At 42.3% G+C, this 57,671-nt stretch carries 46 protein-coding genes and 1 pseudogene (1 of these 47 running past the window's edge); 24 read left to right on the top strand and 23 right to left on the bottom strand.

Translation table 11 applies throughout. The features are described from left to right. Together AC13CC_RS10560 and AC13CC_RS10555 are read right to left on the bottom strand one after the other, a co-directional pair. Nucleotides 1-47, bottom strand: the 5' end (the start) of a protein-coding gene (locus tag AC13CC_RS10560; protein ID WP_482876743.1) for a GYDIA family GHMP kinase. It extends 862 nt beyond the left edge of the window; 47 of the gene's 909 nt are visible here — the first part of the coding sequence; it begins with the start codon at nt 45-47; its stop codon lies off the left edge, out of view. Further along, nucleotides 44-1,363 (bottom strand): hydroxymethylglutaryl-CoA reductase, degradative, encoded by a 1,320-nt coding sequence (locus AC13CC_RS10555; protein ID WP_482876742.1) that lies wholly within the window; start codon nt 1,361-1,363, stop codon nt 44-46. Before AC13CC_RS10555 ends, AC13CC_RS10560 begins: the two co-directional genes overlap by 4 nt. A gap of 351 nt (nt 1,364-1,714) precedes the next feature. Between AC13CC_RS10555 and AC13CC_RS10550 the strand changes: the two genes are divergently transcribed. Together AC13CC_RS10550 and AC13CC_RS10545 are read left to right on the top strand one after the other, a co-directional pair. Then, complete coding sequence (locus tag AC13CC_RS10550; RefSeq protein WP_482876741.1) at nt 1,715-3,874, top strand: S9 family peptidase; 2,160 nt, start codon at nt 1,715-1,717, stop codon at nt 3,872-3,874. A 24-nt stretch (nt 3,875-3,898) separates the two neighbouring features. Beyond that, nucleotides 3,899-5,434, top strand: a complete 1,536-nt coding sequence (locus AC13CC_RS10545; protein WP_326277619.1) for a peptide MFS transporter — start codon at nt 3,899-3,901, stop codon at nt 5,432-5,434. Nucleotides 5,435-5,449: 15 nt separating this feature from the next. Here AC13CC_RS10545 and AC13CC_RS10540 read toward each other — a convergent pair whose 3' ends face one another. Beyond that, the gene (locus tag AC13CC_RS10540) at nt 5,450-5,875 is read right to left on the bottom strand and encodes a hypothetical protein (RefSeq protein WP_482876740.1); all 426 of its coding nucleotides are present in this window, start codon (nt 5,873-5,875) and stop codon (nt 5,450-5,452) included. Between the two features lie 50 nt (nt 5,876-5,925). Between AC13CC_RS10540 and AC13CC_RS10535 the strand changes: the two genes are divergently transcribed. Then, nucleotides 5,926-6,201 carry a transposase gene (locus AC13CC_RS10535; protein WP_482876739.1) on the top strand — a complete coding sequence of 92 codons (276 nt, stop codon included), beginning with the start codon at nt 5,926-5,928 and terminating at the stop codon, nt 6,199-6,201. Between the two features lie 55 nt (nt 6,202-6,256). On the opposite strand, the gene AC13CC_RS10530 is transcribed toward AC13CC_RS10535, so the two are convergent. The 4 genes from AC13CC_RS10530 to surE form a co-directional block, all read right to left on the bottom strand. Further along, complete coding sequence (locus tag AC13CC_RS10530; RefSeq protein ID WP_482876738.1) at nt 6,257-6,814, bottom strand: C40 family peptidase; 558 nt, start codon at nt 6,812-6,814, stop codon at nt 6,257-6,259. Nucleotides 6,815-6,847: 33 nt separating this feature from the next. After that, nucleotides 6,848-7,960, bottom strand: a complete 1,113-nt coding sequence (gene lpxB / locus AC13CC_RS10525) for a lipid-A-disaccharide synthase (RefSeq protein WP_482876737.1) — start codon at nt 7,958-7,960, stop codon at nt 6,848-6,850. Nucleotides 7,961-8,058: 98 nt separating this feature from the next. Beyond that, on the bottom strand, nt 8,059-8,346 hold the full coding sequence (locus AC13CC_RS10520; protein ID WP_482876736.1) for a hypothetical protein: 288 nt from the start codon (nt 8,344-8,346) through the stop codon (nt 8,059-8,061). After that, nucleotides 8,336-9,115: a 5'/3'-nucleotidase SurE gene (gene surE / locus AC13CC_RS10515; RefSeq protein ID WP_482876735.1), complete on the bottom strand. Its 780-nt coding sequence runs from the start codon at nt 9,113-9,115 to the stop codon at nt 8,336-8,338. Before surE ends, AC13CC_RS10520 begins: the two co-directional genes overlap by 11 nt. Nucleotides 9,116-9,316: 201 nt before the next feature. Here surE and AC13CC_RS10510 point away from each other — a divergent pair, with 201 nt between their 5' ends. Both AC13CC_RS10510 and AC13CC_RS10505 read left to right on the top strand, forming a co-directional pair. Beyond that, nucleotides 9,317-11,488: a carboxy terminal-processing peptidase gene (locus AC13CC_RS10510; protein WP_482876734.1), complete on the top strand. Its 2,172-nt coding sequence runs from the start codon at nt 9,317-9,319 to the stop codon at nt 11,486-11,488. A gap of 244 nt (nt 11,489-11,732) precedes the next feature. Then, entirely contained in the window at nt 11,733-12,530 is a 798-nt protein-coding gene (locus AC13CC_RS10505; RefSeq protein WP_326277634.1) for a DNA/RNA non-specific endonuclease, read from the top strand. On the opposite strand, the gene rodA is transcribed toward AC13CC_RS10505, so the two are convergent. From rodA to AC13CC_RS10470, 7 genes are all read right to left on the bottom strand, one after another. Beyond that, nucleotides 12,527-13,810 carry a rod shape-determining protein RodA gene (gene rodA / locus AC13CC_RS10500; protein ID WP_326277635.1) on the bottom strand — a complete coding sequence of 428 codons (1,284 nt, stop codon included), beginning with the start codon at nt 13,808-13,810 and terminating at the stop codon, nt 12,527-12,529. The genes AC13CC_RS10505 and rodA overlap by 4 nt on opposite strands. Then, nucleotides 13,800-15,668, bottom strand: coding sequence for a peptidoglycan D,D-transpeptidase FtsI family protein (locus tag AC13CC_RS10495; protein ID WP_326277637.1), 1,869 nt, complete (start codon nt 15,666-15,668; stop codon nt 13,800-13,802). The genes rodA and AC13CC_RS10495 overlap by 11 nt, the downstream gene beginning before the upstream one ends. Nucleotides 15,669-15,723: 55 nt before the next feature. Continuing rightward, nucleotides 15,724-16,230: a rod shape-determining protein MreD gene (locus AC13CC_RS10490; protein ID WP_326277638.1), complete on the bottom strand. Its 507-nt coding sequence runs from the start codon at nt 16,228-16,230 to the stop codon at nt 15,724-15,726. Next, on the bottom strand, nt 16,227-17,039 hold the full coding sequence (gene mreC / locus AC13CC_RS10485) for a rod shape-determining protein MreC (RefSeq protein WP_326277640.1): 813 nt from the start codon (nt 17,037-17,039) through the stop codon (nt 16,227-16,229). Before mreC ends, AC13CC_RS10490 begins: the two co-directional genes overlap by 4 nt. Nucleotides 17,040-17,104: 65 nt before the next feature. Continuing rightward, nucleotides 17,105-18,133, bottom strand: a complete 1,029-nt coding sequence (locus AC13CC_RS10480; protein ID WP_293165385.1) for a rod shape-determining protein — start codon at nt 18,131-18,133, stop codon at nt 17,105-17,107. A 55-nt stretch (nt 18,134-18,188) separates the two neighbouring features. Further along, on the bottom strand, nt 18,189-19,718 hold the full coding sequence (gene purH / locus AC13CC_RS10475; RefSeq protein ID WP_482876733.1) for a bifunctional phosphoribosylaminoimidazolecarboxamide formyltransferase/IMP cyclohydrolase: 1,530 nt from the start codon (nt 19,716-19,718) through the stop codon (nt 18,189-18,191). 93 nt (nt 19,719-19,811) lie between these two features. Beyond that, nucleotides 19,812-20,264, bottom strand: a complete 453-nt coding sequence (locus AC13CC_RS10470; RefSeq protein ID WP_482876731.1) for a GAF domain-containing protein — start codon at nt 20,262-20,264, stop codon at nt 19,812-19,814. 132 nt (nt 20,265-20,396) lie between these two features. Between AC13CC_RS10470 and AC13CC_RS10465 the strand changes: the two genes are divergently transcribed. The 8 genes and pseudogenes from AC13CC_RS10465 to AC13CC_RS10430 all read left to right on the top strand — a co-directional run bounded on the left by AC13CC_RS10465 (nt 20,397) and on the right by AC13CC_RS10430 (nt 31,782). Beyond that, nucleotides 20,397-20,681, top strand: coding sequence for an HYC_CC_PP family protein (locus AC13CC_RS10465; RefSeq protein ID WP_482876730.1), 285 nt, complete (start codon nt 20,397-20,399; stop codon nt 20,679-20,681). Between the two features lie 194 nt (nt 20,682-20,875). Next, a pseudogene (locus AC13CC_RS10460) lies at nt 20,876-24,618 on the top strand (efflux RND transporter permease subunit). Then, complete coding sequence (locus tag AC13CC_RS10455) at nt 24,615-25,835, top strand: TolC family protein (RefSeq protein WP_482876729.1); 1,221 nt, start codon at nt 24,615-24,617, stop codon at nt 25,833-25,835. Before AC13CC_RS10460 ends, AC13CC_RS10455 begins: the two are co-directional and overlap by 4 nt. Nucleotides 25,836-25,852: 17 nt before the next feature. Next, entirely contained in the window at nt 25,853-26,188 is a 336-nt protein-coding gene (locus AC13CC_RS10450) for a heavy metal-binding domain-containing protein (protein ID WP_067035618.1), read from the top strand. Between the two features lie 23 nt (nt 26,189-26,211). Then, nucleotides 26,212-26,763, top strand: a complete 552-nt coding sequence (locus tag AC13CC_RS10445; protein ID WP_482876728.1) for a helix-turn-helix domain-containing protein — start codon at nt 26,212-26,214, stop codon at nt 26,761-26,763. Nucleotides 26,764-26,830: 67 nt separating this feature from the next. Further along, complete coding sequence (locus AC13CC_RS10440) at nt 26,831-29,329, top strand: heavy metal translocating P-type ATPase (RefSeq protein WP_482876727.1); 2,499 nt, start codon at nt 26,831-26,833, stop codon at nt 29,327-29,329. A 7-nt stretch (nt 29,330-29,336) separates the two neighbouring features. Continuing rightward, complete coding sequence (locus AC13CC_RS10435) at nt 29,337-30,044, top strand: hypothetical protein (RefSeq protein ID WP_482876726.1); 708 nt, start codon at nt 29,337-29,339, stop codon at nt 30,042-30,044. A 4-nt stretch (nt 30,045-30,048) separates the two neighbouring features. Then, complete coding sequence (locus AC13CC_RS10430) at nt 30,049-31,782, top strand: efflux RND transporter periplasmic adaptor subunit (protein ID WP_482876725.1); 1,734 nt, start codon at nt 30,049-30,051, stop codon at nt 31,780-31,782. Between the two features lie 283 nt (nt 31,783-32,065). Here the strand turns inward: AC13CC_RS10430 and groL are convergent, their stop codons facing one another. The 7 genes from groL to miaB form a co-directional block, all read right to left on the bottom strand. Next, the gene (groL, locus tag AC13CC_RS10425) at nt 32,066-33,700 is read right to left on the bottom strand and encodes a chaperonin GroEL (protein WP_482876724.1); all 1,635 of its coding nucleotides are present in this window, start codon (nt 33,698-33,700) and stop codon (nt 32,066-32,068) included. Nucleotides 33,701-33,799: 99 nt separating this feature from the next. Further along, nucleotides 33,800-34,078: a co-chaperone GroES gene (locus AC13CC_RS10420; protein WP_014032184.1), complete on the bottom strand. Its 279-nt coding sequence runs from the start codon at nt 34,076-34,078 to the stop codon at nt 33,800-33,802. A 146-nt stretch (nt 34,079-34,224) separates the two neighbouring features. After that, nucleotides 34,225-34,587 carry a preprotein translocase subunit SecG gene (gene secG, locus AC13CC_RS10415; RefSeq protein ID WP_014032183.1) on the bottom strand — a complete coding sequence of 121 codons (363 nt, stop codon included), beginning with the start codon at nt 34,585-34,587 and terminating at the stop codon, nt 34,225-34,227. Beyond that, complete coding sequence (locus AC13CC_RS10410) at nt 34,584-35,501, bottom strand: hypothetical protein (protein WP_482876722.1); 918 nt, start codon at nt 35,499-35,501, stop codon at nt 34,584-34,586. Before AC13CC_RS10410 ends, secG begins: the two co-directional genes overlap by 4 nt. Nucleotides 35,502-35,507: 6 nt before the next feature. After that, a complete protein-coding gene (locus AC13CC_RS10405) occupies nt 35,508-36,035 on the bottom strand; it encodes an LptE family protein (protein WP_326277665.1) in 528 nt (175 codons plus the stop codon). Between the two features lie 19 nt (nt 36,036-36,054). Further along, nucleotides 36,055-37,335 (bottom strand): sigma-54 interaction domain-containing protein, encoded by a 1,281-nt coding sequence (locus AC13CC_RS10400; RefSeq protein WP_482876721.1) that lies wholly within the window; start codon nt 37,333-37,335, stop codon nt 36,055-36,057. A 97-nt stretch (nt 37,336-37,432) separates the two neighbouring features. Continuing rightward, entirely contained in the window at nt 37,433-38,878 is a 1,446-nt protein-coding gene (gene miaB / locus AC13CC_RS10395; RefSeq protein WP_326277724.1) for a tRNA (N6-isopentenyl adenosine(37)-C2)-methylthiotransferase MiaB, read from the bottom strand. A 152-nt stretch (nt 38,879-39,030) separates the two neighbouring features. Between miaB and AC13CC_RS10390 the strand changes: the two genes are divergently transcribed. Continuing rightward, nucleotides 39,031-39,759: a hypothetical protein gene (locus tag AC13CC_RS10390; protein WP_482876720.1), complete on the top strand. Its 729-nt coding sequence runs from the start codon at nt 39,031-39,033 to the stop codon at nt 39,757-39,759. Between the two features lie 66 nt (nt 39,760-39,825). Here AC13CC_RS10390 and AC13CC_RS10385 read toward each other — a convergent pair whose 3' ends face one another. Continuing rightward, nucleotides 39,826-42,963, bottom strand: a complete 3,138-nt coding sequence (locus tag AC13CC_RS10385; RefSeq protein ID WP_482876719.1) for a VPS10 domain-containing protein — start codon at nt 42,961-42,963, stop codon at nt 39,826-39,828. A 189-nt stretch (nt 42,964-43,152) separates the two neighbouring features. Here AC13CC_RS10385 and topA point away from each other — a divergent pair, with 189 nt between their 5' ends. The 7 genes from topA to AC13CC_RS10350 all read left to right on the top strand — a co-directional run bounded on the left by topA (nt 43,153) and on the right by AC13CC_RS10350 (nt 52,869). Continuing rightward, nucleotides 43,153-45,645, top strand: a complete 2,493-nt coding sequence (topA, locus tag AC13CC_RS10380; RefSeq protein ID WP_482876718.1) for a type I DNA topoisomerase — start codon at nt 43,153-43,155, stop codon at nt 45,643-45,645. Nucleotide 45,646: 1 nt separating this feature from the next. After that, nucleotides 45,647-46,804 carry a formimidoylglutamase gene (locus AC13CC_RS10375; RefSeq protein WP_293165346.1) on the top strand — a complete coding sequence of 386 codons (1,158 nt, stop codon included), beginning with the start codon at nt 45,647-45,649 and terminating at the stop codon, nt 46,802-46,804. 123 nt (nt 46,805-46,927) lie between these two features. Then, nucleotides 46,928-48,307 (top strand): T9SS ring complex lipoprotein PorK/GldK, encoded by a 1,380-nt coding sequence (porK, locus tag AC13CC_RS10370; RefSeq protein WP_326277675.1) that lies wholly within the window; start codon nt 46,928-46,930, stop codon nt 48,305-48,307. Nucleotides 48,308-48,397: 90 nt separating this feature from the next. Next, nucleotides 48,398-49,054 carry a type IX secretion system motor protein PorL/GldL gene (gene porL / locus AC13CC_RS10365; RefSeq protein ID WP_326277677.1) on the top strand — a complete coding sequence of 219 codons (657 nt, stop codon included), beginning with the start codon at nt 48,398-48,400 and terminating at the stop codon, nt 49,052-49,054. Between the two features lie 69 nt (nt 49,055-49,123). Next, a complete protein-coding gene (gene porM / locus AC13CC_RS10360) occupies nt 49,124-50,692 on the top strand; it encodes a type IX secretion system motor protein PorM/GldM (RefSeq protein WP_482876716.1) in 1,569 nt (522 codons plus the stop codon). 26 nt (nt 50,693-50,718) lie between these two features. After that, nucleotides 50,719-51,621, top strand: coding sequence for a type IX secretion system ring subunit PorN/GldN (gene porN / locus AC13CC_RS10355; protein WP_482876714.1), 903 nt, complete (start codon nt 50,719-50,721; stop codon nt 51,619-51,621). 192 nt (nt 51,622-51,813) lie between these two features. Then, nucleotides 51,814-52,869, top strand: a complete 1,056-nt coding sequence (locus AC13CC_RS10350; protein WP_482876713.1) for an NAD(P)/FAD-dependent oxidoreductase — start codon at nt 51,814-51,816, stop codon at nt 52,867-52,869. Here the strand turns inward: AC13CC_RS10350 and AC13CC_RS10345 are convergent. After that, the gene (locus AC13CC_RS10345) at nt 52,866-53,267 is read right to left on the bottom strand and encodes a DUF983 domain-containing protein (RefSeq protein WP_326277684.1); all 402 of its coding nucleotides are present in this window, start codon (nt 53,265-53,267) and stop codon (nt 52,866-52,868) included. The two genes, AC13CC_RS10350 and AC13CC_RS10345, sit on opposite strands and share 4 nt — an antisense overlap. Before the next feature lie 66 nt (nt 53,268-53,333). Here AC13CC_RS10345 and AC13CC_RS10340 point away from each other — a divergent pair, with 66 nt between their 5' ends. The 3 genes from AC13CC_RS10340 (at nt 53,334) to AC13CC_RS10330 (ending at nt 57,552) form a co-directional block, all read left to right on the top strand. Next, the gene (locus AC13CC_RS10340; RefSeq protein ID WP_326277685.1) at nt 53,334-55,247 is read left to right on the top strand and encodes an ABC-F family ATP-binding cassette domain-containing protein; all 1,914 of its coding nucleotides are present in this window, start codon (nt 53,334-53,336) and stop codon (nt 55,245-55,247) included. 135 nt (nt 55,248-55,382) lie between these two features. Next, complete coding sequence (locus tag AC13CC_RS10335) at nt 55,383-56,270, top strand: leucine-rich repeat domain-containing protein (protein ID WP_326277687.1); 888 nt, start codon at nt 55,383-55,385, stop codon at nt 56,268-56,270. Nucleotides 56,271-56,418: 148 nt separating this feature from the next. Continuing rightward, a complete protein-coding gene (locus AC13CC_RS10330) occupies nt 56,419-57,552 on the top strand; it encodes an efflux RND transporter periplasmic adaptor subunit (RefSeq protein WP_482876712.1) in 1,134 nt (377 codons plus the stop codon). Nucleotides 57,553-57,671: the final 119 nt, after the last annotated feature.

Here is a 57,671-nt window from a genome sequence, read left to right as displayed (position 1 = left end):
TCTCCGGAGAGCAGTAATTTACCGTTGCTGTAAAATGATTTTTTCATGGTTGTTTTTTAATCTTTTCCAAGGCTTCCTTTACCGAGGCATTCGTCACCGTACGACTTTTGAAATATTTCACAAGTTGGTTTTTTTCATTTTCGGTGGCCCCCATTTGGTTGAGTATGTTGAGCAAATGCATTTTCATGTGCCCTTTTTGGATACCCGTAGTAACCAAACTACGGACGGCGGCAAAATTTTGGGCCAATCCGGCTACAGCCACGATCTGCATCAATTCTTTTGCTGTAGGATTTTGAAGAATTTCCAATGCAAGCTTCACCAAAGGATGCAAAGTAGTCAGACCACCCACTGTCCCGAGAGCCAAAGGAACCTCGAGCCAAAACTTGAAAATACCATCTTCAATTTTGGCATGTGTTAAGCTTGAATATTGCCCATCCTTTGCGGCGTAAGCATGCACGCCTGCCTCTACTGCCCTAAAATCGTTCCCGGTGGCCAAGACCACGGCATCAATTCCGTTCATAATGCCTTTATTGTGTGTTACGGCCCTGTACGGCTCAGCTTTGGCAATGTTAACCGCACGTACAAATTTTTCAGCAAACTGCTCAGCGGACATATCGCTATTGCCCAAATCTGAAATAGGGCAACTTACTTCTGCCTTCACCAGACAATGGGGCACGTAGTTGGATAAAATACTCATCACCACCTCAATGTTTTTTTCTTCCTCCGTAAAAGCTTGAAAAGAAATGGCTTGTTCCTTTAAGGTTTTGGCAAATTGCTCCAAACACGAATTGATGAAGTTGGCACCCATGGCATCCAAAGTCTCAAACGTGCAATGGAGCTGATGGTACCCTTCTATTTTATTGCTCAAATCCCTTAACTCAATATTGTTGATGCCTCCCCCGCGTTTTTCCATACTTTGGGTGATGGAGGAAACACTTTTAAGAAGCTCGGGCTTTACCCAATCGAAAAATTTGGATAGTTTTTTGGTGTCACCTTTATATATAAAGTGTACTTGCCCCACTTTTTCCGTTCCAAGGATTTTCGTTTTAAAACCTCCGCGTTCCAACCAAAACTTGGCGGCTTTACTGGCTGCGGCAACTACAGAGCTTTCCTCAATGGTCATGGGAATGGCCAAATAATCTCCATTGATCAAAAAATTGGGAGCAATGGCAAAAGGCAGATAGTAATTGGAAATTGTGTTTTCTATAAATTCATCGTGCAATTTCTGCACTTTCGGGTCACTGTTCCAATATTGTTCCAACAATTGTCGCGTATTTTCTGGGTCTTTGGTACAATTGTGGGCAATCCAATCAATCTTTTCGGCTTTGGATAGTTTGGAAAATCCTTCAACGGGCGTGTTCATAAAGCTGGCTTAAAGCTTTCAAATATACGGATATTGACCTTTTGGACGTGCCTTGTATCTATTTTGAAACCGAAGCGGTGTTCCAAAGGTTAAAATTTGTTGCAAACGCAACATCAAAATTTATTTTTCCGATAAATATTAGTAAACTTGGGGGTTTTTAATCAAAATGTGCCGATTGGAAAAAGCATTTCTAGCGGTACATTTTGAATAAATAATGTCATGTCGAGCGTAGTGGAGGCATTTTTATTTGACCTTTCGACCAAAGCTTGTCTTGAGCAAAGATGAAAGGCTCATGATGACAAAAACGCTTTTTTGACATTTAAGAGAATATTTAATCAATTTTTTCACTTCATGAACAAACAGTCTTTTCTATTCCTATTACTTCTGGGAGTTTTGACTTTTACCACGGCACAAAAGAAAAAGATAACCCTTGAAGAGATTTGGGGAGGGGAATTCAGGACGGAACACATGGACGTTCTTCGGTCCATGGACAATGGAACACAGTACACCATTTTAAACACCGAACGATCACCGCGTTCCAGTAGTTTGGACAAATATGATTACGAAACTTTGCAAAAGGTGGAGACCATTGTGGCTTCTTCCGATGCCATTCCTTATTTTTCATCCTACACCTTTAGCGATGATGAATCCAAAGTGCTCTTGGCCACAGAAGTGGAACCTATTTTTAGGCGCTCCCGTTTAGGCATCTATTACGTATATGATATTGCATCAAAAGAATTGGCAAAAATCTCCGAGACCAAAATACAAGAACCCACACTTTCTCCTGATGGCAGCAAAGTGGCTTATGTGCTGGATAACAACATTTATGTTTTGGATTTGAAGTCCGGAACCATCAAACAAGTTACCACTGATGGCAGCAAGGGTACCATTATTAACGGAGTGACGGATTGGGTGTACGAAGAGGAATTCGCCTTTGTTCGCGCCTTTGAATGGAACAGCAACGGAACCAAAATCGCATTTCTTAGATTTGATGAAACAGAAGTGCCACATTTTTCGATGGATGTATATGGAAAAGACCTATATCCCTATCAACATGAATTTAAATACCCCAAAGCAGGGGAGAAGAACTCCATAGTTACTTTGCATATGTACGATGTGGCTTCAGGCAATATTTCGGATGTTGATTTGAATGATCCATACTACATTCCAAGAATCAAATGGATGCACCATCCAAATCATTTGAGTGTTCAGACCTTGAATAGGCACCAGAACGATTTGAAACTCTATGCTGTAAATGCAGAAGATAATTCAGTATCCATTTTATTGAAAGAAACGGACGATGCCTACGTGGATATTGATGATGACCTTACCTTTTTGGATGATGATAGTTTTATTTGGACAAGCGAGGCGGATGGTTTCAATCACCTTTATCTATACGGAAGGGATGGCAAGTTGAAAAATCAAATAACAGAAGGCCCTTGGGAAGTGACCCGTTACTATGGCTATGATGAAAAGCATGACCGTATTTTTTATCAGTCCGTAGAAAACGGTTCTATCAACAGGGGAGTGTATAGCATTTCCGCCAAAGGGAAACGTAAAAAGGCACTTTCCACAGAAGAGGGGACAAACTCAGCGGCTTTCAGCAGTGACTTTACCTACTACATCAACACCTATTCCAGTGCGACCACACCATACAGATTTACCTTGCATAAAGCATCCGATGGTAAACTGCTTAAGGAAATCAAGGACAATTCAGCTTTGCTGAACAAATTGGAAGGGTACGAGATTGCCCCCAAAGAGTTTTCCACTATACACATAAACGGGTTCGACCTCAATATGTACATGATCAAACCAACGGATTTTGACCCTAACAAAAAATATCCGTTGTTCATGTTCCAATATAGTGGTCCGGGGTCACAGCAAGTTTCCAATTCTTGGATGGGAAGCAACGATTACTGGCACCAACTTTTAGCATCCCATGGCTATATCGTGGCCTGTGTAGATGGCAGGGGAACCGGGCTAAAAGGCCGCGACTTTAAAAAAGTGACCCAAAAAGAGTTGGGTAAATATGAGGTGGAGGACCAGATTGCCGCAGCCCAAAAATTGAGCGAACGCTCTTATATTGATGAAACCAGAACAGGAATATGGGGATGGAGCTACGGTGGTTTTATGTCCACCAATTGTTTGCTAAAAGGTAACGATACTTTTGAAATGGCCATTGCTGTGGCACCCGTAACCTCATGGCGTTTTTATGACACCATTTACACCGAGCGTTATATGCAAACACCACAAGAAAACCCAACGGGGTATGATGATAACTCACCGTTCAATTATCCAGAATTGTTGAAAGGCAACTATTTATTGGTGCATGGCTCGGGAGACGACAATGTGCACGTGCAGAACACCATGCGGATGATCGAGGCATTGGTACAGGCCAACAAGCAGTTCGATTGGGCCATTTACCCTGATAAAAACCACGGTATTTATGGTGGCAATACCCGATTGCACCTGTATACCAAAATGACCAACTTCGTTAAGGAAAATCTATAGAATTTTAACCAACACAGACCTGTTATGACAGAAGTATCCAAACCAGAAAGCGAAAAACAAATATTTGGGCATCCAAGAGGTTTGTTCTACCTCTTTTTTGCAGAGTTATGGGAGCGTTTCAGTTTTTATGGAATGCGAGCTTTGCTCACCCTTTACATGGTAGATGTGATTTTCGCAGCTTTAATGGAAAGGGATTACGCCACAGCCGCAGTGTATTCATCATACGGTTCTTTGGTTTACGCTTCAACAGTAATCGGGGGTCGTATTTCCGATAGCATTCTAGGGATGCGAAAATCTATTTTTTTGGGAGGTATCTTAATGTCCTTGGGACATTTTGTGCTGGCCATCGAAAACAACATCACTTTTTTTCTGGCACTTTCGCTAATTATAGCCGGTAACGGATTCTTCAAACCAAACATATCAACATTTGTAGGTTCGCTGTATAAAGATGGAGACCCCAAAAAGGATTCTGGGTTTACCATTTTTTATATGGGAATCAATATTGGGGGCTGGGTAGCACCATTACTTTGCGGTTTCTTGGCTGCAAAATATGGATGGCACTACGGTTTTGGACTTGCAGGAATTGGGATGCTTACTGGTCTGATTGTTTTTTGGAGTGGAATCAAAAAAGGGGTTTTTGGAGATAAAGGACTTCCACCAGCAAATGGAAACATTGAAAAAAAGATTTTCGGTCTAAAACAAGGGGTATTGGTGCCGGTTTTGGCTTTCGCTTCGGTTCCAGTGATAGCCTATTTATTGTCGGCTTACAAAGCATTGGGTGCAGAAGGAACTTTTTTTGATGACCAGAACATAGTCAATGTAATTTTTAAATTGATAGGATTATCCATATTGGTCTATTTGGGTTACATTATGTACAAAGCCACTGTTGATGAACGTAAAAAATTATTTGTCGCCGTACTGATTACCTTTTTTATGACCATCTTTTGGGGCTTTCATGAGCTTTCGGGCAGTGTAATTACACTCTTTGCCGCCCGAAATGTGGATTTGGAGGGAATCATGTCCGCTTCCCAGACCAATTCATTGAACTCCATGTGGATCATTATTCTGGCCATTCCAATTTCTTTAATGTGGCAATGGCTCTCCAAAAAGAAACTCAACCCAAGAACGCCTTACAAGTTTGGAATGGGGCTTTTATTTGCGGGAATCAGTTTTTATGCCTTGGCCATAAGTGGGGCAAGTGCCAACGAAAACGGTTTTGTTCCCTTCACGTACCTGTTGTTGATGTACTTCTTGTTATCCGTTGGGGAATTGTTCATGTCTCCGGTTGGACTTTCAAAAATCACAGACCTATCTCCTAAACGCATCGTAGCATTTATGATGGGAGTGTGGTTTCTATCATCTGCATTTGCATTTCAGGTAGTTGGCTTTATCGGTAAACAATTGGCCATAGAAAGTACAGATGCCGATATAAGCGGCTTTGAAACCCTTAATGTATACACAGATGGTTTTATGCTCATAGCCCAATACGCTTTGGGAGCTGGTGTTTTAGTGATTTTAGCTTCGCCATTGATCAAAAGGTTGATGGGCAAAGTACATTAAAAACAGATTTAAAACTTAAAAACATAAAATCCCTTTTCGCCAGTATAGTGGAAAGGGATTTTTTTGTGCACAGCTTAGTTTCCATTTATTGATCAAGCTCGGGAAATTACTCCCGTCCGTAAATATAGTTTTGGGTCGGATGGAATCCAGAAACCGGTCTAGATTGATTTTCGGGGATTGGGTGAGCAGCACATAATTCGGATTCCCTTCCAAAGGAAGAATACCTAAACTTTCCACAACTAATAAATTTTTATCACCAAGGCGATAGCCGTTTTTTAATTTTGATGTATCTATTTTTTGAATACCTTCCGCAACGGAATAATTGTTTGCTATGCTTCCAATGTTGGAGCTGTCAGATGTAATGATGGAACGGGAGTCCCCCAATTGATGCAACAAAACCGTATTCCGAGACCGATGCGCCAATAGTATAATTCCCCCCAAAATTAGGACAGTAAGTTAAGTTAGATTTTTAACCTTAAATTCACTGTCAGATGAGCAGAAGAAAACACACATCGAAGTTCAAGTTCAAAGTGGTCCTGGAGGCCCTTTCGGAGCGTTCCACGATCCAGGAACTGGGGAGGAAGTACGATATCCACCCCACACAGATCACCAACTGGAAGTCACAGTTTTTGAACAATGGGGAGGAGGTCTTCTCCAAGAAGGCGAAGGACGCCAAGACCGAGGCCGAGGAAAAGGAGGAGCGGCTGTTGAAAACGATAGGGCAGCTCAAGGTCGAGAACGATTTTTTAAAGAAGGCCTCGTCATGAGTAAGTCCATACACACAACGTGAGTTTTATGGACACAAAATTAAGTTGGCGCACTTTACAGGATACGCATGGCCTTTACAAAAGCGCTGTTCCAGTACCCCTCCCGTAACGAGGATACCAGCACGCCCCGTGAGGTTGTGGCATGTATAAATTTAATGTCGTTACCATCCACATCCACTACCAAGCCAACATGATTGATGCGCCTTCCGGTTTTGCTGGTCTTAAAAAAGAGCAAATCCCCTTTTTCTACGTGGTTCACCTTTATTTTTTGTCCTTCCATGGCCATTTGATAGGAAGTTCGTGGAAACATAATGTCATTTTCCCGTAAGGACACATAGACCAATCCAGAGCAATCCATGCCCCTTTTGGTGGTGCCCCCGTATTTGTAACGGGTTCCGGAAAAAGTCAATGCGGTGGAGATTATTTCATTGGCCTTAGCATTTTTACGCCCCTCCTTTTTGCGTTCCTTTTCAGGTTCTTTAACAGGGGAAGTGTCTTCATTGGACCCCTCTACCGTAACGGTTCGGGTCGCACTGTAGGTGCGTCGTTTTTTACCGGGACCACAAGCGGAAATGGCAAAAAGCAACAGTAAGATTATTGTTTTTCGAAACATCCAAGAATAGATTTACATTCTTGGAAGATAAAACTACGCATTTTTCACAATTAATTTGGCGGCCAATTCACTGGCACCTTTCCCGCCCAATTTCTCTTTTAACAATGTGTAGTCGGACAACATACGCTCCCGCTCGGCCCCACCTACTATTTTGGAAAGTTCTCTTTTCAAGTTTTTTGTTGATAAATCATTTTGTATCAATTCTTTAACAACCTCTCTTTTCATAATCAGGTTTACCAAGGAAATATAATCCAACGTGATTATTCGTTTGGCAATTTGATAGGAAATCCAATTTCCTTTGTAGCACACCACTTGAGGGATGCCAAAAAGAGCGGTTTCCAAAGTCGCGGTTCCGCTTGTGACCATCGCAGCATGGGAATGTTTTAAAAGCGTATAAGTTTTGTTGGAAACGTATTCCACTTTATCGCCTTTAAGAAATGGCGTGTAAAAATCATCGGGCAGACTGGGAGCACCTGCGATTACAAATTGATACGATGGAAAATCCTTTTTTACGGAAAGCATTACCTCCAACATTTTTTGTACTTCTTGCTTTCTGCTCCCGGGAAGCAATGCTATTAAGGGTTTTTTGGGGTCCAGTCCGTTTTCTTTTCTAAAGGTTTCATTATCCTGTAGCGGTGTATTTTCTATGGCGTCAATAAGGGGGTGCCCCACAAAGTGTACTGGATAACCGTGTTTTTTCTCGTAAAAGTCCTTTTCAAAAGGAAGGATTACGAACATATTGTCAATGTCACGTTTTATTTTTTTAATTCTACTTTCTCTTGATGCCCAAATTTGAGGTGAAATGTAATAATTAGTCTTAAAGCCATGTTCTTTGGCCCATTTGGCAATCCTTAGGTTAAAACCGGAGAAATCAATAAAAATAACCACATCTGGATTAAATTCTTGGATGTCCTCCTTGCAATAGGCAATATTTTTGAAGATGGTGGGGATGTTCATAAGCACCTCCAAAAACCCCATAAAGGCCATATCCTTGTAATGTTTTGCCAATTCTCCGCCAGCTTGTTGCATCAAATCACCGCCCCAACAACGAATCGTCGCCGAGGTATCCTCTTTTTTAAGGGCCTTGATCAAATTGGAACCGTGCAGGTCCCCCGATGCTTCACCAGCTATGATGTAATATTTCATTGACAAGTATCAAGTTCAAGTGTCAAGTTCAAGTATCAAGTCCAAAAGTTTTCAGTGAAACCGTTTAATCTTGAACTAGCTCATGTGTTTTCCGTTTTTTACAACATCACTTTGTACAACAATATAACCAAAGCCGTTACCAAAGTGGCCAACATAACCCCCTTGGCCCGTTGATCTCTTTTGATTCGTAAAAATCCAAAAAACGCCACTAAGTTCAAGATGGCGCCCAATGCCAATAAGCTGCCAATATGGCCTTGCTCTATAGCGGCATTAAAGGTTTCAACCATGTCCAAATCGGAAAACATGAGAATGTAGAGCAAAGTGCCAAAGGTATTTGCAATGATCCCTACGATAAATCCTATGATGATTTCTTTCTTATTGTTCATTTAAGTTCCAGTTGTTTATTTGTGGTATGGCGTGGTGTGCCGTGAGGTCGAACTGGGTGGGCACTATCGAAATGTAGCCCTGTGCCAAAGCCCATTCGTCGGTGTCCTCGCCTTTGTCCAAAAGTTCAAATTCTCCCGTTAACCAATAATAATCCTTTCCAGAAGGACTAGTTCTTTTGTCAAATTCCTCTTTCCAATTACCACGTGCCTGCCTGCATATCCTTATTCCTTTGGGTACTGTTTCCGTTTTCGGGATGTTTACATTCAACACAGTTCCCTTTGGGATTCCGTTGGTCAACGCTTCGGAAACAATTTTTTTGATGGAACCCGACGCAGGCTCAAAATTGGCATCCCAAGAATAGTCGCACAACGAAAATCCAATAGCAGGGATACCTTCGATACCTGCCTCAATGGCTGCGCTCATGGTTCCTGAGTAAATCACATTGATAGACGAATTGGACCCGTGGTTGATGCCGCTTACACAAATGTCGGGTTTTCTGTCCAAAATTACCCGAAGTGCCAATTTTACACAATCGGCAGGGGTTCCACTGCAACTGTACTCGCTCGGCGCACCTTCTTTATGGTCAACGACCACCTTTTTGGAAAACAGGGTGCTGTCAACGGTAATGGCGTGCCCCATGCCACTTTGCGGGCTGTCGGGAGCCACTACCACAACATCTCCAAGTTCTTTCATGGAGCGGATTAACGCTCTAAGGCCTGGAGCTGTGATTCCATCATCGTTGGTAACCAGAATAAGCGGTTTTTCCATGTTGGATAATTTAAGCCATAAAAATACGTTTTTCATAAGGATATGAAGCCTTGGGCGTTTAACAAAAAATTAAATGCCATGGAAATGACTGGCACGGTTTTTTCTGTATCTTAGAGAATTCATACAAGTAGAAACGATGGGTGATGTAATGAAGATTTGACAGTATGATGTCAGATTATTTCGCTCTAGAAAAATCACATTATGAAAAAGAACTTTATTTTGGCACTTTTGGTTATTCTTGTTGCAGTTGCCTCCTGCAGTTTTACCAATAAGTCTTTTGATAACGACGACAAGGATAAATTTTTATTGGAACTGATTTCCTACGTTTTGGAAAAAGGGCATTATGAGCCCAAAGAAGTCAACGATAGCTTCAGCTCCAATGTTTTTGATGATTTTATAGACATCATCGACCCTACCAAAAGATACTTTCTAAAAAGTGACATCAGGGAATTTGAAAAATACAGGTTTATGATCGATGATGAGATCAGAAATACCGATATTGAATTTTTCAATACCGTATACCAGCGTTTAATGGTACGAATGGATGAAGCCAAGGGTATTTATAAAGAAGTACTAGCTACGCCTTTTGACTATACGCTTGATGAATCCATTGAAATCGATTATGACGAACAAGATTTTGCGGCCAACAAAAAAGAACTTAAGGAACGTTGGAGAAAACAGCTAAAGTACAATACCCTAAACGTTTTTGACAATAAGATAGACAATATTATCTCCGATGCAAATCAGGAAGCAGCTTCGAATTCCGATGGGATATTGGCTTTTAATGATATTCCTAGCACTGTTGATAAGGTAACTACAGAGGAAGAGGCAAGAGAAGTAACCAAAAACACCTTGGACGAATTTTTCGATTTTGTGGGTGATTTGGAACGAAAAGATTGGTTTGTACAATACTTGAACACCATTGTAGAGGAGTTTGACCCCCACACTTTTTACTTTGCTCCTGAAGAAAAGGAAAAATTTGACATTGGTATGTCCGGTAAGTTTGAAGGTATCGGAGCCCGATTGCAGAAAAAGCCTGAAGGAGCCAAAATCGTGGAAATTATTTCCGGTGGCCCCGTTTGGAGAGATCAGTCGCTTGAAGTTGGAGATCAAATACTCAAAGTGGGGCAAGAGGGTGAGGAGCCTATCAATATTGTGGGCATGCGATTGGAAGATGCCATTAAATTGATCAAGGGCCCAGAGGGAACCGTGGTTGATTTGACAGTAAGAAAAGTAGACGGAACCATTGAAACGGTTTCGATAACCAGAGATGTTGTGGAATTGGAGGAATCCTACGCTAAATCAGCAACTATTGATGCTGGTGAACAAAAGTATGGATTGATCAATCTTCCAAAATTCTATGTGGATTTTGAAGATTACTCCGAAAGAAACGCAGCAACCGATGTGGCCAAGGAATTGGAACGTTTAAAAGAAGCAGGCGCAGAAGGAATTATTTTGGATTTGCGCGACAACGGTGGAGGATCTTTAAAAACGGTTGTCGAAATGGCAGGATTGTTCATTAAGGATGGACCTATCGTTCAGGTTCGTTCCTCTGGCCAACGCAAAGAAGTTCACGAGGACAAGGATGAGCGTATCCAGTGGGATGGACCATTGGTTATCTTGGTGAACGAACTATCCGCCTCCGCCTCGGAAATATTGGCCGCTGCCATGCAAGATTACAAAAGAGCGGTAATCATTGGAAGCAAACAAACTTTCGGAAAGGGAACCGTTCAAAATGTAATTCCTTTGGACAATATTGTAAGGGGCAACGAACACGGAGATTTGGGAGCCATTAAATTGACAACCCAAAAATTCTACCGAATCAACGGTGGGTCTACCCAGTTGGAAGGTGTAAAGAGCGATATCGTGGTTCCGGACCGGTACAGTTATATAGATCTTGGGGAACGTGACCAGCAAAACCCACTTGGATGGGATAAAATTACCCCTGCGGATTACGAAGTTTGGGATGGCTATATTGATTTTGATGAAGCCGTAAAAAACAGTAAAGAACGTATGGCGAAAAATGAGCAGATCAAGCTTATTGAGGAAAATGCCAAATGGTTGAAAGAGCAGCAAGATGAAAACACCATTTCCCTTAAATACGATGCTTATGTAAGCAAAGAACAAGAAGCCAAAAAGCGTTCAGAAAAGTTCAAGAGCCTGAGGGATTACGATTCCAAACTGTCTTTTAGCTCCTTGCAATACGAGAAGGAGCTATTTACCCAAGATTCTGTTCTCAGGGAAAAAAGAGATAGATGGCATAAAGACCTAGCACGAGACATTTATGTTGAAGAAGCTGTGAACGTGCTAAAAGATCTTCACAAGAACAATATCAAGAGAGAAGAAAATAAATTGGCTAGCGTAAAAGGATAGTCGTTTATAAAAAATAGTATTAAAAGCCAACTCTTATGGGTTGGCTTTTTTTATGCAACTTTACGAACTCGTCTTGAGTTGTCATATTCAGGCGAAAATTAAAGATTTTGTGCCAGGAAGAAGGCTTTTTTGAACCAGATAGCGGCTACGGGGCGAGAAAAAGACAAAATGCGGGTGCAAAAGATAAATTTGCAGCAAATATCGGGAACTCCAGGCGAGTTCTATCAGTACAATAGTTGACTAAATGAAGAACAGAACAATTTATGCCCTGCTCATAACACTATGTGTTATTGGCTTCTGGTTGTTTGAAAATTTCTACACCCCGGCAACCTATTCCAATCCAAATGGAGCAAAGGGAGACTTGGTCCATACCGATTTTTTACCCTATTCCACAACAGGCGAAGTAGTGCAACATGCCTACTATACACTTTCTTATAGTGAACCCCACGAACAGGCAGAGTGGGTGGCATACACCCTTAAAAGGGAACATCTTACCTATGAGGATAGGGAACGCCCCTATTTTATTGAAGATCCAAAGGTGAAAACAAAATCGGCAGATTGGTGGAATTACAGAGGTTCTGGGTACGATAGGGGGCATTTGCTTCCTGCTGGTGACCGACGGTTTTCTGAACAGGCCTATAACGAGACTTTTTATACAAGCAACATAAGTCCGCAGAACAAATACTTTAATGCTGGGATTTGGAACCGATTGGAACAAAAAGTACGTTATTGGTGCAAAAAATATGGCGATTTAATTGTCGTCACCGGAGGTGTATTGGAAAATGGTTTAGAAGAGATTGGGAGCGAGGATATAGATGTGCCGAACTCTTTTTACAAGATTGTGTTGAAAGGTAATGGTGGAGGAGCGCAAGTACTGGCATTTTTGATTCCAGCAGAAGAAAGTCAAGAACCACTTCAAAACTTTGTAGTGCCCGTTGATGAAATCGAGGAGAAAACAGGCATTGATTTTTTTCAAAACCAACCTGAAAACTGGCAATCAGCAATGGAAGCTCGGGTTGATACCCAAGATTGGAAATTTTAAATACCGTCCTTCAAGCGGTTGGAATCCAGTTTTAGAAAGATGAACAATAGCATCGTAAAAAAGATCAATCCAGAACCTCCATAACTAAAAAAGGGCAGTGGAACCCCAATGGTAGGTAACAGTCCGATCACCATTCCAATATTGATGAAATAGTGGAACACCAAAATCGAAATCACCCCATAACCATACATTCGACTAAAGTCGCTTTTTTGTCGTTCTGCGATATAAATCAACCGCAAAAAAAATAAGGAAAACAATAGAATTACGGCAGAAGTGCCTAAAAACCCCCATTCTTCGCCCACCGAGCTAAATATATAATCCGTATGCTGCTCGGGCACAAAATCCCCTTTGGTCCGTGTACCCTCCATAAATCCTTTTCCGGTAAAACCGCCCGATTCGATGGCTTTTTCGGATTGATAGGTGTTGTAGCCAATGGTCTGTCGGATTTCATCAAGCTTTTCTTCGTCCTTTTCCAAACTCAACCATAAAGAAAAACGATCTCTGTGACGTTGTTCAAATACATTTTCAAACACAAAATTTACAGATAGGGAAAAGAGTATCGAAACAACAATCACCCCAACAACGGGGAGTATTGGAATTTTTACGGATGCCTTTTTGAATGTGTAGATCAATAGGGTTAAAATGATCAATCCTATGGTGACCCAAACAGTTCCGAACATTAAAGTTGTAGCAAATAAAACGACCGAAAAAATGAGGATGCCCAAGTAATAGATGGGAAAACCTTCTCTAAATAGCACAAAAAAGAGAGAAAAGTAAATAAGTGAGCTTCCTGGATCGGGCTGTGGCAATATCAATAACGCGGGCAATAAGATAATGATCAAGGCATAAATTTGATGCTTTCTTGTCCGAATATCCGTTTGGATGTCGCTTAAAAACTTGGCTAGTGCCAAGGAGGTTGCCACTTTCGCCAACTCCGAAGGTTGAAGGTTAAAAAAACCAAGGTCGTACCAAGAAGTTGCCCCAGCTATGGTTCTTCCGAAAACAAACAAGCCCAAAAGCAAAACAATCGAAACAATATAGAAGATTGAGGCAAAGCGCTCAAAAAATTGGGATTCCACAAAGAGCACGAAGATGATACCCAAAGCGGCAAGGCCTATAAAAAAAAGCTGTTTGCCGTATAAAGTGGAAAAATCAAAAATGGAAGTACTGGCTTCGCCCACCGATGTGGAGTAAATATTGATCCAACCAATAAAAACCAAAATTGCGTAGAGGATTACGGTAATCCAATCCAATCTGCCAAAAGGCCCCCTACCACTCATATTCGTTTATTTCAAAAGGTTCGCCACTATATGGTTTGGCATACTCGTGTTCCAATGTTTTTTCCAGCATGCGCTTTTCTAAATCTTTTCGGGTAATCTCCCCTTTAATGTATTTTTCTATCAAAAGTGAGGCAATGTGACCCGCATAGCGTGATCCGTAATACCCATTTTCAATATAGACCGCTAGGGCAATTTGAGGATTTTCTATAGGTGCAAAGGCCACAAAAACCGAATGATCCGTAAGTTGCATGCGTTCACCATTGACCCGGATATAATTTTCCACAGTACCTGTTTTTCCAGCTATCTCAATACCTGGAATTTGGACCCACCTTGCTGTTCCATAATTATACACATTGGCCATGCCCTCAATTACAGGTTCAAAATGTTTTCTGTCTATGGTGGTGTATCGGGGCTCGGTGTATTTAGGGTCTATTTTTCCATTGTTGCCAACACTTTTAATAATGTGAGGGGTATAAAAATAGCCTCGGTTAGCAATGGCAGCTGTCATGTTGGCCAATTGTAAGGGTGTGGCAGCAATTTCCCCTTGCCCTATGGAATTGGATATAATGGTGGATGCTGCCCATCTGCCATCTCCGTACCATTTATCATAATAAGCCACATCTGGAATCCTTCCAGGGGCGCCTGTGGGAAGGTCAGTGCCTAAAAAATCGCCCAGGCCAAAACTTTTCATGTGCTTTTCCCACATATCCATGCCTTTGTCGGTAGTCTCGTATTTGTCAAAAATCTTTCGGAACACACCGGCAAAATAAGCATTGCACGATTGGTAAATACCTGAATTTAAATCTCGAATTCCACCACCACAATGACATCCCCTGAGCGTATTGCCTACATAGAACCCGTGATAGCACCTAAACTTGGTTTGGGTATCTATTACCCCTTCTTGCAGGCCCACCAAGGCATTAAGTGTTTTAAAAGGTGATCCAGGGGAAGGCTGTGCTAAAATAGAACGGTCCCATGTAGGTTTGGATATGGTATCATAATGTAGTTTGCTATAATTTTCGGAACGTTCCCTGCCTACCAAAAGGGCGGGGTCGTAGGTCGGGCCCGAAATCATGGCCAATATTTCTCCTGATTTGGGTTCAATGGCCACAATGCCCCCACGTTTGCCGTGCATCAATTTTTCCCCATACTCCTGCAGAGTCTTGTCCAAGGTAATGTGAATCTCTTTGCCCTGTTTGGGAAGGGTGTCCAATTTTCCGTCTTTGTAAGGCCCAATATCCCTGTTAAAACGGTCTTTCTGAATATGCTTGACACCTTTTTGGCCTCTCAATATTTCTTCATATTGCTTTTCAATACCTGTACGTCCTTTTAATTCTCCGGCAACATAATACGGATTGTTTTTGAGGTCCCATTCGTTTACCTCACTAATGTAGCCCAGTACATTGGCCGCACTTTTGGTGTTGTAATAGCGCAACGACCTCTTTTGGATATAAAAGCCGGTAAAGTGCCGCATTTTTTCCTGAAGCTTGGCATAATCCTCTTTGGAGAGCTGGGGTACCAAAACAGAGGGCAGCCGAGGAGAATAAATTCTCGCTTTTTCCATTTTGGAAAGGAATTCAAGTTTATCAATACCCAAAAGACTGCAAAATTCCAGAGTGTCCAAAGGTTTTACTTCCCTTGGTATGACCATAACGTCGTATGCAGGTTGATTGCCTACCAATAGTTTGCCGTCCCTGTCGTAAATATAGCCTCTTTCAGGATAGTCGTAGACTTTTTTTATGGCGGGATCATCCAATATTTGATCGGGCGAAAACCGAAACAATTGAAGATAGGATAACCTGCCAATAAATGTGAATCCTATAAGTACAACAATGGATGACAGCAATAATTTCTTCATGACCAACCTAAATTCTAGGGCTTCTTAATATACACCAACGATAAAAACTACGTTTTTATTCGCTTTTTGGACTAAAAAGTGAACTGAATAATACACAAAGTATTAAAGTTACAATACCTGTGGCGAAAACTTTCTTCAAAATTAATAGGATATGGGCGATACTTAAAATTTCAAACGAAAAGAATATTAGATGATGGATAAAAACGAGCAAAGCCATAAAGGTGATACGCTGTACCTTGGTGGTGTTCTTAAAGCTGAAACTTTGAAAATCGTAGTTTACGCCAAAACAAAACCGCATAATGGCGGGTCGCGCATAGGCAATGGTAACCGACGCCAATGCATTCAAGGCAAGGGTGTCAGAAAAAATATCGATGACCAGCCCCAATAAAAATGCTATAAGCATAAAAAGTGCCCTGTTCCCTTTGATGGGGTACCAATAAAAGAAAATCACATAGACAAAAGGATTTATAAAACCCAGAAAGTTGAGATTGTTAAATATCAAAATCTGTGTGATGACCAACAACACAAATCGCAGCATATTTATGATCAGGGTATTGTTCATTCTATGGTTCTGGATTCTAATTCCTCAATCTCCTCTTTGTCTTTATTCTCTATAAGATATACATTTTTGATGTTGGCCATATCCGAAAACAGTTCCACATCGATATCGTAAAAGCTCTTTGATGCGTTCAAGTCGTATTTTTTAATGATTCCAATGGGAACGTTTTCTGGAAAAATACTGGACATGCCCCCAGTTACAATAGTGTCGCCAACGACCAAGGGAACCAAGCGGGGAATGTCAATCAATTGTACAACCTTATAATCTTTAGTGTCCCAAATCAAGGAACCAAAGTATTCGGTGCCCTTAATTTTTGCGTTGATGTTGGATTTGGTGTTCAGCACACTTTGTACCGTGGCAAAATTATTGGAGACATTCTCTACGATTCCCAAAATTCCATCGGTGGTAATTACGCCCATATCTTGTTGTACCCCATCTTTCTCTCCTTTGTCAATTAAAACATAATTTCTGGGAGAGGTAAAACTATTCTTGATAAGCCTTGCGTCCAATACCTGATAGACGGCCAAAGTGGAATCCAAAGGTTCGATACTATCATATTGGGCGTTGAATAGCATTTTGCGTAACTGCTGATTTTCCTCGACCAATCGTTTATTTTCTTCTTGTAGATTAAAATATGAAGACACATCTGACCCAGCACCGTAAATACTTCCAGACACCCATCGGGATGAATTAAAAAATCTGGATTGATGATAGGAATGGGAGCGAATCGTCATCACCAATGCGATAAACGCAAAAAAAGCATACAAAAATGCATTTCGGTAGCGTAAAACAAAATTGATGATGCGTTGCATGCAATCGTATCGTTAAGAAGGTTTTTCAACTCCTTGAAGGTAATAGAACCGCAGAAAATACAAGTCTATTTTATTAAAATACTTTTATAGCGCTCCAAGTTTTTAAGAGCAATGCCCGTACCCCGCACAACGGCCCTCAAAGGATCTTCGGCGATGTACACGGGCAAATCGGTTTTTTGGGAAAGCCTTCTGTCCAAACCTCGGAGCATGGATCCACCACCTGCCAAATAAATACCTGTATTGTAAATATCCGCTGCAAGTTCGGGTGGGGTTTGTGACAAGGTTTCCATAACGGCATCCTCTACCCTTAAAATACTTTTGTCGAGTGCTTTGGCAATCTCTCTGTAGGAAACATGGACCTGTTTTGGTTTTCCCGTCAATAGGTCGCGGCCTTGTATGGATTTATCCTCTGGTGGGGATTTCAAATCCTCGGTAGCCGAACCAATCTCTATTTTGATGGCCTCGGCGGTGCTTTCGCCCACGTACAAGTTATGTTGGGTCCGCATATAGTAGATAATATCGTTGGTGAACACATCACCAGCAATTTTTACGGATTTGTCACAAACAATACCACCAAGTGCAATGACCGCAATCTCCGTAGTACCACCGCCTATATCCACGATCATGTTTCCTTTCGGTTGCATAATGTCCAGACCAATACCAATGGCAGCGGCCATTGGTTCGTGAATCAAGTATACTTCTTTACCGTTTACACGTTCAGCAGATTCGCGTACCGCACGCATTTCCACTTCAGTAATCCCAGAAGGAATACAAATGACCATGCGAAGTGCTGGCGGGAACCATTTTTTCTTGAGTGCCGGAATATTTTTGATGAACATACTGATCATCTTTTCCGAAGCATCGAAATCGGCAATTACCCCGTCTTTCAACGGTCGTATGGTTTTGATGTTTTCATGGGTTTTCCCCTGCATCATGTTGGCTTCGCGGCCCACCGCGATTATTTTCCCCGATACACGGTCCCTTGCCACAATGGAAGGACTGTCCACAACCACTTTGTCCAAGTGGATGATCAGGGTATTTGCAGTACCAAGGTCAATGGCAATTTCCTCGGTCATGAAATCAAAAAATCCCATACAAATTGTCTGTTTTTCGGATTAACGGTAAAATTTAACGGCTAAAGTACTAAAATTAATGTTTAAAATGTCTTGTACCCGTCATCACCATGGCCAATCCATTTTCGTTGCAATAATCGATGCTCAATTGATCCTTGATTGACCCCCCGGGTTGAATCACACTTTTAATGCCCGCGTTGTCCGCAATTTCCACACAATCGGGAAAGGGGAAGAACGCATCGCTGGCCATAACCGCACCGTTCAAATCAAAGTTAAAGGATTGTGCTTTGTGGATGGCTTGGTTCAATGCATCAACACGCGATGTTTGCCCAGTTCCGCTTGCACACAATTGTTTGTTCTTCGCCAAAACAATGGTATTACTTTTAGTGTGCTTGCACAATTTAGAGGCAAAAATCAAGTCCTCAATTTCTTCTGGAGTTGGCTTTTTGTCGGTCACGGGGTTCAGATCCTCCTTTGTGTCGGTTTTGGAATCCTTATCCTGGACCAAAACACCGTTCAAGCAAGTTCTCACCAAAGTGTCTGGCAAGTCAATTTCATTTTGGACAAGAATAATTCGATTCTTCTTGCCTTTCAAAACTTCCAAAGCATCATCCGCATAACCTGGAGCAATCACCACTTCACAGAACAATTTGTGAATTTCTTCGGCTGTAGGCTTGTCAATTTCAACATTGGAAATTAAAATACCACCAAAGGCTGAAACCGGGTCACCGGCCAATGCATCCACATAGGCTTTATGAATATTGCTTCGAGTGGCCAATCCACAGGCATTGTTGTGTTTTAAAATGGCAAAAGTCGGGTCATCGTTTTTAAACTCACCCATTAAGTTTACGGCAGCATCCACATCCAAAAGGTTGTTGTAGGACAGTTCCTTACCGTGAAGCTTGGAGAACATCGCATCAAAATCACCAAAAAAGAATCCTTTTTGATGTGGGTTTTCGCCGTAGCGCAATACCTGACCTTTGGTCTCGCTGATTTTTAATACGGTTTCTTCTTTCTCTTTGTTGAAGTAGTTGAAAATGGCCGTATCGTAATGTGAGGAAATATTGAAGGCCTTGGTTGCAAAACGTTTGCGGTCTTCCAAGCTAGTGCTTCCGTTTCCTTCGGAAATCACATTCAAAAAGTCTTCGTAATCCTCCATGGACGATACACAAAGCACATCTTTAAAGTTTTTGGCGGCGGCCCTGATGAGAGAGATGCCCCCTATGTCTATTTTTTCAATAATATCTTGTTCCGATGCGCCACTGGCAACGGTTTTTTCAAAAGGATAAAGATCTACGATCACAATGTCCAACTGTGGAATATCAAATTCCTTCATTTGGGAAACATCGCTCTCGTTGTCCTGTCTGTTCAAAATTCCACCAAAAACCTTTGGGTGCAGTGTTTTTACGCGTCCCCCCAAAATGGACGGGTAACTGGTAACATCCTCAACAGGTACCACGTTGATACCTAGATCACGGATAAATTTTTCGGTACCTCCTGTGGAATAAAGAGTTACACCAAGTTCGTCCAATTTTTTTACGATGGGTTCCAGTCCATCCTTATGAAATACGGAAATTAATGCGGCAGAGGCTTTTTTGGCAGTCATCTTCTATGTCTTAAAATCAATTTATTAAGCGCACAAAAGTACTTTTTTTGAAGCTAAAAAGCAGAACGGTTTATCAACAAAATGGGAGAAGTTTTACAAAATTTCAGCAACGTTTTGGTTGATGAATTCCAAAAAACGTTCATCTTCTTCCGTAAATGGGTCCTGCGTATTGGAGTCGATGTCGATTTGGCCCACATTTTCGCCATTCACGAACAACGGGACAACAATCTCTGCTTTTACTGTAATGCTGCAGGCAATATAATTGTCCTGCGCCGCTACATCGGGTACCACAAAGTTCTGATTGCTCACGGCAACCTGTCCGCAAATACCTTTGCCAAAGGGGATAATGGTGTGGTCGGTGGGAGTGCCAGCGTAGGGGCCCAATTTCAATTCTTCCTTGTCGCCATTTTTAAAGTAGAACCCGACCCAATCGTAATAATCGATATTATTGCGCAAAAGTTCACAGATTTCTCCCAAACGGGTATCTACTGATTTGTTTTCGTCTCTTACGATTTCAAGTACTTTGGGTTCCAATGATTTTAGCATGAGGTGATTTTTTTTGCAAATGTATTGAATAGTGGTTTTGTACAACAAAAGAAAGTAAGCTTACAGCCTAAAACAGATAAAGTTCTGTTAAGCAAAGCAATAAATGTTAATATTTTGTAGTTTTGTAGTCGGATGAAACAGTTTTTCCATCAAATAGGATCCTCGGTAATGGCACTTTTGCTTTTGGCCTCCACGGTTTCGTGGACGGTGGACAAGCATATTTGTATGGGCCGTGTGATGGATATTTCCTTTTTTGCCCATGCCGACGATTGTGGTATGGACTTGGATATGGAAAAATCGTGTTGTGATGATGAGTCGTTCACTGTTCAAGGTCAGGACGACCTTAAAATCTCCTTTGAAAATTTTAGTCTGGATCAACAAGTCTTTTTGGTAAGCTTTGTCCATACCTATTTTTAACTTTTCGAAATTGATCCCGGAGAACCAAGCTCGTTCAACGAGTACAACCCACCTCCGTTGATACGGGATGTACAGGTTCTAGATCAGACTTTCCTTATTTGATTTAACATAGATTGAATTTTCCCGATTCAAGTGATTGGGCAGCTGCGTTTATACGCGTTTTTGAGTTGATCTAATGTCTAAATCAAACCTTTATGCTGAACAAAAGCATTAAATTTTTAATAGAGAATAAATTGGTGGCCGTGTTGCTCCTGCTGGTTTTTATGGCATGGGGCATTGTAAGCACGCCTTTTAATTGGGATACTGGAGGTATTTTGCCCAGTAACCCTGTGGCCGTGGATGCCATTCCCGATATTGGGGAAAACCAACAGATCGTTTTCACCAAATGGCCCGGACGCTCCCCACAAGATATTGAAGATCAGATCACCTACCCGTTAACGACTTCTTTATTAGGTATTCCAGGGGTGAAGACCATCCGAAGTTCTTCCATGTTCGGGTTTTCTAGCATCTATATCATTTTTGAAGAGGATGTGGAGTTCTACTGGAGTCGCAGTCGCATTTTGGAAAAACTCAATTCACTCCCAAATAACTTATTGCCCGATGGTGTAAATCCGGCCTTGGGACCAGATGCCACAGCTTTGGGACAGATTTTTTGTACACTTTGGAGGGTCGCGATAAAAATGGCAATGTAACGGGTGGATGGGATTTGCAAGAGTTGCGCAGTGTACAGGATTACTACGTAAAATATGCGCTTTCTTCTGCATCGGGCGTATCTGAAGTAGCCTCCATCGGTGGTTTTGTGCAAGAATACCAAGTGGATGTGGACCCTGAACTGATGAAGCAGTACAATGTGGGGCTAGATCAGGTCGTCAAAGCCGTAAAGCAGAGCAATAGGGATATTGGGGCACAGACCTTGGAAATCAACAAAGCAGAATATTTGGTTCGTGGTCTCGGCTACATCAAATCGTTGGATGACATCAAAAATGCGGTTGTAATGGCTACAGACTATACCTCCATTCGCGTGCAGGATGTGGCCCATGTTTCTTTAGGGCCTGCCGTTCGTCGCGGAATTTTGGACAAGGAAGGAGCCGAAGTAGTTGGTGGTGTGGTTGTGGCCCGATATGGAGCCAATCCGTTGGAGGTCATCAACAATGTGAAAGATCAAATAAAAGAGTTGAGTGCGGGACTTCCATCGAAAGAATTGAAAGATGGGACCACCTCGCAATTGACCATTGTTCCCTTTTATGATAGAACGGAACTCATTCAAGAAACCTTGGGAACCTTGAACGAAGCCTTGACGCTCGAAATTCTCATCACTATTTTGGTCATTGTGGTCATGGTGTTCAACCTTCGAGCTTCTATTCTGATTTCTGGCCTGCTTCCCGTTGCTGTTCTTATGGTGTTTATCTCTATGAAGCTATTTGGGGTAGACGCCAATATTGTGGCCTTGTCAGGTATAGCCATCGCTATTGGAACCATGGTCGATGTTGGGGTCATTCTCTCCGAGAATATAATCCGGCACATGGATGAGAATGATCAAAATTTATCGACCAATGAGGTGGTGTATAATGCCACTTCCGAGGTTTCAGGAGCAATTTTAACGGCCGTATTGACCACGATTATCAGTTTTATACCCGTATTCACTATGGTCGGTGCCGAAGGAAAATTGTTCCGACCATTGGCCTTTACCAAGACCATGGCATTGACGGCCTCCATCATTGTAGCGCTCTTTTTGATTCCGCCTTTTGCAGCCATTATTTTTAAGAAGAAAAAACAAAATCCCATCTTTAAATATATGTGGAACGGTATTTTGATGGCATTAGGCTTGGTTGCCATCGGTTTCGGATATTGGTTGGGCTTGGCATTGCTGGTGTTTGGCGTTTTTGGAGTCCTCAAATTGAGGAAATTTATTGATGGGAAACAAGCTGGAATGCTCAACGTAGGTATCTGCCTTGGAACGATTGTTTTCTTATTGGCAAGCTATTGGAGACCTTTGGGCTTTGATCGTAGTATTGCCATCAATCTACTGTTTGTAAGTTTGATATGTGCTGTTTTATTAGGCGTATTTTACCTGTTCAGACAATATTACAGTCGCATTTTGACATGGGCATTGGAAAACAAACTGCTATTTCTTTCTATTCCTTCTGTAATCGTTGTCTTCGGATTTATGATCATGCGCGACACAGGGGAGGAATTTATGCCCTCGCTCAATGAAGGCTCATTCCTTTTGATGCCCACTTCCTTGCCCCATGCAGGAGTTGAAGAAAACAAAAGGGTGTTGCAACAGTTGGATATGGCCGTGGCCACTATTCCAGAGATTCAAACCGTAGTGGGAAAAGCAGGACGGACCGAATCCGCGTTGGATCCCGCACCACTTTCCATGTACGAGAATATTATCCAGTACCGTTCGGAGTATCAAAAAAATGATACAGGAAGTCCACAGCGATTCAAGGTTAATGCGGACGGTTATTTTGAATTGGGCAATGGAAAAGTGCTCGCCAATCCAAATTTGGAAGTCAGCAACGAACAAAAGTATGCTGAAAACCATGTAAGCGAACCATTGCGAATCGATAGGAAGCTTTTAATTCCCGATGATGATGATGGGGAGTATTTCCGTAATTGGCGTCCCGAGATCAAAAGTCCGGATGATATTTGGAACGAAATCGTAAAGGTCACCAAATTGCCAGGCGTTACTTCAGCACCCAAATTGCAACCTATTGAAACGCGTTTGGTGATGCTCCAAACAGGGATGCGCGCTCCGATGGGTATTAAGGTGAAAGGTCAGGATTTAAAGGAAATCGAAAACTTTGGCCTTCAATTGGAACCCATTTTAAAAGAAACTGCTGGGGTTAAGGATGAAGCCGTTTTTGCAGACCGAATCGTAGGGAAGCCCTATCTGCTCATCGATATTGACCGTGAAAAATTGGTGCGCTACGGACTTGTAATTGAAGATGTGCAACAAATTCTTGAGGTGGCCATTGGCGGTATGAATTTGACCCAAACCGTGGAAGGAAGGGAGCGCTATGGTGTTCGGGTGCGCTACCCAAGGGAACTTCGGGAAAACCCAACCGATTTGGAAAATATTTATGTTCCGGTGCAAAAAGGAAGTCCCGTTCCATTGAGCGAACTGGTAAGCATTCGATACGAGCAGGGACCACAAGCGATTAAGAGCGAAGACACCTTTTTGGTGGGCTATGTGCTATTTGATAAGCAAGATGGCTATGCAGAGGTCAATGTGGTGGAAAATGCACAGGCCAAGATTGAAGAAAAAATAGAAAGTGGCGAATTGGTGGTGCCAAAAGGCATCAGCTATAAATTTACCGGGACGTATGAGAACCAGTTGCGAGCCGAGAAAACCTTGTCCGTGGTGGTTCCCTTGGCATTGTTGATCATCTTCTTGATTCTTTATTTCCAGTTTAGGTCGGTTGCTACTTCCCTAATGGTTTTTTCTGGAATTACGGTGGCTTTTGCAGGTGGCTTTTTAATGATTTGGTTCTATGGTCAGGATTGGTTTCTAAACTTCAATTTTATGGGTGAGAACCTGCGTGACCTTTTCCAAATGCATACGATTAACCTGAGTGTGGCTGTCTGGGTCGGTTTTATTGCCCTGTTCGGTATTGCTACCGATGACGGGGTGGTGATGGCCACCTACCTTACCCAAACTTTTGACAAGAACAAACCCAACAATTTAAAAAGCATCCGTACCTCGGTACTGGAAGCAGGCGAAAAACGTATCCGGCCTTGTTTGATGACCACAGCGACCACCATTTTGGCACTTTTGCCCGTGCTTACCAGTACAGGAAGAGGGAGTGATATTATGATTCCGATGGCCATTCCAAGTTTTGGAGGGATGTTGATTGCATTGATCACCTTGTTTGTGGTGCCCGTGCTATTCAGTTGGAAAAGTGAGTTGCAACTTAAAATGCAAAACAGATGAAAAGGAGATTCATATACATTGTATTTGCCTTAACAGCTTTTGGGGTTAACGCCCAGTCCTTGGAAAGCTATTTGCAAGAAGCTGAGTTGAACAGTCCAAAGATTCAAGCCTTGGAACTTCGCTATAACATCGCAAAGGAAAAGGTGGTCGAAATGAACACTTTGCCCAATACCACCATAGCGGCAGGATATTTTGTGAGCGAACCAGAGACCAGGACAGGGGCACAGCGTGCCAGATTTTCGGTATCGCAAATGTTACCTTGGTTCGGAACGATCACCGCACGGGAAAACTATGCAAGTTCCATGGCGGAGACCGAGTATGCAGAAATTGTAATCGCCAAACGAAAATTGGCCTTGTCCGTGGCACAATCCTATTATGTGTTGTATGGAATTCAGTCGAAGCAAAAAGTGTTGCAGGAAAATATAGAACTGCTTAAAACCTACGAGACCTTGGCTTTGACCTCTGTTGAAGTGGGAAAGGCTTCCGCGGTTGATGTTTTAAAGCTTCAAATTCGTCAAAATGAATTGCAACAGCAGAAAGAAGTGCTGGAGCAATCCTACCTAGCAGAGCAGGCTGTCTTCAATAATTTGCTGCATCGAGATGAAAGTATTGGGGTTGAGGTGGTGGATGAAATGGATATTCCTGTGGATGAGCCCATTTTCAACAAAGACGATTTGAGCCTTAATCCAGAGTTACTCAAATATGATCAATTGTATGAATCGGTAACCCAATCGGAATTGCTCAACCAAAAGGAAAATGCTCCAAGTTTTGGGATAGGGTTGGATTATATACCTGTTTCGGAACGGGATGATATGGTTTTTAGCGATAACGGAAAGGATATTGTAATGCCGATGGTCACTTTTTCCGTTCCCATTTTCAACAATAAGTTTAAATCGACCACCAAACAGAACGAGCTTCGTCAAAAAGAGATTGAATTCCAAAAAGAAGAACGATTGAACGTGCTGGAAAATGCCTTTGCCAATGCCATTTCGCAACGGAACCAGGCACGCATTGCGCATCAAACCCAAGCAAAAAACCTAAAACAGGCCAAGGATGCCGAAGAAATCCTGATCAAGAACTACGAAACGGGCACCATCGACTTTAACGACGTGCTCGACATTCAAGAGCTGCAATTAAAGTTTCAGACCAATCAAATACAATCGGTGCAGTTGTATTATCTACAATCTGCCATCATCAATTATTTAATTAACAAGTAAATTTAAAATGTCAAAAAATGAGAACAAACATTAGAACTATTATCGGAATCGCATTCGCTTCAGTATTGGTACTTACGGTATCGTGCAAGGGAAAAACGGAAGAAGCAAAAGAAACTTCTACGGAAGCAACCATGGAACATGAAGGCCATGACATGGAAAAGATGGATCATGAAGGGCATGACATGGAAGGCATGGAAACTGCAAAAATGGAAGGCAAGGAATATACCTCCACATATGTGTGCCCAATGCATTGCGAGGGTAGTGGAAGTGATGAAGAGGGTAAATGCCCGGTTTGCGGGATGACCTATGTGTTGAACGAGGAGCACATGGCAGACGGACATACCCACAATTAATTAAAGTTTGAATTGTACCAGCGATGCGGATTAAAGTAAAAAATATGGTTTGCGATAGATGCAAAGGCGTTCTGAGACAAGAGTTTCAGAATGCGGGCATCAAGGTGGTACATATGGATTTGGGAGAAGTCCAATTTTATGACGGAGCCCAATATCAATTGGAGCGTATTCGGGAGATTTTGGTCAAAAATGGTTTTGAATTGATCGAGGGTGTTAATGAAAGTTATATAGCTGACATTAAAAAACACTTGATCAATGCTTTGGATGACGATTTGCACCGGAATCTCTCGAAATACCTGTCAGAAAAAATGAACAAAGATTATTCGGTGCTCAGTAAAATGTTCAGTGCCAAGGAGGGCCTGACCATTGAAAAGTACTTTATCCTCTTGAAAATTGAGCGGGTAAAGGAAGAAATCCAGATGGATAACAAGACATTTTCTGAAATAGCTTATGATTTGAACTATAAGAGCAGTAGCCATTTGGCCAAACAGTTTAAATCGATAACAGGAATGTCCATGAGTGAATACCGAAAAGTGCAAGATTGGAATCGGAGGCCTTTAGATCAAATTGTATAAAAGATACCCAGAATTGTGAAAAGCTTCCAGCTGGTGTTCAGTTAGTTTTGAAAAAAAAACAAACAAGATGAAACATACCTATCACATACACGGAATGAGCTGTAATGGCTGTAGAAATCATGTAGAAGGAACCCTTTCCAAAGTGGATGGGGTTACCGGGGTTGAGGTAAATCTGGAAAAAGCCGAGGCCGTGATTGAGATGGAGGAGCACATTCCAATTAAAAAGTTCGAGGAAGCTTTGGAAAAAGATGGAGGCGGTTACAGTATTCATGCCGAAGGCCACCATCATAAACCAAAGAAAAAAGAGAAAAAACCGGTTTCCAATGGAAATGGCACTTTTTATTGCCCAATGCAATGCGAGGGAGACAAAACCTATGATGAACCCGGCGATTGTCCTGTTTGTGGGATGGATTTGGTGGAGGAACAAAATACGTCCACGAGCTCCAAACAACAATGGACCTGTCCCATGCATCCCGAAGTGGTGGAAGATGGCCCAGGTTCCTGCCCAAAATGTGGAATGGAGTTGGTTCCCAAAGAACCGGAAGCCAGTGCAGAGGAAAAAACCTATAAAAAACTGCTCAAGAAATTTTGGGTAGCGGTAGCTTTTACGCTACCCATTTTCTTAATAGCCATGAGCGATATGATTCCCAGTAATCCGTTTCATGAGTTAATGGTGCCCAAATATTGGAATTGGGTTCAGTTTGTCCTATCGCTTCCCGTGGTTTTTTACGCCACATGGATGTTTTTTGAAAGAGCTTATCGAAGCATCAAAACGTGGAACCTGAACATGTTTACCTTGATTGGTATCGGTGCGGGCGTGGCTTTTATATTTAGTGTGCTCGCATTGTTGTACCCAGGATTTTTTCCTGACCAGTTCAAGGGGGAAACAGGTGCGGTTCACGTCTATTTTGAGGCAGCAACCGTAATTCTCACTTTGGTGCTTTTGGGCCAATTGTTAGAGGCTAGGGCGCACAGCAAAACCAATAATGCGGTAAAGGAACTATTGAAATTGGCCCCCAACAAAGCGATCAAAGTTGTGGATGGGGAAGAAGTTGAGGTAAGTATTGATGATATAGAAAAGGATGATATTCTCCGTGTGAAACCTGGTGAAAAAATTCCTGTGGACGGTATCATTACGGAAGGAGACACTTCAGTGGACGAATCCATGATCACAGGAGAGCCCATTCCAGTTGAAAAAGCAGTGGATGACAAAGTAAGCAGCGGAACCATCAATGGGAATCAAACCTTTTTGATGAAAGCTGAAAAAGTGGGTAGCGACACCTTGCTTTCACAAATCATCAAGATGGTGAACGAAGCTAGCCGAAGCCGTGCACCTATTCAAAATTTGGCCGATAAGGTATCCGCCTATTTTGTGCCAGCAGTTGTCATCATTTCTATTTTGACATTCGCTGTTTGGGCGATATGGGGTCCCCAACCAACCTATGTTTACGCCTTGATCAATGCCATTGCCGTATTGATTATCGCCTGTCCATGTGCACTCGGTCTCGCCACACCTATGTCCGTAATGGTAGGAGTAGGAAAAGGTGCCCAAAACGGAGTGTTGATCAAAAATGCCGAAGCTTTGGAGAAAATGGCCGATGTGGACACCCTGATCATTGATAAAACGGGTACCATCACCGAAGGCAAACCCACTTTTGATCATTTAGAGGTGTTTTCAGATGATTATTTAAAAGAAGAATTGCTGCAATATCTAGTGTCGGTAAATGCCAATAGCGAACACCCTTTGGCACAAGCGACGGTGAATTATGGCAAGGAAAAGGATGTTGAAATTCTAAAAACGGAATCTTTTAATGCCGTGACGGGTATGGGTGTTGAAGGCAAGATCAAGGATTTAGAGATTCAGTTGGGGAACATCAAATTGATGGAAAAAGCCAATGTTGACATCTCTGATGATATGAAGGATAAAGTCAAAAAAGCACAAGGGAAAGGTAAAACGGTTTCCTATTTGGCCATTGATGGTAAATGTCACGGTTTTGTGGCCATTGGAGATAAAATCAAGGAGACAAGTGCCAATGCCATCAAAGCAATTCAAGATAAGGGGATAAAGGTGATCATGCTTACGGGCGACAATGAAACGACCGCAAAAGCAGTAGCTGGTCAATTACATTTGGATGATTTTAAGGCCGAAACCTTGCCCGAAGATAAAATGAAGGAAGTGGAACAGCTTCAAAACAACGGCAGAGTGGTCGCCATGGCCGGTGATGGAATCAACGATGCGCCTGCCTTGGCCAAAAGCGATTTGGGTATTGCCATGGGCACGGGCACCGATGTGGCCATAGAAAGCGCCATGATCACTTTGGTAAAAGGCGACTTGCATGGCATTGTAAAAGCACGGAACCTTAGTGAGGCCGTGATGAAAAACATAAAACAAAACTTATTTTTTGCATTGATATACAACACCATTGGTGTTCCAGTAGCTGCAGGGGTGCTCTATCCCTTTTTTGGGATTTTGCTTTCGCCTATGATTGCGGCCCTGGCCATGAGCTTTAGCTCGGTGTCGGTTATAGCCAATGCATTGCGATTACGAACTAAATCAATCGACTAAAAATAAAATGGTAAAACGAACAACAGCGGTTAAGATTAGAAAAGCCCACAGATATTTGGGGATATTTTTGGGCATTCAATTCATCATGTGGACAGCTAGCGGACTCTACTTCAGCTGGACCGACATTGATGAAATTCACGGAGATCATTTCAGAAACATGGATTATCACCCCGTTGCATTTGATGGACTCATTGGGCTTTCACAAATCAATATTCCATCAAAGATAAATTCGTTGAGCCTAAAGGAAATAGCAGGTAAACCGTATTACTGGATCAATAACGAATATTTGGTAGATGCTAAAAACGGAAACATAAAAGAAGGTGTTTCGGAACAAGAGGCCTTGGCGGTAGCTGAGCGTCATATGTCAACAGAATTAAAAGTCAAAGGGGTTGAGATGATCCATGAGGCCGATAAGCATCATGAGTATCGGGAAAAGAAATTGCCTGCTTATGTGATTACGTATGATTCACCAGAAAACATTAAGGCCTACGTTTCGGAGGCCGATGGTTCGTTTCAAACGGTAAGACATCGAAATTGGAGATGGTTCGATTTTCTTTGGATGACCCACACGATGGATTATGAAAGTCGGGACAATTTTAATACCACCGTGCTTCGTGCTTTTTCCCTTTTGGGATTGATCACGGTACTGAGCGGATTTTTGCTTTGGTTTACCTCGTCGCCAACGATGAGGAAATTGGTTAAACGAAAAAAGTAACACGATGAAAAAGGAAAACATCATATACATTGGAATTGCGGTTGTGGTCGGGCTATTGGTCGGATACCTCATATTTGGGGGAAGTGCCGAGACTACAAACGAAACAGAGCATGACCACAGCACGGAAATTGCCTCGGGCGACATGTGGACCTGTTCCATGCACCCACAGATTATGCAACCGGAACCGGGATCTTGCCCCATTTGCGGGATGGATTTAATTCCGGCAGAAAGTAGTGGAGAGGGACTGATGGCGAATCAAATAAAAATGACCGAGAATGCCATGGTGTTAGCAGGCGTAGAAACCATTATGGTAGGTTCTGGAACAGCAGGAGAGGACCATGTTAAAGTTTCTGGTAAGGTTACTGTGAACCAAGAATCCGATGCAGTTCAATCGGCCTACTTTGATGGGCGGATTGAAAATATTTACATCAATTTTGAAGGAGAAACAGTGCGAAAAGGCCAAAAATTGGCCGCTATTTATGCCCCGGCTTTGGTTTCGGCCCAACAAGAGTTGTTGACCGCTGCCAATTTAAAGGAAACACAGCCCCAATTGTACAAAGCCGTTCGCAACAAATTGAAACTTTGGAAATTGTCCGAAACACAAATCAACGAAATCGAAAGCTCTGGCCTAGTGGTTGAAAATTTTCCGGTGTACTCCAATGTAAGCGGTGTAATCTCCGAAATTATGGTAGAGGAAGGCGATTACATCAAAACGGGTTCACCTTTGTTGAAAGTAGCCAATTTGAATTCGGTTTGGGCTATTTTTGATGCGTATGAAAACCAATTGAGCTTGTTTAAGGAAGGGCAAACGTTGAACGTGACCACCAAATCATACCCTAATGAAACATTCCCTGCCAAAGTTTCCTTTGTTGCTCCCACATTGAACAAGAATACAAGAACCTTGGAGGTTCGTGCAGAACTCGATAACCAAAAGGAGTTGCTTAAACCTGGAATGTTTGTACAGGCCGAAGTTGAGGTTTCAAACAATCAAAACGAATCGTTGACCATACCGGAAAGTTCGGTTTTGTGGACGGGAAAGCGTTCCTTGGTCTATGTACAGCCAAATCCGGACAATGCTATTTTTGAAATGCGCGAGGTGGAGCTCGGAAATTTGAGAAATGGCAGTTATGTGATCAATTCGGGCTTGAAACCGGGTGACTTAGTAGTGGCCAAAGGAACTTTTACGGTAGATGCCGCTGCCCAGTTGCAGGGCAAAAAATCCATGATGAATCAAGATGGAGCCAGAACCAGCATGAATCATGACGGGCATTCGGGTATGGGAAGTACCATGGAAATGAAATTTTCTAAAGAAGCACAATCAAAGTTCAACAACCTTTTAAATATTTATCTGGATTTGAAAGATGCCTTGGTTGCATCAGACCAAGAGCAAACACAAGTGTTGGCACAGCAGGGTACGGAAATTGCTTCAAAAATAAGCGGCTTGCCAATGGATGATATGGGCAAGAGTCACATATCAGAATTAGCCGAACAACTTTCAGAAATTGCTTCAAAAGATATTTTGCAGGCGCAACGGCAGGATTTTGTAGCGCTTTCCCAAAATATGATTCAGATAGGGCAACAAATGAATGAATTGGAAATAAAACTTTATGTACAGCATTGCCCCATGGCGAATAATGATAAAGGGGCCAATTGGCTCAGCTTGGAGGAAGAAATACGAAACCCCTACTATGGGGATGCTATGCTGACATGTGGTAGTGTGGTGGGAACAATCGACTAACTATTTTAGTTAATTTTTAGCCAAATAAAATCTACGGATTCAAATCTGAAATACATTTACCCCAACATTTAAATTATTGACTGATGAAACAAGCAAAGTCAAACGGAAAGTCATCTCCTGCAAAAACGGTAAACCCTGTTGCAAAGAAGACTGCCCAAGCTACTGGTAAGAAGAAGTAACTTGGTTTTTAGGTTCTCCCAGAGAACCGCACAAAAGAAAAGAAAAAGAAAACGCCCCGATGAAAATCGGGGCGTTCCTATTTTTAATCCGAATGGAAATATTATTACATCATGCCTGGCATTCCACCGCCACCTCCCATTGGAGGCATTGCAGGGGCATCTTCCTTAATATCGGTCAATGCACACTCTGTGGTCAAAATCATACCTGAAACAGATGCTGCGTTTTCCAAGGCAATACGGGTTACTTTTTTAGGATCAATGATTCCTGTTTTGAGCATATCCACATATTGGTCGGACTTGGCATCATAACCGAAGTCTTTTTTGCCTTCAAGTACTTTGGCGATAACCACGGAACCTTCACCACCAGCATTCTCTACGATGGTACGCAAAGGGGCTTCAATGGCTTTGGCCACGATTTGTACACCTGTGGTTTCATCCAAAGATTCGGTCGCCAATTTTTCAAGGACCTTTTTGGCTCTTACCAAGGCAACACCACCACCGGCAACAATACCTTCTTCTACAGCGGCACGGGTTGCGTGCAAGGCATCATCCACACGGTCTTTCTTTTCTTTCATTTCTACTTCGGAGGCTGCACCTACATATAATACGGCAACACCACCGGCCAATTTGGCCAAACGCTCCTGAAGTTTTTCCTTGTCGTAATCAGATGTCGTAGTCTCGATTTGAGCTTTGATCTGGTTTACCCTGGCTTTGATGTCATCTGCATTTCCGCTACCGTTTACAATTGTAGTATTGTCTTTGTCAATGGTTACAGTTTCAGCAGTACCCAACATATCCAAAGAGGCGTTTTCCAAAGAGAATCCTCTTTCTTCAGAGATTACGGTACCACCGGTTAGGATAGCGATGTCTTCCAACATAGCTTTTCTTCTGTCACCAAAACCTGGGGCCTTTACAGCAGCAATTTTAAGCCCACCTCTCAATTTGTTTACTACCAAAGTAGCTAGGGCTTGCCCTTCTACGTCTTCAGCGATGATCAAAAGTGGTCTTCCAGATTGTGCTACGGGCTCTAGGATAGGAAGGATTTCCTGTAGGTTGGAGATTTTCTTGTCAAAAAGAAGAATGTAAGGATTCTCCAAATCGGCGATCATCTTGTCCGTATCGGTTACGAAGTAGGGAGAAAGGTATCCTCTGTCAAACTGCATACCTTCTACAACATCAACATAAGTGTCGGTACCTTTTGCTTCTTCAACGGTGATTACACCTTCGTTTCCAACTTTGGCGAACGCTTTGGCGATAAGGTCACCGATAGCTTGATCGTTATTTGCGGAAATAGAAGCAACTTGCTTGATCTTGTCGGAATCGTTGCCCACTTTTTTGGCTTGTTTTTCCAAGTCGGCCACCAAAGCTTCGACAGCTTTGTCGATTCCGCGTTTTAAATCCATGGGATTTGCTCCAGCGGCGACGTTTTTAAGGCCTTCTTTTACAATGGCCTGTGCCAATACGGTTGCGGTAGTGGTACCATCACCCGCTTGGTCGTTGGTTTTGGAAGCAACTTCCTTCACCATTTGTGCGCCCATATCCTCCAGAGCGTCTTCCAATTCAATTTCTTTTGCGACGGATACACCATCTTTGGTTACTTGTGGTGCTCCAAAGGACTTGCTGATGATTACGTTTCTACCTTTTGGCCCCAAGGTTACCTTAACGGCCTCGGCCAATTTGTCAACGCCTCGTTTCAGTCCGTCACGTGCATCTATATCAAATTTAATATCTTTTGCCATTTTATACTCTTATTTTGTCATTCCTGCGGAGGCAGGAATCTTTTGGTTATACTTTTAAGTCTTTTATGGATTCCCGCTGTTGCGGGAATGACATATGGGTTACACTATTGCCAAAATATCGCTTTCGCGCATCATCAAATAATCGGTACCATCAAATTTAAGTTCGGTACCGGCATATTTTCCATAAAGAACGGTGTCGCCTACTTTAACGGTCACTTTTTCGTCCTTGGTTCCAGGTCCAACGGCCACAACAGTTCCTTTTTGTGGTTTTTCTTTAGCGTTGTCCGGGATGATGATACCGGAGGCAGTTTTTGTCTCGGCCTGTAGAGGCTCGATCAAAACCCTGTCTGCCAATGGTTTGATATTTACTTTAGCCATATTTTAATTATTTAGGTGTTTGTTTTAAAAATTCTTGAACGTAAAGGACAGAAATTGTGCCAATGCTCAAAAACTGACATTCTGGAAAACAAAAATGCCAGCTTGTCATTTCAAGCTGGCATTTTTCTATGCTTTGTCACTTTTTGTTATCCAATAGTGTCTACTGGACTTGTTGTGTCGGCAGGTGGAAGTTGTTCGGGTACTTCCTCTGGAACCGTTTCTGGTATTTCCGTATCGTCGCCTTGGAGTAGTTTGGAATCTGCTTGGCTATAGTTTCCTTTTAGGGAAACGTTGGAAAGCAATATCAAAACAATCAAAAGGGTGGCAAGGGTCCAAGTACTTTTATCTAAAAAGTCCCCGGTCTTTTTTACACCACCAACAACTTGGTTGCCACTTCCTCCAAAGGATGAGGACAATCCTCCTCCTTTAGGGTTTTGGACCATAATGACCAAGACCAACAAAAGGCACACGATAATTATCAGTACCAAAAAAATTGCAAACGTGCTCATTTCTTATCTTTTTCTTGTTGCAGTTTCTTCACTGCCTGAATTTGATCTGCAAAGAAACCACTTTTTTCTGGATATTTCAAACTCAATATTTTAAACGCTTGAATAGCTTTTTTATACTTTTTTTGCTCTAAGTAAACCTTGGCCAAGGTCTCTGTCATCAACTCGTTTTGGTTGATTTTGGTAGATTCTTTTATTTTGACTTTGGGGTTGGATTCCTTTGGAACAATCTTGGGGTTGTTCTCGATAAACTTGTCCAAGAGTTCAAATTTCTTTTTACGCTCCAGCTCGTCCATCACATTTTCTTCCTGATGGTCTACATTGTTCTCCTTTTCTTCTGATGGTTCTTCAGAGGTTGAGGTCAATTGGAGCCATTCGGTAAAGGAGTGCTTCTCCTTTTTGGTGAACGGGATGGGTTTGCCCAAATTTAAATCGGTGTCCGGTTCCTTTATGGTTTCCTCAACTTTTTCAGCTTGCTTTTCAGGAGTTTTTGATTTGAAAAGTTCTGGATTCAGAATTTGTTCTGCATCGGTTAAATTTTGGGGCAGGGCAGGCTCGTTGGATTCCGATAGCATACTCGCCGCATTTGGATTGGGCCGTATTTCTTCCGAAACGGCTTCTTGGTCCTCAAGTTTGGAACCCCTCCCGGTAATGGCATCTGCAATATTGTTTTGGATAAATTCTTTGGAGGTGATATAATCAAAAAGCACATCCCTGTCAGAAGTATGGGCGGCCGTTACCTTAAGGGCATTGTTGTACTTGTAGCTGTCCAGATTTTTGAGGCCTTTTAAGTGCAGCGCGCGTGCTGCCTGAAAATAGGGGTATTCCTCAATGATACCTTCCAATTCCCTTGTTTGTTTGGGAGATAGGATGGCATTCGAGTTTTGAAGAATGTGTATAAAATCTGAAACGTTCATATACTATTACCAATTCCCCAAGGATGCATTAAAAATATCCTGGGTAAGTCGTTCAAAAATTTCTTCGTGCGCAGCAGCTTGTATGGATGGCAACGGAGCTGCTGCATCAAAATCGTAAAAGAAAGAAAACCTTTTTTCAAAATCAGCATCTTCCTTTGTAGTGTTGTAAAACCGGACATTTACGCTCATGGTAAGCCGGTTTTGGGCAGTCCGCTGATCGGATGTGGCTGTCATGGGCACCACTTTGTACTCCACAATTTCGCCTTCGTACAACAAATCACCATTACTTCCGGTAAGGGACAAGCTGGTAAGGTTGTTGATCATGTCCTGCAGTGCCAAGGTGAAATCACGCCCTAATCCGGGTACAATGACCGAACCGGGTGTTTGATCCGCATAATTCTGAAAAAAGTTCACTTGGAAACTCTCAGCGGTCCCGATGTCTGCTCCAGAAAAGTTATATGCCCCACAGCTCTGTAGGAAGAAAACCAATCCCAACAGTCCGGCCTTTAGTCCATTTTTTTTCATTGTTCCCATTAAAATTTTTAAGTGCAAATTAAAGATCGTACTGTTTTATTTTTCTGTAGAGTGTCCTTTCGGAAATTCCAAGTTCCGCAGCAGCGGCCTTTCTTTTCCCCTTGTTACGCTCCAACGATTTTTTGATCAGCTCGATTTCCTTTTCTTGTAAAGATAGGGTTTCTTCCTCTTCGATCTCTTCAGCAAAATGATAACGGTCTTCTGGGGGTTGATGTGTTGTGGTCGATGCTGATGCTTCAACAACAGGTTCAGGAAGATGTAACAATCCCGCCGTGGGTTTCTCCTCGTGTTCTACATCCTCTTCTTCCTGGTTTCCATAGATTTTTCGAATCAAGCCTTCGTTTTCGCGCTGAACTTTATTGGAATCATTATCCTTAAGAAGCTCCAAGGTTAATTTTTTGAGGTCGTTCAAATCACCCTTCATGTCAAAAAGAACCTTGTACAGGATTTCGCGTTCGTTGCTGAAATCCCCTTCTTTTTTGGCTTGGGCTACTACGGCAGGTAAATTGGAACTGCTTGCATTGGGCAAATAGCCGCTTAGTGTAGCTGCTGAAATATTTCGGTTTTCTTCCAGGACGGAAACCTGCTCTGCAATGTTTCGTAATTGACGGATATTGCCGGGCCAGCGGTATTTCAAAAGAAGCTCCACGGCATCGTCCTCCAATCGGATGGTGGGCATTTTATATTTTTGTCCAAAGTCCGAAGCAAATTTTCTGAACAGCAGGTGAATATCGTCCCGTCTATCGCGAAGCGGGGGCAGATTTATTTCAACCGTACTTAATCTATAATAAAGGTCTTCCCTGAATTTTTCCTTTTTAATGGCCTCGAACATATTAATATTGGTGGCCGCTACGATACGAACATCGGTTTTTTGCACTTGGGAGGACCCTACTTTTAGGAACTCGCCATTTTCCAGTACACGTAGCAATCGAACCTGAGTCGTCAACGGAAGTTCACCTACTTCGTCCAAGAAGATGGTGCCTTTATCGGCCACTTCAAAATAACCGCTACGGGTTTGGGTGGCACCGGTAAAAGCCCCTTTTTCGTGACCAAACAATTCACTGTCTATAGTTCCTTCGGGAATGGCACCGCAGTTTACCGCAATGTATTTGGCATGCTTGCGGTGGGACAGGGAATGGATGATTTTTGGAATGGATTCCTTTCCCACCCCACTCTCACCGGTCACCAAAACCGAAATATCGGTAGGCGCGACTTGTATGGCTTTTTCTATGGCCCGATTGAGTTTTATATCGTTTCCGATAATCTCGAACCGTTGTTTTATGGATTGTACACTTTCCATATGCTGCTATTCCTGCGAAAACAGGAATCTTATTTTTTTTGATTCCGCACAGATACTGAGCGTAGTCGAAGCACAAAGCGGAATGACAAATTGGTTATTAATTGTTTTCTGAATATCCTACTGCCTCACCAATAAGGGTAGCCGAGGTACATTCGTGGATTTTTACGTTCACAAAATCGCCCACTTTGTAATTTTCCTTTGGAAAAACCACAACGGTATTCTGGGAATTTCGTCCCATCCAATGTGCATCCGATTTTTTGGAAGTTCCCTCGATAAGAACTTCTTCGGTTTTGCCCAGATGTTGTTGGGTACGATAGTGGCTGTGTTTTTGCTGCAGTTCAATGATTTCCTGCAAACGCATTTTCTTGGTAGCTTCAGGAATGTCGTCTTCCATTTTGCGTTCGGCCAAGGTTCCAGGTCTTTCGGAATAAGCGAACATAAAACCAAAATCGTACTTCACGTATTCCATCAGGCTTAAGGTATCTTGATGGTCTTCCTCGGTTTCTGATGGGAAGCCCGTGATCATATCCTGACTGATGGCGCAATCGGGTATAATTTTTCTGATGTTGTCGATAAGCTCAAAATATTCCTCACGGGTATGAAGCCGGTTCATCGCCTTTAAAATGCGGTTGCTTCCACTCTGCACGGGTAAGTGAATGTACTTGCAGATATTTTCGTGCTTGGCCATCGCCTCGATAACATCCAAGGTCATATCCTGAGGGTTGGATGTTGAAAAACGGATACGCATTTTGGGCTGTGCCTGCGCCACGAGCTCCAACAATCCTGCAAAGTTTACGGATGTGGCTTTTTGTATGTCCGAAGCCTTGTCGAAATCCTTTTTTAATCCACCGCCGTACCAAAGGTAACTGTCCACATTTTGGCCCAAAAGCGTGATTTCCTTGAATCCTCTTTCCCAAAGATCGTTCACTTCTTCCAAAATGGATTGTGGGTCGCGGCTACGTTCTCTTCCACGAGTAAAGGGAACCACACAGAAAGTACACATGTTGTCGCAACCTCGGGTAATGGAAACAAAGGCGGAGACTCCGTTGGTGTTCAATCGAACAGGTGCCACATCGCCATAGGTTTCTTCTTTGGAAAGGATAACGTTTACGGCATTTCTACCTTCATCAATTTCTTGGATAAGGTTGGGCAGGTCTTTGTAAGCATCGGGGCCTACCACCATATCCACAATTTTCTCCTCTTCCAGGAACTTACTTTTCAATCGTTCGGCCATACAGCCCAATACCCCAACCTTCATGTTGGGTTTGGTTCTTTTTACGGCATTGAACTTCTCCAGTCGCTTGCGAACGGTTTGTTCGGCCTTTTCGCGAATGGAGCAGGTGTTTACCAATACCAAATCGGCATCATCCAAGTTTTGGGTGGTGTTGAAACCTTCCTTGGCCAATATGGACGCCACAATCTCGCTATCGGAAAAGTTCATCTGGCAACCGTAGCTTTCTATATAGAGCTTTCGACCGTTGCTTTCGTTGTTTTCCAGCGACAAGGTGCTCCCTTGTTGGCTTTCATCTATTACTTTTTCCACGCTTTTTTCCTCGATCATAAATGTTTCAATGGGATGCAAAGATAATGCTTATTACAGTTTAGTGACAATTTGGCAGTAATTTTTAAGAAGATATTGCGGAATCGCCTGTTAGTGTTACCTTCAAACTAAAAAAATAACCAATTTTTTTTAAAATGAATTTTACCAACCTATCCGAAAGAATAAAGCAGAGCGCACCAGTAGAATTTGGGTCCGTGTTCAACAACTCTTTTGAATTGTTCAAAAAGGTGTGGCTACAGGGGTCTCTTACCTTATTATTGACTTTTGTTAGCATAATTCCTTTTTATTTGCTGATTTACCTCCCAATGATAGCCATGGGGGTCAGCGATCCCAATGCTTTCGACCAACAGGAAATGCCACCAGCATTTGCCGTGCTAATGACTTTTGTAATGCCCATATCTATGATTGGTGGAATGACCGTTGCTGTTTGTTTGAACGCTGCTTTTTTAAGGATTTGCAGAAAATATGATTTAAAGGAGCAGGGGAGGGACGATTATTTTTATTACTTCAAAAAAGAATATTTGTCAAAGGCATTGATTCTTTCTTTGATAATGGTCGGGCTATCGCTGCTGGGTTTATTGGTCTGCGGATTGGGTATTATCTATTTAATGGTGCCCATGTCTTTGTTCCCCGCATTTTTTTCTTTTGATAAAGAACTTACCGCCATGGAAATTGTAAAAGCCGGGTTTGCCCTTGGAAATAAAAACTGGTTGATGATATTTCTTTTGATACTTGTGGCCGGAATGGTTGCTCAACTTGGAGTAATATTGTGTTTGGTCGGGGTTTTATTTACCGCAATGTTCAGTAAAATACCCATCTACTTTATTTATAAAGAGGCCGTGGGAATTTCCATGGATGTGTAAATGACCATAAACAAAAAGCGCCCTCTAAAAAAAGGGCGCTTTCACTTGCTGCCCGGCATTACATTTTTATTGGGTGGAAATCAATTTAATTTGATTCTCTTCCACTTTCCGATTGATTAAGGTGGCTTGTTTTTCCACCAGCATATTTAAGTCGTTGATTTCCTTGTCGAGTTCCTTGGTCACCTCCACAAAAAACTCTTGGGCCTGTTGTGTTGGCTTTTGGTCGCCCCGTTGCGAGTCCACCATCAAAAATGCCAATCTGTTATTTATTCGGATACCATAATTTAATGGATCTTGCCTACTCTGATTTTTGGTCATGTGAATGTTGTTCTCGATTATAGAAAGCTCCGTTTCAAAATCCTTGGCCATTTTCAGGATTTCCGCATTTTCCTTGGTTTTCTCCTTTAAATAGGCCAGATCTCTCTTAATGCTTCTAATATTGATGATGGCATTGTTGGCACGGCTGACCTGTTCGCGGACCTTCATTAAAAAGTCGAATTGATCTTGAAAATCTTTTTGGCTGAGCGATACTCTTGGGTCTTTTACAATATTGAACATCTGCTCCATGGAATTTCCATTGACCGTGAGCCTTGCCTTGTAGTTGCCAGGAACCGCTTTTGGACCAATATTGGGTGAGGAATAGAATACCATTCCTTCGAATTCCTTATACCCAGGGTATCTCATGTTCCAGATAAATCGGTTTCCGCCTTCAGCAACTTCCAATTTTTGAGTTGATGTGGGATCCAATCCATCAGGTTTGGCATGGTTGGAAAAGGCTTGAATGACAGCGCCATCAGTTTCTAAAATTTCCAAGGTCACCGTATCGGTTTCCTTCAAGCTTTTTAAATAATAGTTGATAATGGCTCCATCGGGATGATTTTCCCCTACTAATTTGGTGTTGGGCTCTTGCCAAGATCGGTCCTGATGCATTCTGTAAGCCATATCGGGTTTGTACAGATAAAAATCACTCTCTGCAACTTCTTTGGTAAGCTGGTGGAGTGGTGTTAAATCATCAATTATCCAAAAACCCCTTCCGTGGGTGGCAGCGATCAAATCATTGTCTCTAACATGTAGGTCCCGTATTGCAGTGATAGGTAAATTTAACTGGAAGGGTGTCCAGTTTTCCCCATCATCAAAAGAAACATACATGCCCCATTCGGTACCCGCATACAATAATCCTTTCCTTACTTTATCGGCACGAATGGCACGGGTATAGTAATTATCCTTAATGCCGTCCGTAATCAATGTCCATGTTTGGCCATAATCATTTGTTTTGTACAGATAAGGGGTGTAGTCCCCAAATTTGTAGGACGAAGCGGCGACATATACGGTTCCAGGATCAAACGGACTTGCATCAATACAGTTGATCATGTTCAATTTAGGCGACATGGACTCTGGTGGGGTCACATTTTCCCAAGTAACTCCGTTGTCGCGAGTCACATGAATCAATCCATCATCACTACCGGTCCAGATCACCCCTTTTTCCAAAATGGATTCCGTAATCACAAAAATGTTGGAATAAAATTCTGCACCCGTGTTGTCCTGCGTAATGGGTCCTCCTGAAGATTCAATGGTCTCGGGTATACCTCTGGCCAATTCAGGTGAGATGGTTTTCCATGATTGCCCCCCATCCGTAGTGGCATGCAAATAGTTGGAACCTGCATAGAGTACGTTAGGGTCGTGTCGGCTAAAAGTCAAAGGATAGTTCCAGTTGAAACGGTACTTCATTACTTCCGCGCCAGAACCAGCGGGATTGTCGGGCCATATGTTGGTGGAAATGGTCTGTCCCGTGGTATGGTCCAAACGGTTCATGTATCCTTTATAAGTTCCCCCATAAACCAATTGGTTGTTCTTGGGGTCGGGTGCCAAGTGGGCGCTCTCGCCTCCGGCCGTTGGTTCCCAGTCATCCTCTGTGATGCTTGAGCCCGAGGAGCGATGGAAAACTCGCAAGGCAGTATTGTCCTGCTGCGCTCCATATATTCTGTAAGGAAAAATGCTATCCGTCGCAATGCGGTAGAACTGCATGGTCGGCTGGTTATAATAAGTGGTCCAGTTGTTTCCACCATCATTGGAAATTTGTGCGCCTCCGTCATCGGCAATGATCATTCTTTGATTGTTGTTTGGGTCGATCCATAGATCATGGTGATCACTATGCCCGGCGGTTTTGAGTGTAAAGGTGTTTCCTCCATCTGTGGAAACCCCATAGCTCACGTTCATTACCCAAACTTTGTCAATGTTCTGGGTGTCGGCATAAATTCTACTGTAATACCAAGCTCTTTGTCTAAGTCCTCTGTTTTCATTGACTTTTTTCCAATTTGCCCCTGCATCATCGGAACGGAAAACACCACCATCTTCAGCCTCAATAATGGCCCATATCCTGTCAGAATCCAACGGGGAAACTGTTATCCCTACAATTCCCCATGGAAAACCGGGCAATCCTGAATGTTCCGAAATATCCTTCCAAGTATCGCCCCCATCGGTGCTTTTAAACATTTTGCTATCTGGACCACCACTGTCCATGCGATAACCGTTTCGTTTCATCTGCCAAGTGGCGGCATAGAGGATTCTACTGTTGTTCGGGTCCATAATCAGGTCCCCTGCACCCGCTTTATCACTTATGTATAGAATTTTTTCCCAATTTTCTCCTCCGTCCATAGAACGGAATACACCCCGGGTTTCATTGGGTTTCCACAAGTTTCCAATGGCGGCTACGTAAACAATGTCCGGGTTTTTGGGATGAACTCGGATTCGGGAAATATGTTCGGAATCTTTCAGGCCTATAAATTCCCAAGTTTCACCGGCATCCATACTTTTCCAAAGTCCTTTGCCCGAGGAAACATTTCCTCTTAGGGTCTGCTCGCCTTCGCCTACATATATAATGTTAGGGTCGGATTCGGAAACGGTGACGGCCCCGATGGAACCACCAAAATAGCCATCGGAAATACATTCCCAAGAATTGCCCGCATCAGTAGTTCTCCAAACACCCCCACCTGCGGTGCCCATATAATATAGGTTAGGGTCGTTGGCCACACCTGAAACGGTTCCGGCCCTTCCTCCCCGGTGTGGGCCCACCATTCTCCATTTCATTCCATCGTAAAGGGATTCCTTGTATAGGGGAGCGTTGTTCTTGTTCTTTTTTCGTTGAGCGTTCGAGGGACAAAAACACAGTACGGCAAGTACCATGATCAAGTAGCGGTTGGTCATTTTTAGTTGAGTTATGAGTTAGTCTTCATAAAAATAACAAATATTTCACCCTGAGTTGTAATGGATCAGCTATTAATGTGGGTTTTTGAATTTGCTTGATGATTTTTTTTGGTTCTGAAGACTAAAACCTATCCTGTAAATGCTGAAGTTTAAATTTTAATATACTTTTGTTGTCACAAAACCAAGTGCATGCCAAAAAATTTAGTTATTGTAGAGTCCCCCGCTAAAGCTAAGACCATTGAACGGTTCCTAGGAAAAGAATTTCAAGTAGAGTCTAGTTTTGGGCACATTGCCGACCTTCCCTCAAAAGAGCTCGGTGTAGATGTGGAGAACGATTTTAAGCCAAAATACACTGTAGACAAGGAGAAAAAAGCTTTGGTAAAAAAGCTTAAGGATTTGGCTAAAAAAGCAGAAACTATTTGGCTGGCAAGTGATGAGGACCGCGAAGGGGAGGCCATATCTTGGCACTTGGCAGAAGAGTTGGGTTTGGACAAGAACAAGACCAAGCGAATTGTATTTAACTCCATCACAAAATCGGCCATTCAAAAAGCGATTGAAAATCCAAGGGATATCAATTATAACTTGGTAAATGCACAGCAAGCACGTAGGGTGTTGGATCGATTGGTGGGTTACGAACTATCGCCGGTACTTTGGAAAAAAATAAAACCGGGACTTTCCGCAGGTAGGGTTCAATCTGTTGCGGTACGCTTGATCGTGGAGCGTGAACGTGAGATCGAGGGGTTTACGCCCGAAGCATCGTTTAGGATAAAGGCGGAATTCAAAACCAATGAGGGGAATACATTTGCAGCCAAGCTGAACAAAACATTCCCGACCAAAGAGGCGGCCGAATCATTTTTGAAAGAGAATATTGGTGCGGATTTTTCGGTTTCCGATTTGGCCCAAAAACCGGCCAAAAAATCACCGGCGGCGCCATTTACCACATCTACCTTACAGCAGGAAGCATCGCGAAAACTCTATTTTTCGGTGAGCCGCACCATGCAGGTGGCCCAGCGCCTATACGAGGCAGGTCTCATTACTTATATGAGAACAGATAGTGTTAATCTTTCGAACGAAGCATTGTCCGCCGCCAAAAGTGCCATATTGGACAACTATGGCGAAAAGTATAGTCAAACCAGAAACTTTACGGGCAAATCCAAAGGTGCACAAGAGGCTCACGAGGCCATTCGCCCAACCGATATGAAATTGCAGTCGCCCCAATTGGAGCGCGACCAGGCCAAATTATACGAACTTATCTGGAAACGTACCCTAGCCTCGCAAATGAGCGATGCCCAGTTGGAGCGCACCAATGTAAAAATAAAGGCAAGCACCCACAACGAGGAATTCTCAGCAAACGGAGAAGTGGTGAAGTTTGATGGATTCCTTAAAGTATACTTGGAAGGAACCGATGATGAGGATGGGGAGGAACAAGAAGGTATGTTACCGGCCATGGCTGTGGGGGAGCCGCTTCAAAATGTATTTATTTCGGCCACAGAAAGATTCTCAAGACCGCCTTATCGTTATTCAGAAGCTTCTTTGGTGAAGAAGTTGGAAGAATTGGGCATTGGCCGACCATCTACCTACGCACCTACCATATCCACCATTCAAAATAGGGGATATGTGGAAAAAGGTACCGTTGAAGGTTCCGAGCGCAAGTATACACAGTTGGTATTAGAGGGTGGAAAAGTGTCCGATAGCCAGCTAAGCGAAATGGTAGGCTCTGAAAAGGGGAAGATTGTTCCGACCGATATCGGGATGATAGTAAACGATTTTTTGGTGACCCACTTTACCCAAATTCTGGATTACAATTTTACGGCCCAGGTAGAAGAGGATTTTGATGAAATCGCATCTGGTGATGAAGATTGGCAGGAAATGATGAAGAACTTCTACAAGGATTTCCACCCGAATGTGTTGAAGGTTGAGGAAAATGCCGAACGTGCCAGTGGAGAACGTGTGTTGGGAACAGATCCAAAATCTGGCAGACAGGTTTCCGTAAGATTGGGACGTTTTGGTCCCATGGTACAAATTGGAACGGTCGACGATGAGGAAAAACCACAATTTGCAAGTTTGTTGCCAGACCAGTCTATCGGCACCATCACTTTTGAAGAAGCCATGACGCTTTTTGAGCTTCCAAGAAAATTGGGAGTGTACGAAGGTGAGGAAGTAGAGGCGAATGTAGGCCGCTATGGCCCTTATGTACGGTTTGGGAAAAAATTCATTTCACTCGCCAAAGGCGAAAGTGCTTTTGATGTGGATATGGACCGTGCCATAGAACTGATCAAGGAAAAACAAAAGGCCGATGCACCGATTGCCACGTATGAAGGAAAGGAAGTTACCAAAGGTAAAGGTAGGTTTGGTCCTTTTATCAAATGGGACGGTATGTTCATCAATGTGAACAAAAAATATGACTTTGATAATCTTTCCGAAGGCGATATTGCTGAATTGATCGAGGCCAAAAAGAAAAAGGAAGCCGAAAAACTGGTTCAAGAATGGCCCGAAGAAAAAATCAGGATAGAAAAAGCCCGTTGGGGAAGACATAATATTATAAAAGGTAAGGTGAAAGTTGAAATTTCCAAAGATGTGGACGCCACAAAAGTAACTTTGGAAGAAGCACAAGCCCTATTGGAAAAAAAATCACCAAAGAAAAAAGCCAAGTCAAAAGCAAAAGCTAAGAATAAAAAATAGTATGGCCTTCGATTTTCTGGTTCCGGTAAAGGACAAGGTATTGGCACATTCCGAATTGTTGCCAGAACAAGCATTGGGAAAAAACATCCACATGCATACCGAAAAGGATGGGCTTCCTGTATTCGCCCATGCCGATGTAGCCATTTTTGGCGTATTGGAATCCAGAAATGCCTTCGAGAAAAAACCAGAAAAACTGGATTTGGACGAAGTCCGTATTCAACTCTACCGTTTAATGATGGGCAATTGGAACTCCACCATTATCGATATAGGGGATGTGGAGGAGGGCGACACTGTGGAGGATACCTACTTTGTTGTAAAGGAAATTGTAGCTGGATTACTAGAGGAAAACATCATTCCCATTGTTTTGGGACTTACGCAAGATATAACATTTCCTACCTATCGTGCTTTTGATAAGATAAAGAATATGGTGAATCTGGTCTCCATCGATAGTCGTTTTGACTTTGGTGAGGACGATGAATTGATTTCATCACATTCTTATATGAGTAAGATCATTACGGATAAGCCCAATAATCTTTTTAATTTTTCAAACATTGGATACCAGAGTTATTTCAATGCCCAGGAAGAAAAGGATTTAATGGAGCGTCTTTTTTTTGATGCCTATCGCTTAGGTGAGATTGCCGCCAATATAGAACTGGCGGAACCTGTTTTGCGAAGCAGTGATATTGTAAGCTTGGACCTGCGGGCTATCCGGGCCAGCGAAATGGGTATGACAAGTAACTTTTCCCCAAATGGTTTTACAGGTCGAGAGATATGTACCATTGCCCGTTACGCCGGTATTAGCGACAAAGTTTCCCTGTTTGGAATTTACGAAGGGGAGAACTCGCACCAGGCATTTCAGATGATTGCCCAGATTATATGGTATTTTATTGAGGGTCTAAGCTTCAGGATCAAAGAATACCCAAGTTCAAAGAACGAAGACTTCACAAAGTTTACTGTACCCACGGACACGGAAGAATTGATTTTTTTCAAAAGCCATGTCACAGAACGGTGGTGGGTAGAAGTGCCAACAATTTTGGCAGAGCATACTAAAACAAATTCGGTGGCGTTATTACCTTGCACCGAAGAGGACTATTTGGATGCTTGCAACCAGAACATTCCCGAAAGGTGGTTCAAAGCCTATAGAAAAGGCTTGAACTAAATAAATTAAATTTTGATCATTAATTGTTTTTACACAATAATTCATTCAAAAATCAGTTTTGAGAGTAATGAATCTGTGTAGTACAGTTATTAAAATCTTGAATCGAACAATTTAACCTAAAGTATGAGAAAGCTATTCTTTTCATCTCTAGCACTTGTTTTTTTGCTTACCAGTTGTGGCTCTAAATCAAGGTCAAAAGGTGAACTAGTTGGGGTAAAGGGGAAAAAATGGCATCCAGAAAAACCCTATGGAATGGAATTGATTCCCAGAGGCGCCTTTGTAATGGGGAAAGCCCATGAGGATCAAGCGAAAACATTGAACGCTCCCACAAGAACGGTTACCGTACGTTCCTTTTATATGGATGATACGGAAATCACCAATAGTGAGTACCGACAGTTTGTGGAGTGGGTCAAGGATTCCATAGTAAGAACCAGATTGGCCATTTTGGCCGATGAACTTGGCATAGGGCCCGAAGATGAAGGTATTGGTGAGTACGCTTTTAAAGATACTGATACGACCGAACTTTCCGTTTACGACAAATACATGCTCGATAATTATGCGGGCATGGGGGACAACTATTATGAAGGTAGGGCATTGAACAAAGATGTTGACCTGATATGGGATACATCGGAATACCCAGATGAGTACTATACAGAGGTTATGGATTCCATGTATCTGCCAGAAGAAGAGAGTTACAATGGCCTTAGGAGCATAGATGTTACCAAAATCAAATACAAGTACAACTGGATGGACATCGAAGCTGCGGCAAGGGCACGATCAGGCAATAGAAAGGACTTCATCAAACAAGAAGAATTGGAAATTTACCCAGATACCACCGTATGGATCCGAGATTTTGAATACAGCTACAATGAGCCGATGCACAACGATTATTTTTGGCACGATGCCTATAGCGACTACCCTGTAGTCGGGGTAAACTGGATGCAGGCCAAAGCCTTCTGTAATTGGAGAACAAAATTTAAGAACGATGATCAAAAAAGTCGTGGAAAACAGTTTGTGAACCAATTTAGGCTGCCCACCGAAGCAGAGTGGGAATATGCCGCCAGAGGAGGGATCGAAGGCGGAAAATATCCTTGGGGCGGTCCGTATGTGATCAGCGACACAGGATGTTTTATGGCCAACTTTAAACCACAACGTGGCGATTACGCAGCAGATGCCGCTTTATATACGGTAGAAGCAAAATCCTTTGAGCCTAACGAATACAATCTATACAATATGGCAGGCAATGTATCGGAATGGACAAACTCCAGTTTTGATCCAGGTGCTTACCAATATTTATCCACGATGAACCCAAACATTGGTTCGCAGGACAATAAACGTAAAGTGATTCGTGGAGGTTCTTGGAAAGATGTAGCTTACTTCCTTCAAGTAAGTACCAGAGATTATGAATATCAAGATTCTGCGAGAAGTTACATAGGATTTAGAACGGTCCAGGATTATATGGGAGAGGAAGACTCTACCAACGGTAGCCGAAGCGGACTATAATAAAACAAAAACACGAGAGAACATTATATAAACAAGTAAGAGTAGTAACCAAATACTTATTTTTTATATAACTTAATTAAAACTAGAATTATGGCGCAGTCAAAATCAACAAAAAAGCTGTTTAACATGGCCTACGGGCTTGGGGCATCGGTAGTAATTATTGGTGCATTGTTCAAGATCCTTCACTGGGAGTTCGGACCCCTTACAGGTGGACTTCTTCTTGCGGTTGGACTTATTACAGAAGCATTAATCTTTGCTATCTCTGCATTTGAACCAGTTGACGATGAATTCGATTGGTCTTTGGTATATCCGGAATTGGCCGGCGGTGAAGCGGATGCTTCCAGAAAACAAGAAGCCAAAGATGCAAAAGAAGCTGAAGGATTGCTTTCCAAAAAACTGGATAACCTTCTTAAAGAAGCAAAAATCGATTCTGAACTTTTTACCAATTTGGGAGAAAGTATCAAGAGTTTTGAAGGTGCTGCCAAGAACATCACTCCAACTACAGATGCTATTCAGCACACTAAAAAGTACTCAGAGGAATTGTCCCATGCAGCAGCTCAAATGGAATCTTTGAACAGCTTGTACAAAGTACAATTGGAAAGTGCTAGTAGACAAGCGTCCATCAACGAAGAAGTTGTGCAGAATGCAGGTGCGTTGAAAGACCAAATGGAGTCTTTGGCCACCAACCTATCTTCTTTGAACGGAGTGTACGGAGGTATGCTTACAGCCATGGGCGGAAAAAACTAATTAGAGGTTTTCAAAATCAACAGAAAACAAAACCAAATCAAATTAATTATTAAATCTAATTAGAAAAACATGGCAGGAGGAAAACAAACACCACGTCAGAAGATGATCAACCTTATGTACTTGATCTTCATCGCGATGTTGGCACTAAATATGAGCAAGGAAGTACTTGCCGCGTTCGGACTTATGAACGAAAAGCTGGAAACTTCCAATACCAATATGGACTCCAATAACTCTAGTTTTATGGCCAGCTTGGAAACAAAGGCCAGTGAAAACGAAGAGGAGTACGGAGAATTGTACCAAAATGCTCAAGAGATCAAACAACTTTCCGATAATTACTATAACTATTTGGAAGGATTGAAAAAAGAAATGACCGCAGATTTGGAAGACCCAAAGGACTATGTGGTTATGGACAAGTCTGATTATTTGGACCAAAAATTCTTTCAGGGCGACAATTTGGGACCAGAAGGAAAAGAGTTCATGAAGCAGATCAACGATTACCGTGAAGGTGTTATCAATGCTTTGCCAGATGAATACAAATCTTTGAAAACCGGTGTTCAAACCCGTTTTGCCACTGGTGATGAAGATGGTAAAGTTGAGAAGAGAGATGGCACACGTCAAGATTGGATCAACTACCATTACGAAGGGTTCCCATTGGTGGCCTCTTTGACCAAAATGACCCAGTTGCAGGCCGATATCAAAACCACGGAACAAGAAGTGTTGAAAACCCTTTTGGAGGGTGAATTGACCGAGGCTGTGTCCTTGACCAACTTTGCCAGTGCATTGTCCGCTCCAAAAACCGCTTACTATGCAGGTGAAAAGTATGATGGTAAGATCATTGTTAGTAAAACTGACAAGACTTCCACGCCTGTAAAAGCAGAATTGACTTTGGACGGAAGACCATTGACCGAAGGTAAGGACTATGAATTGGAAGCTGGTGGTATCAAAATGTTGATCAGTGCCGGTACCCCAGGGGATCATACCATTAAAGGAACCATGACATACATGCAAGATGGTGAAGAGGTGCCAGTGGAAGTGAACAACACTTTTGCAACAATCTCCATGCCTAACGCAGCAGTAATTTCTGCTGATAAGATGAACGTGGTATATCGTGGTGTTGCCAACCCAATGACCATCTCTATTCCTGGTATTCCGGATAATAAGGTTTCAGCATCAGCTCCTGGTTTGAGCAGAAGAAGTGGCAGCAATTACATAATGAACCCCGGTACAGGTAGATCTGTAACCATTACAGCTTCTGGAACGTTGCCCGACGGTAAGGGAATCCGTACTTCGTCCGAATTCCGTATCAAGGATATTCCAAGGCCAAGTGGTACCGTTCGTGGAGAATCAGGTAGCATTAAAATGCCAAGGAAAAACCTTGAAATCGCAACTGTTAGTGCAATGTTGGAAGATTTCGACTTTGATTTGAACCTAGCTGTTAATCAGTTTAAGTTTAAAGTACCTGGTCAGCCTACCGTAGTTGTAAATGGAAACAAATTGGATGGCAGGGCCAAATCTGTGCTTGCGAGAGCAGGTAGGGGCGAGTCTGTCCAGATATTCGATATCCAAGCTTACATCACAAACAACAAGAGCTACAAGTTAAAGAAAGTATCTCCTGTTATGGTTGAGCTTACTAACTAAGAAGTATAAAAAGTATACAAGTGATCATGAATTGGAAAAACGCATTATTAATTGGATTGTTGGGCGTATTGCCAATATCAATCATGGCGCAGGCAAATATTTTAAATGCCAAGTTGCCAGAGGATATAGGTAAAAAAACCCAAGCTCAAGTAGAGCAAGATGCCGATGAGCCTTTAGCGTACGGTTATGTGGATGATAGGGATATCCTATGGTCCAAGACCGTTTGGGAAATCATCGATCTTGACGAACGGGTTAACTTTCCATTGTATTACCCAACCGATACCATAGGTATTGGGGCAGATAGAAGGTCGCTGTACCATGTTTTGATGAAAAACATTAAAAATGGAAACCTTACCGAGGTTTATGCAGACTCCTACTTTACCGAAAAAAGAAAGTTGGAAGACCTTTCGGCTACCTTGAGAAAGGTAGATACCACCGATCTTGGTTACGAGCAGGTAAATGCTGGTGAGCAGGTTTCCCCGGAGTTTATTAACAAAAGGGATATTACTGCTGCCGACATAGAGGAGTTTCGTATAAAGGGAATCTGGTATTTCGACAAGCGCCAGGGAGAACTTAAGTATCGCTTATTGGGAATTGCACCGGTTGCGCCCGATGTTAACTTTATCGATGATGAGTCCATCGATCCAGGACAGAACAAAGTAGAATTGTTTTGGGTATGGTACCCTGCGGCTAGGCAAATTTTGCACGATGCCAAGGTGTACAACCAGCGGAACTCGGCAAGACCCATTTCCTTTGATATGTTGTTGAACGCACGTCGATTCAACGGAGTTATCTACAAAGAGGAAAATGTTCACGAAGATCGTGAAATAGACGATTACATTTTTGATAATGCATTGTTCCAGCTCTTGGAATCCCAAAGAATAAAAGAGGGTATACGCGACAGAGAGCAGGATATGTGGGCATATTAGTGAAGCGCTGTTTTTTCGACCTTTGGTCGCAGAAAACCAAAAGCTGAATTAATCCCGAAGAACTTCGGGACCCTATAAAAACCATAATTTCCAATTCAATACAGCAAAACGCCGCACTTAGTGTGGCGTTTTTTTTGGTTTAAACTAAAGTTTGAATGGATGATTGATCGATCAGATGCCTAATTTTGCAGTATGTTGGATTATATAGTAGTAGGTTTAGGTTTGGCCGGGATTTCGTTCTGCGAAGTTTTGGAAAAAGAGGGAAAAGCTTTTACCGTGATCACGGACGAATCACAAAGAGCTTCACAAGTGGCTGGTGGCCTATACAATCCCATAATCTTAAAACGGTTCACCATGGCATGGAAAGCCAAGCAACAGTTGCAAGGGGCCAAACCATTTTATCATAATTTAGAGGAAAAACTGGGCAAAAAGTTAGATTACCAGCTCCCTGTTCTGCGAAAGTTTGCATCCATTGAAGAGCAAAATCTATGGTTCGAGGCCGCTGACCGCCCAGAGTTGGACTATTTTCTTTCAACCAAAATTATACCAAACAACAACCCGGCCATTGATGCACCGCATGGATTTGGCGAAGTAAAATATACAGGACGAATAGATACGGGTACTTTAGTGCGTTCCTACAAAAGATATTTGGAAGAAAAAGGCAAACTCTTATCAGAATCTATGGATTTTGATTCACTTTCTATAGCAGAGGATCATGTCGCTTATAAGTCCATTGTAGCCAAGAACATTGTTTTTGCATGCGGTTACGGCCTCAAACAGAATCCATATTTTGGTTACCTCCCCTTAAATGGTACCAAAGGCGAGCTATTGATTATCCATGCGCCCAATTACAAAGAAGACAATGTGATTAAATCCTCGGTTTTTACCATTCCTATGGAAGATGATACGTATTTGGTGGGAGCCACATACAAATGGAAAGATAAGACCAACGAACCTACGGAAGCATCCAAAAACGAACTTTTGGACAAACTGAAGTCCTTTTTAAAATGTGATTTTGAGGTTGTTGACCACGTAGCGGGCATTCGCCCCACCGTTATTGATCGCAGACCCTTAGTGGGCAGGCACCCGAAGCATCAAAATTTGTATGTTTTGAACGGATTTGGTTCTAGGGGTGTGTTGATAGGGCCGTATGCCTCCAGGCAATTGTTCGATTATATTGAATACAATATCGACTTGGATCCGGAAATGGATATTGTAAGGTTTACCAAAAAATATTATTCCAGTTAAGTTTTTACCGCTTCGTGTTTTTTAACAGAAGTGGGGTCGTACTTTACAAAAAAGTTGATCCAAATATTTCTGGATAACCTGATGATTACCGGCATAAAAACAATCAAAGTACCCACAATAGCAATAAAGGTGGTCAATAAGGAAGTGCCAATAAATAAAAAGGAGATTACAAAGGCGGCAACTGCAAACGCAATGCCCACACCATAACTCACGTACATAGCACCGTAAAAAAAGGAGGGCTCAATCTTGTATTTTAAGCCACAATGCGAACACCTTTCGTTCATACTGAAAATTTTGGAAAGTGTGTACGGGTTGGATTTCTCATACATGCTCTCCTCGTGGCACCTTGGACAGTTTCCTGTTAAAATGCTGTACATTTTGGTTCCTTTTTTTAACATTTGCACGGCTTTTGTACAAAAGTATGAATTCGCCAACTAACGTTTTGTAATCAAGGTCACATTTAAATGCTAAATATTCATAATCTTTCCGTAGCCTTTGGAGGAGAATATCTGTTCGAGGAAATATCGTTTCGTCTTAACGGCGGGGATAGAGTAGGTCTAATAGGAAAGAACGGTGCGGGTAAATCCACTATGCTTAAACTCCTTGCCAAGGAAATGCCCTTGGATGAAGGAGCCATAGCCACTGAAAAAAACATAAAAATCGGTTTTCTTAAACAGGATATTGATTTTGAAGAAGGGAGAACCGTCTTGGAGGAATCCTATCAGGCATTTTCAGAAATCAAAGAGCTGGAACTCAAACTGGACGAGATCAATACTGCCTTGGCGGAGCGAACCGATTATGAAAGCGACGGGTACCATCAACTCATGGTGGATTTGAACGATGTAACGCATCGGTATGAAATCTTGGGAGGGTACAATTACCAAGGTGATACCGAAAAAGTGCTTCTTGGGTTGGGTTTTAAGCGGGAAGATTTCAATAAACTGACCGATACCTTTTCCGGTGGATGGCGTATGCGTATTGAACTGGCCAAACTCTTACTTCAAAATAACGATGTATTGCTGCTGGATGAGCCCACCAACCACTTGGACATTGAATCCATTATTTGGTTGGAGCAGTTTTTACGAAACTTTACCGGTGCCGTGGTGATTGTTTCCCACGATAAAATGTTTTTGGACAATGTAACCAACCGTACCATTGAGATTTCATTAGGAAGGATTTACGACTACAACAAGCCCTATTCCCAGTTTTTGGTGCACCGAAAGGAAATAAAGGAACAGCAATTAAGTGCCCAAAAAAACCAAGAAAAACAGATACAGCAGACCGAAAGGCTGATTGAAAAGTTTAGGGCAAAATCCAGTAAGGCATCCATGGCACAGTCCCTTGTCAAAAAACTGGATAAAATGGAACGCATCGAGGTGGATGAAGAGGACAATAGTGTGATGAACCTTCGGTTTCCCGTTTCAGTAAACCCCGGCAAGGTAGTGGCAGAATTAAACGGTGTTTCCAAAAGCTACGGCCCCAAAAAAGTGCTTCAAAATATAGATCTAATGATAGATCGTGGAAGCAAAACCGCTTTTGTAGGTCAAAACGGCCAAGGAAAAACAACTCTTGCAAAAATTTTGGTCGGCGAATTGGATTACAAGGGCGATTTAAAAATTGGACACAACGTACAGTTGGGCTATTTTGCCCAGAACCAAGCGGAATACCTGAATGGTAATAAGACCATTTTGGATACCATGATCGATGCCGCCAATGAGAAGAACCGCAGTAAAGTAAGGGATATTTTAGGATCCTTTCTGTTTAGAGGCGATGAGGTGGACAAATATGTGAAAGTACTTTCCGGAGGTGAAAGAAACCGTTTGGCCCTGGCCAAAATGCTCTTGCAACCCTTTAACGTGCTCGTAATGGATGAGCCTACCAACCACTTGGACATCAAATCCAAAAATGTTTTAAAACAAGCGCTTCAAAATTTTGAGGGGACATTGATTCTCGTTTCTCACGATCGTGACTTTCTTCAAGGGTTGACCGATAGGGTTTACGAGTTTAAGGACGGAGGCATAAAGGAGTATTTGGGAGATATCGACTTTTACTTGGAACAGCGTAAGATGGAGGATTTCCGAAGTGTTGAAAAAGGGGACACAAAGAAAGAAGACAAAACACAGGAAAAAAGCAAGGAGAACGACTATCAAATCCAAAAGAAGCAAAAATCCCTCAAAAACAAGCTTAGTGGGGTAGAGAAGAAGATTTCCCAACTGGAAAAGCAGATAGCCGATATTGACCACGACCTGCTCATGGACTACGATGCCACCATTGCAAAGCCTAACTTTTTTGATAATTACGAAGGTAAAAAGAAAGATTTGGAGTCCTTAATGGAAGATTGGGAGAACTTGTCCGAAGCTTTAGAAGCTCTTGATTAACCTAACATTTCAGCTTTTACATCGAATTTTACCGAATTCACAACAAATTGGAGTGTATTTGACGATTATATTTGTAAGTTATTTCTTCTTTATTGTATTTTGTAAGTAAATTCGTTGTGATTTAATAAGTAATCAATGATTCGAGCGGCTCTTTTTTTCTTTTATTTGATGTTCTCTGCGGGTATATCTTTTGCCAGTGGACAGATTTCCCCTAAAGAAAAATCTGCCTTGGTAGATTTGTACAATAGCACCAATGGCGAAGATTGGAATGTTTCTTGGGATTTGACCGCACCCGTGGACACATGGAAGGGTGTAGAGGTCGATAAAGGGCATGTAGTGGGCCTAACACTGTTTATGAACAATTTAAATGGCGTACTTCCAGAGAGTATAGGTGATTTAAGACACCTTTCCAATTTGAATCTAGCTTTCAACCAGATTACCGGAGTGCTTCCTGAAGATATTGTGAAATTGGAAAAGCTTAAGGTTTTCCGTTTGGAGATGAACCGAATCAAGGGTGGTATCCCAACAGGAGTCGCCAATTTTAAGGAGTTGGAGGTATTCTCTATGTTCAACAACTTTTTAACCGGACCTATTCCAGAAACATTTGGGGAACTCAAAAAGTTAAAAGAGTTAAACCTATCCAGTAACAATCTCAAAGGAACAATACCCGAATCCATTGGAAACCTATCAAACTTAGAGGCGTTGGGTCTTTTTGAAAACAAATTGGAGGGTCAGATACCGCGAGAAATTGGGAATTTACTCCAATTAAAGGAATTGGTCTTGTCCAATAATCAATTGGGAGGTGAAATTCCCGAGGAGTTTGGCCAATTGGCAAATTTAAAAATATTACAACTTCAAAATAATAGGTTCAACTCGTTCAACGCCTTACATGGTATGGATACGAAACAGTTTTTGGTGTTCGATACCGATGATAAAACATTGAACCCAAAATTTAGGGATATTCAAATAGACCGTACTCGAATGGCAGATACCAAATTCGAGGATGAAAACGAAAACGAGTAGTTAGTTATTACTTTAGTTTGTTTGGTTTGGGGATGCCGTTTGGGGTCCCCTTTTTGCATTTGACCCAGTTAAAAATGCATTTTATGAAATATTTAACCATTGTAAAAAAAGTAGGGAATAGATTTGTAGCTATTAAACCAACTAACGAATGCGAAAGCTTATAATATCGGCAGTTGCCGGAGGTATTATCATATTGGCCTCTTTATATTTTGCTGGCCTTATTGCTGGCAGCAAGGACAATAAAAGGCCCCCTTCCCAAAAGGTGGTAAAGACTGTTTTTGTGGATACGGTAAAAAATACGACCATCCCCATAATGGTGCCGGCCAATGGGAACCTTACCGCCAAAAAACGCGTAGAGTTATACTCTGAAGTGCAAGGAGTATTTAGATCGGGAAGCAAATTGTTCCGAACAGGACAGCAATATAGTGCCGGGCAAACCCTTATCCGAATAGATGCAAACGAGTATTATGCTACCGTGCAATCGGCCAAAAGCAACCTGTACAACTTACTTACGTCCATAATGCCCGATTTACGTTTGGATTACCCAGAAATTTATCCAAAATGGCAACAATACCTCAATGGGTTTGATTTGGAGAAAACCACTCCCGAGCTACCCAAGATGGATTCGGAAAAAGAAAAGTTCTTCATAACGGGAAGAGAGATCATCACTACATATTATAACGTAAAGAATTTGGAACAGCGTCTGTCCAAGTATACCATTTCCGCTCCTTTTACAGGAGTGTTGACCGAAGCTTTGGTCACAGAGGGAACATTGGTCAGATCTGGACAAAAACTGGGGGAGTTTATTGATACCGGCCTCTACGAACTGGAAGTTTCCGTTAGCAAGATCTATGGAGATTTCTTAAAAGTAGGAAAAAAGGTAGCGTTGTCCAATTTGGAAAATACCCAAACGTATATGGGCGAAGTTACCCGGGTGAACAGTAGGGTTGACCAAAACTCGCAGACCATAATGGTCTATATTGAAGTAAGTGGCGATAATTTAAAAGAAGGCCAATATCTTGAAGCCAATCTAGAAGCAAAAGAAGAGCCAGATGCCATAGAAATCAGTCGATCCTTGTTGTTGGAAAACAACCAAATTTTTGTGGTCAGGGACTCCGTGTTAGACCTAATGGATGTAAAACCTATCTTTTTTACGGACAGAACCGTAGTGCTCAAGAACGTTCCCGATGGAGAAGTTATAGTGGCAAAACCCATTACCGGTGCCTACGCAGGTATGTTGGTTAAAACATTTGACGAAAGTAAAGGCTCTAGTTTAAAATAGCTATTATTTGTATCTTGTACAGTATGGAACTATCAGAACTTAAGAAAGAGATCATGTCGCTGCCCTTGGAGCAGCGGGAACTATTGATCAAAGAGTTGTCGATGAGCGGTGACGTGCCC

The sequence above is a fragment of the Flagellimonas sp. L-11 genome (assembly GCF_056857735.1).
Note: the sequence above shows the minus strand (reverse complement) of the source record. Positions and strands in the feature narration are given on the sequence as shown.

Coding starts and splice junctions, on each gene's coding strand:
- mreC (WP_326277640.1), bottom strand. CDS start 17,039: ATGCAACGCATCATCAATTTTGTTTTACGCTACCGAAATGCATTTTTG.
- AC13CC_RS10535 (WP_482876739.1), top strand. CDS start 5,926: ATGAGCAGAAGAAAACACACATCGAAGTTCAAGTTCAAAGTGGTCCTG.
- AC13CC_RS10435 (WP_482876726.1), top strand. CDS start 29,337: ATGGTAAAACGAACAACAGCGGTTAAGATTAGAAAAGCCCACAGATAT.
- AC13CC_RS10470 (WP_482876731.1), bottom strand. CDS start 20,264: ATGCTAAAATCATTGGAACCCAAAGTACTTGAAATCGTAAGAGACGAA.
- AC13CC_RS10455 (WP_482876729.1), top strand. CDS start 24,615: ATGAAAAGGAGATTCATATACATTGTATTTGCCTTAACAGCTTTTGGG.
- AC13CC_RS10545 (WP_326277619.1), top strand. CDS start 3,899: ATGACAGAAGTATCCAAACCAGAAAGCGAAAAACAAATATTTGGGCAT.
- AC13CC_RS10530 (WP_482876738.1), bottom strand. CDS start 6,814: ATGTTTCGAAAAACAATAATCTTACTGTTGCTTTTTGCCATTTCCGCT.
- AC13CC_RS10520 (WP_482876736.1), bottom strand. CDS start 8,346: ATGAACAATAAGAAAGAAATCATCATAGGATTTATCGTAGGGATCATT.
- AC13CC_RS10400 (WP_482876721.1), bottom strand. CDS start 37,335: ATGGAAAGTGTACAATCCATAAAACAACGGTTCGAGATTATCGGAAAC.
- AC13CC_RS10550 (WP_482876741.1), top strand. CDS start 1,715: ATGAACAAACAGTCTTTTCTATTCCTATTACTTCTGGGAGTTTTGACT.
- AC13CC_RS10385 (WP_482876719.1), bottom strand. CDS start 42,963: ATGACCAACCGCTACTTGATCATGGTACTTGCCGTACTGTGTTTTTGT.
- AC13CC_RS10445 (WP_482876728.1), top strand. CDS start 26,212: ATGCGGATTAAAGTAAAAAATATGGTTTGCGATAGATGCAAAGGCGTT.
- topA (WP_482876718.1), top strand. CDS start 43,153: ATGCCAAAAAATTTAGTTATTGTAGAGTCCCCCGCTAAAGCTAAGACC.
- AC13CC_RS10350 (WP_482876713.1), top strand. CDS start 51,814: ATGTTGGATTATATAGTAGTAGGTTTAGGTTTGGCCGGGATTTCGTTC.
- AC13CC_RS10505 (WP_326277634.1), top strand. CDS start 11,733: ATGAAGAACAGAACAATTTATGCCCTGCTCATAACACTATGTGTTATT.
- AC13CC_RS10345 (WP_326277684.1), bottom strand. CDS start 53,267: ATGTTAAAAAAAGGAACCAAAATGTACAGCATTTTAACAGGAAACTGT.
- secG (WP_014032183.1), bottom strand. CDS start 34,587: ATGAGCACGTTTGCAATTTTTTTGGTACTGATAATTATCGTGTGCCTT.
- AC13CC_RS10420 (WP_014032184.1), bottom strand. CDS start 34,078: ATGGCTAAAGTAAATATCAAACCATTGGCAGACAGGGTTTTGATCGAG.
- AC13CC_RS10335 (WP_326277687.1), top strand. CDS start 55,383: ATGATTCGAGCGGCTCTTTTTTTCTTTTATTTGATGTTCTCTGCGGGT.
- AC13CC_RS10555 (WP_482876742.1), bottom strand. CDS start 1,363: ATGAACACGCCCGTTGAAGGATTTTCCAAACTATCCAAAGCCGAAAAG.
- porK (WP_326277675.1), top strand. CDS start 46,928: ATGAGAAAGCTATTCTTTTCATCTCTAGCACTTGTTTTTTTGCTTACC.
- AC13CC_RS10375 (WP_293165346.1), top strand. CDS start 45,647: ATGGCCTTCGATTTTCTGGTTCCGGTAAAGGACAAGGTATTGGCACAT.
- porN (WP_482876714.1), top strand. CDS start 50,719: ATGAATTGGAAAAACGCATTATTAATTGGATTGTTGGGCGTATTGCCA.
- surE (WP_482876735.1), bottom strand. CDS start 9,115: ATGGAAAAACCGCTTATTCTGGTTACCAACGATGATGGAATCACAGCT.
- AC13CC_RS10510 (WP_482876734.1), top strand. CDS start 9,317: ATGAAAAAGAACTTTATTTTGGCACTTTTGGTTATTCTTGTTGCAGTT.
- AC13CC_RS10430 (WP_482876725.1), top strand. CDS start 30,049: ATGAAAAAGGAAAACATCATATACATTGGAATTGCGGTTGTGGTCGGG.
- AC13CC_RS10490 (WP_326277638.1), bottom strand. CDS start 16,230: ATGAACAATACCCTGATCATAAATATGCTGCGATTTGTGTTGTTGGTC.
- porL (WP_326277677.1), top strand. CDS start 48,398: ATGGCGCAGTCAAAATCAACAAAAAAGCTGTTTAACATGGCCTACGGG.
- AC13CC_RS10390 (WP_482876720.1), top strand. CDS start 39,031: ATGAATTTTACCAACCTATCCGAAAGAATAAAGCAGAGCGCACCAGTA.
- AC13CC_RS10330 (WP_482876712.1), top strand. CDS start 56,419: ATGCGAAAGCTTATAATATCGGCAGTTGCCGGAGGTATTATCATATTG.
- AC13CC_RS10495 (WP_326277637.1), bottom strand. CDS start 15,668: ATGAAGAAATTATTGCTGTCATCCATTGTTGTACTTATAGGATTCACA.
- groL (WP_482876724.1), bottom strand. CDS start 33,700: ATGGCAAAAGATATTAAATTTGATATAGATGCACGTGACGGACTGAAA.
- AC13CC_RS10440 (WP_482876727.1), top strand. CDS start 26,831: ATGAAACATACCTATCACATACACGGAATGAGCTGTAATGGCTGTAGA.
- rodA (WP_326277635.1), bottom strand. CDS start 13,810: ATGAGTGGTAGGGGGCCTTTTGGCAGATTGGATTGGATTACCGTAATC.
- purH (WP_482876733.1), bottom strand. CDS start 19,718: ATGACTGCCAAAAAAGCCTCTGCCGCATTAATTTCCGTATTTCATAAG.
- AC13CC_RS10465 (WP_482876730.1), top strand. CDS start 20,397: ATGAAACAGTTTTTCCATCAAATAGGATCCTCGGTAATGGCACTTTTG.
- AC13CC_RS10480 (WP_293165385.1), bottom strand. CDS start 18,133: ATGGGATTTTTTGATTTCATGACCGAGGAAATTGCCATTGACCTTGGT.
- AC13CC_RS10410 (WP_482876722.1), bottom strand. CDS start 35,501: ATGAACGTTTCAGATTTTATACACATTCTTCAAAACTCGAATGCCATC.
- AC13CC_RS10450 (WP_067035618.1), top strand. CDS start 25,853: ATGAGAACAAACATTAGAACTATTATCGGAATCGCATTCGCTTCAGTA.
- AC13CC_RS10340 (WP_326277685.1), top strand. CDS start 53,334: ATGCTAAATATTCATAATCTTTCCGTAGCCTTTGGAGGAGAATATCTG.
- AC13CC_RS10405 (WP_326277665.1), bottom strand. CDS start 36,035: ATGGGAACAATGAAAAAAAATGGACTAAAGGCCGGACTGTTGGGATTG.
- porM (WP_482876716.1), top strand. CDS start 49,124: ATGGCAGGAGGAAAACAAACACCACGTCAGAAGATGATCAACCTTATG.
- lpxB (WP_482876737.1), bottom strand. CDS start 7,960: ATGAAATATTACATCATAGCTGGTGAAGCATCGGGGGACCTGCACGGT.